Origin of the sequence: Methylobacterium oryzisoli (genome assembly GCF_046557895.1) — a bacterium.
GTDB classification, from domain to species: domain Bacteria; phylum Pseudomonadota; class Alphaproteobacteria; order Rhizobiales; family Beijerinckiaceae; genus Methylobacterium; species Methylobacterium oryzisoli.
In genome coordinates this window covers 120,431-176,217 of the sequence record NZ_JBKIBX010000011.1, presented here as the reverse complement: position 1 = coordinate 176,217, position 55,787 = coordinate 120,431, and the positions used below count along the sequence as shown (strand labels likewise).

Here is a 55,787-nt window from a genome sequence, read left to right as displayed (position 1 = left end):
GAAGAAGCGAAACGAGCTGCGGTCGAGGTCGGGCAGGTCGTCGAAAGGAGCGGTCACCAAGACCGCCGCGTTGTCACCGGCCTCCTTGACGAGGGGCTCGAGGCGGGCTGCCTCGTCGACGCTACGCCCGACGACGTCGTCGCGGTTGCGCAACGGGTTGTACTTCAGCAGCACGCGCCCGTAGGACAGGCCGACGCGACCGCGCAGCGAAACGGCTTGCAGGGATTTGACGAAATCGAAGGCGCAGTGCAGGGCGGCGTTCGGGTCGTTGAACACGGCCATGACCGCGTCGCCCCAGGTATTGCAGACGGCGACGTCTTCTCCCCTGATCCTCAGGGCGGCGACGCCCCACAGGATTTCGACGATCCTCGCCTTCTCGCCGGGGTCGAGGGCGGAGAACCCCTCCACGTCCATGAACAGGATGGCGGCGCGCCGGGGCCTCTCGGGCTCGCCACCCGTCGCAATGCTGGCGATCAGCTTATCGCGGCGACGTTCGAGCCCCTCGATCTCGTCGTTCTGCTCGCGGATGCGCGCCCAGGCCGATGCCACTTGGCGCCGGAGCCGGAGCACCTCGTCCTCAAGGCTCCCGAGCTTCTTGGCGAGCGTGGGGTCGGCGCGGACGTCCAGCTGTATGGTGCCGTCGCGGTTGCGCTTGAGCCCGATCGCGATGCCCTCGTGCCGGCGCTCGATCTCGTCCACGACCTGCCGCAGGAGACGGTAAGCGGCCTGGCCTCCACCGGCTGGCAGGTGCAGGAGATCGAGCCAGCCCCGGTCCGTGTAGGACGCCTCCTGGAACGGGTCGCGGTCAGCGGCGACGGCGTGCGCCACCTCCTCCTCCCACCCTGGCCATAGGGCCTTGATGCGCCGCTGGATGCTGCCGCGGGCCTTCTGCGAAGCGATTTCGAAGGTACGCGCCTTGCCGGGCTGTGGCTGGACCCAGCCGTTGTCGACGAGCTGCTGGAGTTCGCGCTCGTTGCCTGCAGTCCTCAGGACCGTACCGTCCCGGTGTAGACGTAGCAGGATCTCGATACGCGACCATGTATTATGGCCCGTGGCGGACTTTGCGGTGCTAAGACGGGCCACTGTCCTAAAGCTCAGTTTTGGCGGACTAGTTGGACTATCCCTCACGGCCGGGGTCAAGCCCCCGTCGCCCAATTCCCAAAGGTGGCGAGACGCTTGGTACTCGACCGGCAGGCGTCGTCCGACAGGTAGAGAAAGAGCTGCATCAAGTCTTTTTACAGTGGCCCCATCATGGCCATTCGCTGGATGCGGCTATCTTTGTAACGCCGAGCCGTGACGCTCAAGCCCACCGGGCACGTTCGCTGTTCTGTTCCGAACGGTAGTGGATTTTGGCGCGCCCTACGGGAAACGGCGCACCTCATCTCAGATCGTTGATTTTACGAGGCTTTTTCACCAAGCGTGTAGCAGCAGTGTAGCATCGATCCGGGGCGCTTCGCCAGAAGCTTCTTCTCACCCAGACTCGTGGCCGCGCTCAAGGTGGACGTCGATCTTGCGGCTATGGGGATCGAGTACCCCGAACAAGCTTGGCCGATTTCGAGGACAGCGAGACTGTCGTCTGGTTTCGTCCGCGCTGGCCCGACTCCTAGGTGCTCAGCACCTGTCTCGGGCAGCCTCGCCGGGCTTTCGGCGCAGGTCACGCTCTCGCCCGGAAATCGTGCGAGATGCCGCACCTCCCGCTCTCAGCTACTCCGAGGCTCAATGTTCGTTCGGATCGCCGCACTCCTCATCGTACTGACCAGTCCCGCCATCGCGCAGGACTACAACCGCACCGAACTGATTCGCGGCCTCTGTCAGAAGGACGGCTGCGACGAGTTCCAGGTGCTGCGGGCCGAGCCCATGCTCACCGGCACCACCGGGGTCCTGAAGCGCACGCAGGTGAAGACCTTCCGCGCGAGCTACGGCGGACGCGTCGAGCGCGAGACAGAAGCCGGATACGTGTACTGCTCGACGACGAAGCCCGCCGTCATGGCGCAGGACAAGAGCCGCACGGCAGCCTTCATGCTGGCACCCTTCGCGACCGAGGACAGCAGCGAGACGATCCGGAAGAACGCGAACTTCGTCGCCATGTACTTTGCCATCTGCCATGGTCCGGACCTCGCCCGGCGGGCTGTTCAGGACCTGCGCGGCACGGCATCCTCGCTGGGCTATCGGGTGGCGGCGACGGCCTCGCGGATGATCGATCTGAAGGTGCCGGAAGAGATCGTAGACCGATTGAGCACGCCTCCCGTGGCCCAAGGCCAGCGTTCCACTCCCGCTGCTCCGGCGGTTCCGCAGCGGCGCTTGGAAGTCGCACCAGGGCCTGATCTACTGCCGCCGGGCGAGATCCCGGAAGACTGAAGGCGCTTGGTGGCCTCTGGATCTGGTGATCCGAATCTGATGCTGGATAGACGCCACGAGGGCCCGCTGGCGACCCGTTGCGGTCGTCCGCTCCTTTCCGCACTGCACCTGCTTCATGGCATTCCAGAGATTGCCGCCCGCGAATGATCTAATGTGAAAATGCCCCTCGAAGGCCCATTATCAGGAGGATGCAGACCGCAAATGGCTCAAGAACGGATTACCGTGGAAGCAATTGCTCCCGCACCCCTTGAGATCGTCTGGAAGGCTTACACGTCGCCTGATCAGATCACGCAGTGGAATTTTGCCTCCGACGACTGGCATTGCCCAACCGCGAGCGCCGATCTTCAGGAAGGCGGCAAGTTCACTTCGCGCATGGAGGCGAAGGATGGCAGCATGGGATTCGATTTTGAGGGCACTTACACCAGGATTATACCTAACGAGAGGATCGAGTATGCGTTCGGCGATCGCAATGCGGTGGTCGAGTTCACCCCGGCGGGCGAGCAAACGCGCATAAAGGTCTCGTTCGATCCTGAGAACCAGTTTCCCATCGAGCAGCAGCGCGTTGGTTGGGCGGCCATTCTCAACAATTTTTGCAAGCATGTCGCGAAACGCTAAGCCGCGCCCAACGCGTAAACGAAGGGTGCGACCGCTTTTCACCCTCAGCGGTCCCTCAGGCGGTAAAGCTGATTGAGCCTAGACCTAGGGTATGGTGACACAGACTGTATCAAGAAAGACATTCCAGTACACAGCAGCGACCTTGCCCTGGAACGGCGGCAATTGCCCTGCTTAGCTGAGGCGACGGGAGCCGGTTCATGGGTCCCGAGTGGACGCATGAACTAGATGGTCCGACCCAAGCAGGTCGAGAGAGGCACGCCCGTCGAGGCTCTCGCGGGCACGGTCGAGCGCGTCACTTTCCATTCGCCTTCAGGTCCACGCGGTCCGTGTGTACCGGTTTTCAGAGAACCGGTACAACCTCATCGTGGTGCCTCCCGCGGGCCCGCGATGTGCTACTCGACCTTACCGCAGAGTGGGTCGCCACCACGCGATCACGCGTCTTGCAGTTGCGACTTCGCGCACAAGCCGCGAAGACGTCGCCTCTCTGACTGGCATGAGGTCACACGAAGCGTATGTCAGCTCTCGGAATCACGATGTATGTCGTAAATCATGGCTTGTGCCTGATGCCAATAGATGTTGAGAACATCAAGCAATCGATTTTGTGCCCTACCTGAGACAAACGAACCGCGGCAACGGCGCAACGCTCACCAGTGTTCCCTTTCTGTTCCTATTGCCCTTCGTCCATAGATTGATAGCCATCACGCGGCGCGATTGTGCGCTGATGAAGGAAAAACATTCATGGTTGAGGTGCTGTTGACCGTGGTCGCCGTGTTCGTCGCGATCACGATGGTTCTGGCGGCCCTCATCTTCCTAAGGCTCAGCCGCATAGTCGGTTCGGAAGCGCTCAGCCGCGAAACGGTTGCGCAACTCCTGCGGATCGAGACGGACCTGATCAAGCGCGCGGGCGAGGAGCAGTCACGAGGACTGCGTGAAGAACTTGCCGGGCGGATCCGTGACTTTCGCGAGAGTACGACCGGCACCTTCACGGTGCACTTTCAGGGAGCCGAGACCCAGATGCGCACCTTCGGCGAGAGACTCGACGCGGGGATCAAGATCGTCGAGCACAGGGTGCATGGCATTGCGGAGAAGCTCGACGCCGACCTTGGCCAGATGGGTGCGAGCGCCGAGCGAAACCGCGAGAGCCTGCGCATCTTGGTCGAGAACAAACTCGACGCCGCCGCCACGAAGCAGAACGATGAAGCCAAGAGCCTTCGAGACGAGTTAGGACAAAATTTTCACCGTTTGGGCGGGAATATTTCGAACACGCTGTCTGAGATGAGCGAACGGCAGAAGGAGCGACTGGATAAAACCACCGCCGCCATTGACAGTCTGCGCGAGAAGAACGAGCAGTCAGGCGAGACGCTCCGGGCCGCTGTCGAAGGCCGCCTCGAAGCTTTGAGTCAGCAGAATGCCGCCAAGCTTGACGAGATGCGGCAAGTCGTGGACGAGAAGCTGCAATCGACCTTGGAGTCACGCTTGGGCGAGTCGTTCAACCGCGTTGTCGAGCAACTCAACCGCGTGCACGAGGGCCTGGGCGAGATGAAGAGTCTCGCCTCGAACGTTGGTGATCTGAAGAATGTCCTGACCAACGTGAAGGTGCGCGGCACTTACGGTGAAGTCCAGCTTGAGATACTCCTGGAACAATTTCTGACCCGCGACCAGTACATCAAGGATGCGCGCGTCAAGGAAAACACCACCGAGCGGGTGGAATTCGCGATCAAGCTGCCCGGCGCCGGAGTGGGTGAGGAGGTTTTGATCCCAATCGACGCCAAATTTCCACGTGAGACCTATGACCGGCTCATCGATGCGTCGGCGGCGGGCGACGAAGAGGCGATTAAGCTCCACCGCAAGCAGCTTGAGGCTCAGGTGCGGGCCTGCGCCAAGACGATCTGCGAGAAGTACATCAACCCGCCGATCACGACGAACTTCGCGATCCTGTTCCTCCCTACCGAGGGCCTGTACGCGGAAGCGCTCCGGCAAGTGGGACTTTTCGAATGCATGCAGCGCGAGCATCAGGTGACACTTGCTGGTCCGACGACGCTGGCGGCTCTGCTCAATGCCTTGCAGATGGGTTTCCGCTCCATAGCAATCGAGCGGCGGTCAGGAGAGGTCTGGAAGGTACTCGGCGCAGTTCGAACCGAGTTCGGCAAGTACAACGACGTGGTTCAGAAACTCGGCAACCAGCTTGCGACGGCCGCCAAGTCGGTCGATAGCCTCGGCGTTCGCACGCGGGCAATGGACCGGAAGCTGCGAGACGTCGAAATGCTGCCGGAGGGAACCTCCACGGCGGCGCTACTTGGATTTGAGGGTGAGGATGTGCATCCGCTTCCCAGCGAAGCTGTGATGTCGGGGCTCGCTGACAGCGGGACGCCGATCCTTGTACCGCAAATGCGGTAAAAGGATCGACTTGGCCGCCAGTCGCGATGAGGATAAATCAGGCGCTTAAACGCTTCGTTAGGGATCTGCCTCGAATCTTGGATCTCGCTGTGACAAGGACTCAGGCTTTCCGAGTCCTTATCTTTGTGTTTATTCTTTTATTCAGATCGCAGGCTAGAGCGATTTGGGACTATCCTTTACATCGATGATGTAATTTGCACAACGTTGAGCTTTGGAGAGGTTTCTATGAGAAAGACCCTTCCTTAAGTATTTTTTGTCCATCTCAGAAATATCGTAACCGAGAGTTTCGATTACCATTTGCAATGCAAACACGTCTTCGCGCGTAAAGGTATTCACACGGGACTCAATAAAATTATGTAATGCCCTATTGTTGTTAGTTTCCATTTTTATTGCGCTTTGAGCGCGCCTCATTGCGCACTTGTATCGGTACTTATTGCGTACTGCCAAGCTTAGAAGGCCTGTCAAGCATATCAAGGTAACAAATTGAGTCTCAGCGTGGACAACCAAGGAAGAGACAACTGCCACGAAAATTTCCATTTCGAACGCGGTCCTCATGCCAAACGCGGTATCAGATGTAGTATAATCGATGCAGAGGATCTGGCTTTGACATCTCTGCCCCGGATCGCGGAATTGACCGCGAACCCGGCCTGCATCGAGTCATTCAGGTAGTGATTGTCGTCAAGTCCAACAGCATTGCGATGAGTCGAAACAGATCCAGGCCCCCAGTGTTAGATCCGAAATCTCGACTGCGGAAGCGAAGCCTTCATCGGCCGACCTCCCGCGACAGGTTTCGGGCAAACAACTCGCCGTTGCGGATGTCGCGGCGCACCGAAGTGCGCCTTGTCCAGGAGTTGCCCTGTGCGCTCCTCCTGCCGGTCGGCCGCAGCCTCCAGGCAAACCGAACCCGCACGCGAGACATAGTGCTGATCAGTTGCGCCGAAAGAGGGAGACCTCATACTCATCGCCTCCGATGATGGCTACTGTTTTGATACCATCCGTGACGAGAACTGCTTGCGGCCGGTAGCTATAGCTGTATTTGTAAGATTTGCATTCCAGTATAAGGTCGTTATCGAGGACGTAACGCTTGCCGTAATCGCAACCATTGAATTCGTCATTGATATTTGTTTTCATGCTGTCACCATTAATAACCGAGGCGTTGTATATTTCGTCCTCAATCGCGAGCCTATCGTTACCGGTGACCACAATATATGGCATAAATTGCGTATAAGTTTTGCTTTCCTGACAGCGAAGCACTTTTTGAGGTGTGGTGAGTGGATACAGTCTCCCGTGGGCACACCCTCTGAACTGACCGTCTATTTGACTTACAAACCCTCGTGGCTCACTTGCCTGCGCATCGCTCGCTAGAAAAACTGACGCAATAAGAACGATGATTGCACAACGCATGAGGTTGTCCCTTTTTTCAATTCACACTCGCATTATGGGAAAAACGGCGCTCGGGCGCTGATCTAGGCGCTCACCCTCCACCAAATCTCGGCTCCGTCCGTCTACACGGCCAGCCAGTCGGCGCGTGGCGCTTGCGCCGTGTGACGCGCCGGGCCGGATCATAGCCCTGCTCGCCTGCCACGCCGACGCTGCCCGTGCACGCGGCTTGTGGGTCGAGCACGCACCCGGTTGGGCTGGTTTCGCGCTCGACGCGCTCACGGTGTGAGAGCATGGGCCAACCGCTCCAACACGCCGTTGTGCGACATGCAAAGTTGCACTTCGCCGTCACAGGCCGACTTCCTGCGACAAATTTCGGGCAAACAACTCGCCGTCGCGGATGTAGCGGCGCACGGTGGCGCTCGACCGGTGCCGGGTCTGCTTCATTATCGCGCGCTCCTCGACGCTCGCCGCGGCGGCGGTGGCGAACCCCGCACGCAGGCTGTGGCCGGAGAACTTTTCCGCCTCCAGCTCCGCCCGCGCACGATGGCGGCAACGACGTCGGTGGAGAGCCGGGCGCCGGGGGCGCCGGATGTCGGGGTGGCGGGTGTCGAGCGGATGGCCCGCGACGCGGTGGGCGACGGCGACGGACGAGAGGCGGCGGGTCAGAGTCGCCATGGAAAACGCGTCGGCGTGGGCGGTCAGGTAGAGCGCCATCGTCTGCAGCGCCGCGGGCAGCGGCGGCAGCAGCGGGGCGATCTGCTCCCACTGCGCATCGTTCAGTTCGAAGCGTCGCATCCCGCCCGTAAGGGCGCTCACCCCGCCCATGTGAACCCTTTGCGGAGGCGCCCTAGAGCGCGAAGGTACGTAGCCAGCGCCTCAGGCCGATCAATGTCGAGTTCAATCATGGCCACAAGCTGCCCAGAGCGCGCGATCAGAGGAGTGACACAGCCAATTGAGGTATCCGGGGTTGGCCGCATCGAGCCTGCATGCCCTGCCAAGAAGTTGGCCGCCGAACTGCCGTGGCCACTCCATCACACCCTAATCGGATCCCAAGCGTTTCTCCAATACAGGTTGAACCGCCCAGAATCTCACGAAGAAAATTCAAGTAAATAAAAAGGAGGTAATTTGCTTAATGTAGCAAGTGTTCAGACGCGAGGGCGTCGTGGAAAACCTGCGGCCGACTTTATACTCAAGAAATCTTGATACTTTGTATCGCTCTTTATATGGCTATGATCAGGCTGCGATGCGTGGCACTCGATGCAGAGCAGCCTGATATTCCCGCGGCTATTATCCCACTTCTGTGAATTTCGATGATGCGCATGGAGATATCTTCGGTGGTCTGGATGAGATAGATCAAACTCACAACTATCACAAATCCATCCCGCCGCTTCCTTTAACGCGCGGCTGACGGCTTGGAAATCTGGAGTATAGTCGTTGAGCGGCGCATTATCGGCATTGAATCTCGGATTCGTGGAATGCAATGACATAGGGTAGATCTCAAAAAATCTACTCAACCGAAAGTTTTGCACCATCTGTTGTCGTTTCGAATGGGGAAGCGACATCGTGAATCCGTCGAGTGCAAGCTGGTCCATGCAGTTCTGGCAGACAGCCAAGTTATGCATGCCCGTTTGTTTTTGTCCCTTGGTTATAATGTTCAGTAAGAACTGGCCATCCAAGCGCGTTGATACAACATAACGATCAAATTTGCTTTTACTTTTCATGTTCAGCAGCGTAGCACAATTCGACAGGTGGAACCGAGGCTGAAATTCTTTGCTTCCATACTTGGCAACATCTCTGATGTACAAAATAACGCGACTGTTTTTGTAAGCTAGAGTTCCGTCCCTAAGGACGGTGATATCGTCCAGAGATACGTCAATTCCTACAGCCGAACTTAGCTTCTCAAGTTCAATCTCGGAAAGGCGTGCGGCCGAAACCTGGACTGTCAAGCTACCGTAGACATCCCGGGCAATGCCCATCTCGGACCTCAGCGCATTCAGCGGCTCAAAGTCGAAGAAATTGGGGAGCTTCATTGTGCTGAGGCCGAGAGGATTTGCGAGATACGCGCATCGGCGTTCGTCCTCACACGGAACTCGACGCGCTGTGAAGCACTCCGGTTCTCAGTGCCGTCGCTGTTCAATCGGACCTTGGAGGACGATAGCCCATTCGCCGTGAGCCGAGACCGCAGCCATTCATACTGGCCACTCAGGCGCGGGATGTTGAGGATGTACCGCAGCGTTGTCCGCGTGCGAGCTTGAGAGAGCTCCATGTTAACGAAGTAGGCTTCCTCAGGTGTTTGACCTTTCCAATAACTGGATGTATGCCCCTCTACGCGAATTTCCTCAATGGAGTCCCGATATTTTTCAGACATGAGTATCTTGGTATAGCGCGGGAAGAACTCTTCAAGTATTCTCTTGAAGCGATCCTTCAAAATATCCTCTCCAGTGTTGAATAGCACATCAGGCTCCCTGAACCTCACCGTCAGATCGTGATCGAGATCGGCGCCCCACGATACCAGAGATTTGTCAAACTCCGCACGCAGATCCTGATATAATTCTTCTCGCATCAAATTATAGATCTGCGCTACCTCTTTAACTTTTCTTGCCTGCACTTCGGCGGCTTCTGCCGACAGCTTCTTGGAGGCGGCATCGTTCTCTGCCCGTTGCGCAGCGCTTACAGCAGCCTTGGCGTCATCCTCAACCTGCAACATAAAAATTACAGCAATCAACATGAACATCATCATGAGGCCGGTCATCAGATCGCTAAGAGGAATCCAGTGCTCCTCCTGGCCACCTGATGCTCTTGGTGCTTTTTGAAGAATGTGGTTCATGGCTCTCGGCTCACACACGCGCCATGGCGACGAGGCGTTGTAGTTTGTCTGTCAAAGGAGAGTAGTCAGCTACGAACTTTTCGGATAGAGCAGCCAACTGCCTCCCAAGACTCTCCAAAGATTTCTTGAGTTCCTCTGCGAGGGCGGCATCAAGAACAGCGACCTGCTCCTTAATTTTTATAGAGACGCTATTAAGCTGGGCGTTGAATTCAGAATTTATTTTTCCGAAGTCTTGACCAACGGCCTGAACCGAATTGCGTATCAAGAGTACGTTGTCGGAGAGCGCCTTTCCTACTTGTTCTTGATGTTGTGTGACGGTCGCGCCAAGCCTATCTGCGAAAGCCGCGACCTGATCCTTCGATTTGGTGGACATCTCATCCAGTCGCAAGTTGAAGGACGAGCTTATCTTTTCAATATCCTGACTTGCGGCCTGAACCGCGACCCGGATGAGGGCGGCGTTCTCAGAAAGGGCTTTGCTTACATCTTTCTGATTCTCGGTGACGGCAGCGCTAAGTTGCCCTGTGAGAGCCATTATCTTGTCCTCAATTTGAGGAAGGCTTCCTGATGCGGCTTGTAATAAAGTTCCAAGTTGTGTTAGGACACCGACAAGCTGCGATTTTTGCTGTTCAAGCTCCGAGAGCAAAGATGACAGGTCGGATGCGGATTTCGAGAACGCAGTTGAGCGATCCACCATCACACTGTAGTCATCGGTGGCCTTTTGCATCGCTGAGGCTGCTTGCTGTTGGACTGAAGTAATATGCTCAATATGGGCCCTGTATTGCTGCTGCCAGACAAGCAGAGCGCCTACGGCTTCATTCAATTGCTTGAAGTTATCGCCAAATTGCTCCGAAATTTTTGCGTTGAACTCTCTAATCACGTCGCGCAATGCCTCAACCAGCGCTCGTGATCCCATCTCAGAGAGCTTCGACAAGGCTTCTTGTTGTGACTTGCCGAGCGCATCCAGACGGTCGTTTGTGTCTGACCTCATCAGCTTAAGTTGCGAGACGAGTGTTGAGTCGTCTGCGCCAACAAGCGCCTGCTGAATGCCTTTGAGCAGGATGGCAATGTCAGACGCGGTAACGTCGTGGCTAATTTCTTCGCTTGCGGTAGCGCTCCTCACGCCGAAGAAGAAATGCCGAAACTTGATGGTGAGCGCCCCACCCACGCCCGCGACGGAAGCCCAGAAGGCGGTCTTCAATCCGTTCAGGAGATTTGGCACGCTGGACTGGACGTTCGTGGAGTCGAACTCCACCAGACCAAGAGCAATCCCCAGAAAAGTGGCAAATATCCCCGTAGTGGTCAGGATTGTAGGCGCATATGATATGGTCTTCTCGTTGAACCGTATATGAAATAACAGCGTCAAGATGCCCATGAAAAGCATCATAACCTGCGCGTGTAACGGAAGTGATGTCAGCAGATGGCCGGTCACAATCATCCCCGAGAAGCACTTTGTACAAACTACCTTCAGCTTTCGGCGTCCGTTCGTGGCACGCCTAGTCGCTACACACCTTCAAGGGGTTAGCACAGTGCTGATATGCCATGCAGATACCTATGGAGAAAGGCCGTTGGTGGTTCGTTTCCGCAACACCGGGGCATGAAGCTGCCCTGGGTGTGTTCGCTGTGCTGATCTGGCAGCGGATCCAGGTGCACCGGGCCAAGCAGACGTGCGAGCGCTCGCCCTTCACCGACACGCGTAGCGGCGAACCACGCTTTCAGGTTGGGATCGAGCGCACGCAAATGGAAGCTCAGAAGCACCCGTGAGATCATGCGCCGCGTGCTGGCAGAGTAAAAATGATGAAAAGCCCCAATCAGTAAGGCGCCATCTAATAGATATACTTGCACGGATTTTGCTTTCCTGTTATACTGGCGTTGCTCCCGCGCTAGCTGAGGCCGCGCTGACCTCTCTCTGAGAAATTTGCAGCTCGTCCTTTGGTAAGCAGGGCGGGGCTGATCCCGACGACCTGAATGCGAGCCTGTGGGCTCCCTTCTGCATTCTTGGAGGGCCAGAATGAATCAACAGATTATTGCGTCCGACACAGCTTCCGGCCTACTGCCTATATCAGGCCAAACGGACTCGCTCCAGAACAAGCGCGATCACCTTCGAAATCGACGGTACGACAGCCCGGAGTCGGGCAACCCAAAACCTCAGGGGAGGCGGCCGTGACCCTCATCCCCTCTCACCGATCTCCGCCGCCGAGGAAAGGAGCAATAGCCTTCGCCGAGCATTTGATCTTGCAGGTCTGTCGCGCTGCGCCCGATCCCACCTACCTAAAGCGGCTTCGGACGCAGCTGACGCGACAGGGGATCCGACGGGCGGTAGCCCAGCACGACACCCCAGCCATGTTCAACTGGCTCGTCGAGGTGGCCAGTTACCAAGGCATCTCCGACGCCATCGCCTGGACCTACATGGAGGAGCACGGGCGCGTGCGCTGGGGCGACCTTCAGGCCGCTCCCACACGCGGTCCGGCCTGTCCCAAGCTCGCGAGCTTCGCGGCGTTCTCCGGCTGCCGCTACCGGAAGGCGAGCCGCACCTGTGCCCACCCGGAGGATTTCCTCGGCTGCCCCCTTCCCACGCACCCGCTCCGGAAGGGCAGCCTGAACCAAGCTGCGTACGCCCTCTACCTGTTCCTACGGGACGAGTGCCGGGGCGATCTGGTGGCCTGGATCGATGCGCAGCTCGCAGCCGCCGACCAGCCGGGGGCACATAATCGGGTTAGGCGGATGCGCGAAGCCCTGCTGCGGCCGCTCGCCCGGGTGCACGGCCTGGGTCCAAAGGTGGCTTCGATGGCCCTCTCGGATCTGCTGCTCGGGACCGATCCAAAGCGAGAGCGCTGGCTCACCACAGGGGCCAGCCTGATCGTGGTGGACACCCTCGTGCACAACTGGCTGCACCGGACCGGGATCTTGCAGCGCCTTGACGCCGAGCACGCCTATGGACCGGCCTGCTTTCGACCGGGCGGGTGCGCCGAGATCATCGAAACCGTTGCCAATCGGATCGACGCCCGCCAGTTCAATGCCTCGTTCCCCGCCGCCTTTCCCCGCTACCTGCAAAAGGCGATCTGGGTGTTTTGCGCCGAGAGCGGGATGGGGATCTGCAACGGCAACCAGATTGACGACAGCCAACCTTGTGGGAGTCAGAACTGCCGTCTGTCCCCCGATTGCCGCCGGATTGCGCTCAGACCAGCGAACTGACCGAGATTGCACGACGGGGGCTCGGATATTCATGATCTCCGGATAATGTGATCTAAACTCAGCGGCTACCTCCAAAGAGCAGGTTATGCCTGTCACTGAATCAAGGAGAATGCACAAGCGCCTCCTGCGCCGCGATGAAGCGGGACAACCTTGTCTGTTACCATAATCGCAGTAACATAATGCAGAAAGTTAAGAAACATCAAGGATTCGACTAACGGGAGGCCGAACATGGCAGCGGGGACGTTCGAGAACGGAGAGTTAGATCAAGCTTGTCGACAGGTTGGGCGATTTATGTATCACTTCGCCGCTGTCGAGAAATCACTTGATCGGATCATCCAGAAAGCTTGGGAGCTTGACGACACTCAGATTCTATTGCTTGCGAGCTCTTTGAACATACACCAGAAGAAAAAAATAGCTCAGAGTGCAATCGACGAACAGGACACTAGCGAGAGATGGAGAGAGTCGGCACGGTCAGAATTGAAAAAACTGCAAAAATTAAGCGATGAAAGGAATATGTTTGCTCATTCCCTGTTTCACATGGTAGGCAAAGATTCTATAGAATTCGACTATTTCAGCGCCAAGGGGGATAGAGAAGCAGGCAAGCGCGTTGTGCGACGACTAGAAGAGATGGAGAACAAATTTAGAATTATGAATGATTTGGTCCTGGCTTTGAACCGCATTCGAAGAAGCATGAGGTCTTTACTCGCAAGCCGTGAATATGTTTACACATTTGAACATCATACGGGATACCCGCATGAATGGCTTTCCGAAATCTCCGAGGAGAGCGGCAAGCATGCAGGCTCAGTTGTTAAGTTCGTTCCCGGAGATACAGAGGATGATATAACATCTGTCACAGTCGCTTTTCCATCGGCACAATTGCTGGGAGAGTACGTCAGGCAGTATTGGAAAGGAGTTTGTGACGATGATTTTATCGATGAGCAATTAGACGCAATCAAGACTCGATCCAAAGATGATATCTAACAAAAATACTTGCGCAATGAGGCTGACAAACGCGCCACGCGACCGTGATCTAATCGCCTGAAATGACGACAGAAACCGAATTGTGCGCTTCACGGTAAACGACACTCCAAGACCACCTTTCGGTAGGACATAAGACGAATCAGGGTGCCAGTCTCCGTAGTGGGGTCGGCTCGTGTAGGAGATAGCGAGGCGGCAGAAGTGGGCGAGATATACGGGGGTCTTTAGGCCGTCTCCGATAGGGAATTTTGTGAAACGCTCGGGATGGTAGTCTTGTTCAAGGCCGAAAATCACAAAATTCGGAATATTGCTGGACAACTAAAGGATGCTGCGCCTGGTGCGTATAACATCCAAAGCATCAGATCTACAGCAAAACTGAAAAACTTTGCTTTTTGCTTCATCAGCGCTGCAGCAACTCACTTGAATGTGATTTTAAGCTGCTGTTAATCCGCGATCTCACAAAAAGGCCAGCATTATGAGCGATATTGACGAGCTGATCGAAGGCAGCGAACTCGACCCAAATTTTCTCTATTCGACTCTTCGTGAGAGAATTGTGGAGCATGTCTTTATTGGTGACGCGCTCCGACGCCTCTGGCAACTTGGTATAACTGATGTCGAGGTTCTGCACTCGGAGTTTGATGCTGGCGGTTACGACTTGGTGATGAGCTATCGGAAAGTGGTGCGTCACATCCAGCTCAAGACGACTCTCTCCAGCGGCAAGGCCGCAAACACGAAGCTCAGCCTGAAACTTGCAGAAAAGCCAAGTGGCTGTGCTATTTGGATTATTGTATCGCCTGATCTGATGATTGAATCATTTCTATGGTTTGGAGGCTTGCCCGGAGAGCCTCTACCAGACCTCAGTGCGATGAAGACAGCAAAACATAGCAAAGGAAACGCTGACGGTGTGAAGACTGAGAGGCCGAACCATCGTGTTGTCCCGCGTGGCCGCTTTGAGGTATTATCATCGCTCGACCTTGTCCTTGCACGGCTTTTTGGACACCTATCGTGAGTCGGGTTGCAGCGCCGTCCAGCCCAGTTCGTACAGAAAACCGAGCTTGCGCATGGAGGCAGGGTTACCCGATGCGGCGGTGGGAGCTTCGGCCGACACTGGCCCCGGCATAACGAGTAGGGTGAAGGCGGCAACCACCGTGAGGCATTGAGCAGTCGAAGAGCGGAGGCGCTCCATGGCGGCGCACTCCTGACCGATCGTTGGTGGAGAGAAGCCGCGCTCAGGTCCGGGCCGCGGACCCGATCCGCACCTCGCTTCGCCCGCAGACGAAGCCCGCCGTGGCGCGATCCACGAGCGCTCTGGCCACGACGTTGGTTTTCGGCATCGCGCCGTTGATCACGCTCATGATGCAGGCGCCGCCCGGCCCGTTGCGGTAGGCGGCAAGGCGGCTCGTTCCGAGGCGTATCGACGGGCCAGTGTCGTAGCGGACGATGGCGGCGAGCGGCCGGATGCCCGCGCCCAAGGACGAACCGCGCCGCTCGACCGTGCCCCGCACGGCGTAGAAGGTAGCGAGGCCGGGGATCGGTCCGGTGTCAGGCAAGGCACCGAACTTGAGCCAACTTGCATCGGGCTCGCTGGTCCAGATAATCGGGATGCCGCCGAGGCCCTCGCAGCGGCGCACCTCAACGACGCTGGAGTGAGGCGAGGGCTGCGAAGTCGTGCTGGGTACAGACACTCGCCAGTGGCGCCGCGGCCACCGTGTCTATGACGCTCTGCAGGAGGAGAATACCGGCGGCGAGCGGGAGGCGGCTTCTGCCAAGCCACTATCATCCGCCGGGACGGGATCGGGACGCGCGTGCTGGCTTTGTAATCCATCCGGCGAGTGTTGCTGCTCAATGGACACACGGCTCGACTGCCTGTAAAAGGTTAAATAATCCGTTTGTCTAGTAACAATCGCTTCTAAGTATCAAGCGAACAATTTGATGACGGCTCCGATGCCTCCAGTCAGCCCAGCAATGGCTAATAGAGGTCCTTTGTCGTATACCGCCACTTTGTAGATCGAATACTCCAAAAGCTTATACAATATTGTAAACGCAATCATAACGACAACCCAATATATTGACAATATAAAAGTAAAGAGAAACATCGAGTACTCGGTAAACACGAGCGATGAAGCTATAGAGTTGAGCGCGTGAATAAGAATGACTGCCAACTTCCCGCCCAACTTCATTTCGATGCGAGTAACCGCAGCATAAATTATTTCCGCCGACGAATTATTTGAGGTTGCAATCATATAATCATCCCATATTGAAACCGCTGGGACGATTAAACAAAATAATAGCGGTGCAATGCATATCAAAATCAATATCCAGAGCCTTCCGAAATATCTGGGTAAGGTTCTTGCCTCTGAGATCCAAAAAGATAAGCCCGGATGCACAAATTTCGACACAAACAACATGGAGAAAAGCAGCGCCGCTATCTCAATAAAGACCTGAAAATTATAAATGCGAGGATGCCCCATCTGAAAATTTGTGTGAAAATGGGTACCGACATATCTATCAGATAGAAACATTGCTAATAGCGATATAAAGATTAGGTGTACAAGTATAGAAAAGCATCTTTGTACCTTCATGCTTCTGACCAGATATATAAAGCGGCCAGATCTCTGAGCTGCCAGGATGTACCACAACTTTTCGGCAGTTATTCCTATGTTGCGTTTTTGCTTGTCTGGCAAAAACCAATCTAGCAGCGTAAGAAGACCGGTGATAAGGCCGGTGACTAAGATGCAATTAGACAACAGCTCTTTCATCGAGAGTCGCCCAGATCGGCTTCTCCGAATTTTATATACATATCTCCAATCCGTGACAACAAGCTACCAGCCAAATGAACTGCACCCCGTTTTGATCGGACAGGCGGCATAGCCCAGGAAGGCATAGGCGTAGGCCTATGGATATGGCTATGTCATCTGATCCGAGCCCCTCGCCGTGTGGCGAGATCCTGACCGGCGTGCAACGCCGCCGCCGCTGGTCCACGGCCGAGAAGATCCGCTTGGTCGAGGAAAGCCAGCAGCCCGGCTCGTCCGTGTCGTTCGTGGCCCGCCGCTACGGGCTCTCGCCCAGCCTGCTGTTTCGCTGGAAGCGGCGCATGCTGGAGGGCGGCCACCAAGCCGTGCAGGCCGATGAGGAACTCGTCGCCACCAGCCGGGTGCGCGAGCTCGAACGGCGCGTGCGGGACTTGGAACGCCTGCTCGGGCGCAAGACCATGGAAGTGGAGATCCTCAAGGAGGCGCTCGACCTCGCGCGCACAAAAAACCGACCTTGCCGCTCGTCTCCTGGGGCGGGCCGGTGGGCGGTTCGCGATGAAGGCGGTCGCTGACACGCTGGGCGTGGCTCGCTCCCAGCTCGCCGCGCGCCTCACCCACCCCGTCCGGCCGCGCGGCCCCTCCCGCAAGCCCCAGGACGCCGTGTTGCTGCCCGCCATCCGCGAGATCGTCGAGGCACGTCCCAGCTACGGCTACCGGCGCATCACCGCGCTGCTGAACCGGGTGCTGCGTTCGCGCGGCGAGCCCGTCGTCAACGCCAAGCGGGTGCTGCGCATCCTGCACTTCTACTCGCCCAAGGAAGCTTCAGCCATGGTAAGTCTCTGGAAAAACGCATATAATCGCGTTCGGCCGCATTCGTCGCTGGACTACCGGCCGCCCATGCCCGTCACCCTCCTGGATCTGACCATTCGGCTACCCACCGCCACAGCCATGCAGTTGCCTATCATTCGGCCCGCTCCTAAATATCGGACAGGTCAAATGTAGTATCATTACTTCTCGTGATCGTGATCGCTGACAATGGTGGGGCTACCGTCATCTCCAATCGGCTCGAGCACCAGCTTAATTTTGTGGGTTGTCTCATCGTCCGATTTAATTTTTGAAGAGGCATCGAGGAACCACGCTTTAATCCCTGCCCCTCCCTCAATGCCTTTCTTGAACACAATCCCCAGCTCGACATCGATGCTCTTAGCTATAAAACGCACACCGCCATTTTCACTCTCACGCTGCGCTTCCTCCAACTGCAAGCGCAGTTGCCTGATAGCTTCCGATAGGGTCACGTCGTTCGACATTGACATCTCCCTACATCAACTATATCTTTGCTGTTAGGCTGCGGCATTGTCCGCGGTAATTCCGCTGCATGAGTTGCTCGTCAGAGATTTTCTTATTCTACAGCATCTCGAGATATTCGATCTGTGGCGCGTACCATTCAAGTAAGCTCCATATCTGCCGATGTGGTTTACATCGTGAACCAAGGTGTTGCCAGTTCACACTGTCGCAATCTTCGTGAAACTTCGAGGATTTCATCTCTCAGCGCTCGATCGCGGTCAAGGAATAAGCAAGATTGTCTTACAAAATGTACGATGGCTCGGCCTCCATCACTTGCTTTATCAATGCCGCGCAACTCGATTGCCTGCGCAACGCTCACCAACATGATTGCGACGATTAATTGAAAGTTGTCAACTACTTCCATTAGCTGGGTAGCACTATGGGTACCTAGGCTAACCATATCCTGATTATCGCCCTCGGTCGGAAGCATAACCGAAGAAACAGGAACACACCGCCCTCTGTTTTCTATAACTAATGAAGCCATTAGTAGCTGAACGGTTTTGAAGCCGGTCGTCGAATCTGGGTCACGAACCAAACAGGATGGCAGCCCTCTATTTTTCCTTGGATTTACAAGATTCCCAAGCAGGGCATGCAACCAAGTGCCAGATTTGGCGACGTCAGAGCGCAAATGATCGCAGATTACGGCAATATAATCTCCCAGAAAATTTGCGCTAGAATGTATCCGCTGGTGATCCGAGTCAATCAAAGGGTTATCGTTTAACGAATTCATTTCGTTCTCAACCCATTCAACTGCACGCTCAAGATCATCGTAGAAAGGTCCGAAACCGTGCGCAATTCCCCGAAGTGAGTAGTAATCCTGTACGTTTTCCTGCTCTGCGCGGCCAGAACCGAGTATCATCGTGCGCCATTCCTGACGAAGTGTATCTAATGAGCGAATAAGAGAACTATTTTCCCAACATTTTCGCACGAAACTGGCTACACGCACCTGACCGCTATGGTGCTTACCCTCATGAACGAATGGTTCATAGGGACTGTCCATCCCTAACATCGCTTCCACGGAAGTCGCAGCCGCTGCTATAGAGAGCGGCAAAAGCCAGCAGAGGCGGCTCACGGCAAGAGCAGCGATTGCCGTCATAAATGATGTGCCATTTACAATGGCCAAACCTTCCTTCATCGTAAGCGGGTCTGGCAATAACCCGACACGCCGCAGTGCTTCGGCAGCCGTACATTGCTCGCCCTGAAAGCGTACCTCCCCCTCGCCCATTGTAAGTCGAGCAATGGCCGATAGGGGCACGAGGTCGCCGCTGGCACCAACCGAGCCAAATTTGTAAAAATATGGTATTACGTCGGCCGCCAAGAGCTTTGCTAATCGTTCCACAAGAATTCGACGCACGCCAGAACATCCCTGTGCGAGCAGATGCACGCGAAGTGCAATTGTTGCTCTACAAATTTCCGGCGAATGCACATCCCCCACGCCACAACCAAGAGCCCGCATTACATCGTTCTGACGGTGCGCAACTGATAATACATATTTTTCGTAATCACCTTCGATGACAACACGATAAGCGTCATCGCCGAACTGCGTGTTTACGCCATAAACCGGTAGCCTATCAAGCGTATATTGCTCCAACACCGTACGTGAAGCCTCAACCTTTTCCAGCGCCGCATCAGATACGGTGACCTGCGCCCGCTGCTCGCAGATGTCTCGGAGCTGCGATATAGTGAGCCAATGCGGAAATCCGAGCTGAACAATCATGGCTCCCCCCTTCTAGTTACTGTAGTCGAGCAATCACGCACCGGTTTATCATCCAATGATCTATGTGCCCGCTCAAGAAGGTAGTGGTTCTCCTCCTGAAAATAAGCGATAGCTGCAGCAATATATAACTGCGCTTTCTGTGTGTCGCCATTTGAGGTATGCAAGTGAGCGAGACCCAATCTTGCAATAGCTGAATGTTCACGATGTCCCACGCGAATCGACATGTCAAGAGCTTCCTTGTAGAAAGAATACGCGGCTTCGAAGTGATTGAGCGCCAATTTTTGCTCGCCCGCTGTGACAAGCACCGATGTCGTCAACCATAATCTTCTTATTTGCCGCGCGATAGATAATGCCTCTTCCATGCAAGATATGGATCGTTCCACCTTGCCTAAAAGAGCTAAGGTAAGCCCCATGTTAGACAGGGTGAAACTCATTTGCGATTTGAGGCCAATCTGCCGTGATAGATCGAGAGCTCTTTCTAACGGATCCAATGCCGCTATCGGGTCACCTCGAGCCACTCGCGCCCAACCCAAATTTTGCAAATGGGTACAGATATGTTCTCGGAAACCCGATCTTTCCGAAGCAGCCAATCCCTCCGCCCAGAGATTCTCCGCCTCTGACCACCGGCCCTTCTTTGCCTCGATTACGGCTAATGAGCCGATAGCATATTCAACATGGCTAACCAGGTTCGCTTTCTTCGCTGCATTTAGCCCGGCCATCCAATGCTCATACGATTCAGAGAACATTCCCTGTTTGAATGCAATCCGTCCTAGATAGTTTTCTATAGAAGCGATATACTGGCTGTCACCATAGCGGCAAGCACTTGACTTGCACTCGCTTAGTAGGGACGTGGCCTGTTCATAGTTGCCGAGTTCTGATAATACGGAACCAAGTCCCACTGCCGCGCTAGTAGCGGCCTCGGCGTCAGGACACGTCGCAGCAGTTTGTAGAGCTTCCGAGAAGTATTTCTTTGCACGCAGATAATCGCCCTTATTTGTAAGCATCCATCCAATTCCAGCTAGAGCTTGCATTGACCCTCGACTGTCGTCTAATCTTCGAAACTCATGAAGACTATCCTGATAAATCGGCTCTGCCTTGGTATATTCGCCGATACGGTCGTATACCCTCGCGAGATCAAGCAGAGTATGAGCGAAGTATTTCCGATGGGATGGTTGCTTGGCAGCATCGGCCGCTCGCTCTAAATGGACCGTGCTGATTCCCACAGTGCCGTGAGAAAGATAATAATTACAGATATTGGTACTTATCGCGATAAGCGATTCGAAAATTCCTTCTTCAAACGCCAAAGACATGGCAGAGTCTAAATTTGTCCAATCTAGAACAAGATTTTCTTCGGACACGCTTGTTGTACACACATTTCTATAATATTCAACGAGCCGCTTTGCAGAAGCTTTGCTGCGTCTGCCGCCGGATGCATAATCGCGCACCGTTTGGTGAAGCCAATATCGATCTGAATGTGCCACTTCGAGCAGCCCTGAATCGACGAGGGCGTCCAGTTCTAAAGTGCCTTTTGAACCGATTGCTGCGAGAGCGGCGTTTTCAGAAAACGTGTTCGGCTTCGGCGCAAAAATTGCAAGAGCGGAGAGGGCCCGACGCGCTTTTTCTGTTAGAACATTCGCACTTAACCCAATTACCGTCGCAAGAGTTGCGCCACGTTCACTATTTATGTTGGGTGTCATGCTTGTCGGAGCTGGCAAATGGACGAGTTTCAATCTGTTCTCAGAATCTTTTAACTCGGATATTGAAGTTCTCAGGCGGCGAAGTTGTCCAGCCTGCGAGGCTGATTGAAGCCTTTTGGCCATCAAGAATATAGCAAGCGGTAATCCACCAACCGCTGTCGCTAATTGCCGGAGGGCAGCTTGCTCACATTCTAATAATGATGGAGGAACAAAACGCGAGAGAAAGGTGAAACCATCCATATCCGAAAGTTCCATAACATGATATGGCTGTCGGGAAGACAAACCGGAGGCTACGCTTAAAAATCTAGTGGTTACGACCGTTACACAGTTTGGGCCGCCCACAAAAAAGCCGAGCGCGTCTACTACACTCCATGCATCATCGACGATGATGAGTATTCTCCTCGCCCCTATGCGTGAGCGAATTGCGATCGCCCAATCTTGCAAACTTCTCAGTCCCGAGGTTTCTTGCGGAGTTAAGCCAACAGCCTTTGCCCATATTGTTAATTGCGAAAAGACTTCGCCACGCTGACCTAAACCTGCCCAAAGAATTCCGTCGGAAAAATGTGCTTGTACACGAGGTTCGTGTGCCACCTGAATTGCAAGCGTGGTTTTTCCTACCCCCGGAAGGCCGAAAAGAGCCAAAACTGAAGAACTCTTGTCCGCGGACACTATAATATTTGCAATTCTGCCGATGTCGTTCTCGCGTCCGAATAATTCATGAGAGGGTAGGGGTGGAACAAGGAGGGGGTGAATAATTGTTTCATAGCCGTGTGACGTTTCGACCAAAGCGCTTTGTAATGATCTTCGGCTCGCGACATTGGCGTGCCAGCCTACAACCGAGCCTATGAGCTGCGGATCTTGAGGTTCGACATCTAACAATCCAGCGGCCACAAGCAAATTTCTAAACTCATTGTCTTGCCACGCGAGGTCCAGGCGCGACACACTCAACTGGCGGTCGAAATTCGCAGGTACGTCTTGCACAACTCCATAAATCCATATGGTATCGCTATCCATCCAGTCAACTAAAAGCACTGTGCTTCCCGAAATTCCTGGCCATCCTTTGCGTGGGTCGTTGGGTAAGTCGGAGTATTCAATTCCGAATCGAAGTGGCTGGTCCACATCGGCGGCCGTCAACCAACCCCGGACCGGCACTAGCTTGCGTGGCGCGTTGGACTGCTTCGACGCACGTGGGTAGCCTCGAGCCTCGACCGGCGACGCGTCGTTTGTTGTTATTCTTGCGAGGCGGGTACGCAGAGCCGGAACGTGCGGCTCCCCAAAATTTGAGACTGCTTGTATTAATGCGAGATCCCGTATTCGGTCGTGCCAAACCACTCGATTGCCTGTCTCGAAAGGCCATTTGGTGGCCTGCTGGTTTCGTGCGAGTCGAACTTGCCAATCGGTCAGTTTGGGTCCTGTTTGGCGGTCCTTGCCCCATAACACATGGGCGGCGGTAAGAATCAGCCCTTTGGCGATGAGGCGACCAGATCCGAATCCTGCTTCGGCGTGTTGGATCTGCGCTACATCTGCCTGTAGTTGTCGAAGGTCGTATGGCATTTTTGCTCCTATGCATGCTAAAATCTTCGCACAGGGAAGCTTGAAAACAAGAAGCCGTGATCCGGTTGGCGCTGCGAGGTCGTTGCAGGCTGGAGGGCCGGGTCGTACCTGTAAGTTAACCTTTCGCTTTGGTTGGCGGTGCTGCGGAACTCCCTGAGCTAGAGCGTGTTACGGACCTGGACTTAAGTGCCTGTGATTGCTTACCAATTCAATTGGTCACTGCGCAGAAAGATCGTTGCTGGTCAATGGTTTAGCGTCGGTGCGTAACACGCTCTAGCAAAAGGCGCTTTCTAGACACCAGCGCTGGCGGTCGCGCTGCTTGTCGTCGCGAATCTTGCGTTTGTGAGCACGTACAAAGCAGAATGAATCGAACATCAATCGGCCGCAAGCTGACACGCCCTTGATCTGCATCGTGCACTTTGTCGGCGAGCAGGCGGCGGATGCGGCCAGCATTCCGGGGCCATGCGCACACCGCTGAGCTTTGCTGATTTCATGATGTGGATGCGGGGGCAACTGATAACGTCCATGCGTTCCGCATGCCCACGTGCCGTGATCGCCCGTTAGTGCAGGTTGCCGCCGCACGTCGCCGCTTTTCGCCTCAACTCACGCGAGATCGTCGAGGCCGACCGTCCGAGACGGCGCGCCACCTCCCGCACTCCAGCTCCCTGCGCGCGAAGCAGCGCGATCCCCTCCCGTTCTGCAAAGCTGAGGAAGCGGTCCGAGAGTGGCTTCGACGAGCGCGACAGGTGCGACGGCGCCAGCCCGCCCGATACAGGGCTACTTGCACCGCGCCGTCGGCCCGGCCTGGCGCTTCGTACATTTGACCGCCAAAGGCGAAGAGACACGCCCTCAGCAGTCGCTCCCGTAGCGCTAGCACTTCAGAGCAGGTGCTCGCGAACGACTCGCTCGGCATCAGCCACGTCCGCGATGCCGGGGAGGCAATAGGCTTGAAGGGTGCGCCCTTCTCAACCGGCGCGGCGCGGTCGATGAAGCTCTCCGCGCCAAGGCCCCGCAGATAGTCGTGCGTTTCGGCTCGACCGGTCGAGGCAACGACGCGATGGCCCGCGTTCGCGAGAAGGGCGACCGCAACCGAGCCGACGCCGCCCGAGGCACCCGTGACCAGCACCTTTCGACCCGCCTTCTGGATGGTGCCCTGCTCCTCTGGGGCGTCGATGCAGAGCGCGGCCGTGTAGCCCGCCGTTCCGATGCCCATGGGCTGGTGCTGCTGACTCCCGGCTGAGTTTCGGACGACAGCCATAAAGAGGTCTAGAAGTCTCCCTTTTTGATCAAGCGAGATTCGGCGGCGGTCGTCGGGCAGATAGCGCCTTAGTACTACTTGATACAATCAGATAGTTAGTTTTATAAAATGCAACCATCGAATTTTGCCGCTTTTCACTATCTCGATTAGTCCAAAAATTCGAATCGAATCACAACGCTTGGATAGAAAATACCATTGGCGATTGCACGTTTTGTGGATCGCCTCATTATAGAATCTTAGCCATACAAATCTTTTCCTCTGTCTGATAGCCCAGTTTCTTATAAAAGCCTGAAACAGAAATGTTTTCATTTCGAACTAAGAGATTGAGTTGGGGACATCCAAGATCAGATAAAGCCTGTTCAACTGCTTTCATTAGCTCGCGGCCTACTCCTTGTAAGCGATAGTCGGGATGTACTGCTACGTAGTAAACCCATCCGCGGTAACCGTCGTCGCCCGCCATAGCGGTTCCGATCACAGCTCCGAGATCCTCAGCTATAATGAATGTTTCGCGTTGCGCTTGTACCTTCCGCTCGATAGCTCGCAGAGGATCATTCCATGAAGGTTCTCCTGGAAAAACAAGCTCCCAAAGCCGTATAACTGATTCCTTGTCACTCTCCTCGAAGCAACGAACTTTGAACATCTCCGTCTCCATCAGCCGGATTTCTGTCACATTCGAACTGCCTAAAGCTGCCGACCGGGCATTACAGAGCCGCCTAGTTCCAGTTTTGTTCTAGATAAATCTGTACTCTCATTGCTGATCCACATACTAATGCAGATTTCCTTGAGCGTCATCTGCAGGTTGATATACATGTTTCGTGGCTCAGCCACATCTCGTGTTGTCCGATTCGGGATCTATCCGCTTAGCTGTTCCCGCCTGTCAATGCGTCGCGCGGGCTAGGAGCGCCGCCACGAGCTCGACAAGCTGCTGACAATTTCGCAGTTTTTGCGGCCCTGGTAGGAATCGAACCTACGATCTGCCGCATACAAGGCGGCTGGTCTAAGCTCGATTTGTGTTTCGGACGGCCGGGAGCCGGATTATAGTCTGAGCACCAAGCACGCTGATCCCTAAGCCTACGCTGGAGAGCGCAGTCGCCGCCTGGCAAGACGGCGCCCGGCGGGGTTGTGGCGAGGCTCAATCGGCCGGACTGATGTGAGCCGTTGCGGCAACGGACGCGGCCCATCACCGTGACAGGAGAGCGTCGAGGGCAAGCGAGGGGTGGTCGTTGATCCGCGCCAGAACGTCGGCTAGCCAAGCCTGCAGATCGACGTCGTTCAGGCGCGCGGTTTGGTTCAGCGTGTACATGACGGCTGCCCGCTTCCCTCGACGGCCTCGTCATCTGCGATAGTCCGCACTTGATCTGACAGACGGCGTCGCGAAGCTGAGGCGTGAGCCGAGGCCGGGCGCGGAGTGGTCGGGGTGCGCAGCGCCCGGCCTCGGCGTTCGAGAGGACACCGGCCATGACGAAGGAGTAGAAGGTCATCCGGGTCAAGGTTAGCCTGCTGCAGCTGGCCAAGCAGCTCGGCAACGTCAGCCAAGCCTGCAAGATGATGGGCTACTCGCGCGACAGCTTCTACCACTTCCGCGAGTTGTACGAGACCGGCGGCGAGGTGGCGTTGCAGGAGCTAAGCCGCCGCAAGCCCCTCCTGAAGAACTGCACGGCGCCAGAGGTGGAGGCGCTGATCGTCGAGCTCGCCCTGGAGCAACCAGCCTTCGGGCAGATCCGGGTGGCCAACGCGGTGCGGGTGTCGGCTCGCGGTGGTTCCGGGTATCGGCACCATCCAGCCACGCAGGTTGGTTAGCGCTCCTCGGACCTGGCGAGGCAGGTGGCACTCGGCCTACCGCCTCGCCATGGGCCAAACGATCAGAGGACCTGTGCGTGCAAGCAGACCCAACGGGAGCGGCCTTCGCGGTCAAAGCCTTGGACAGCGATCTGAACACGTCGCTTGCCCCCATCGCCGGGGACGGCGGCCCCCAGGCTGATCAGGTGATCCAGGACGGCCTCGGCAGCCGTTCTTGACCCGCACAGGCGCTCGAACCGCCTCGGAGTCAGGGCGATGATCTCGCCATACCGGGGATGGCACCACCGAAAGCCCCAAGCGCGCTTCCACAGCCCGCGAGAGAGGGCGCTATCCTTTCCTGGCCCGGGCAGGCGGGATTCGCTGGCGAGCTTTTGCCGGATCCGCCGCCGCACGTCATCGGCGGACCCGGTGTGGCTGATTTTCGGCACAGGAAGGGGAGACGCCGCGGTGTGGGCTACCGCGCCGCCTCGATCTGCTCGGCCAGCCGTACGGGATCGACCACAAGGAGGCGAGGCTTCGCGACCTGGGTGCCGTTGAGCTCTATAGAGACCGGCAACTGCGATCCGTTGCGTGAGCCATGGCCACCTTCGATCAGGCCCTGGTCGTGCATCCACTGCACAAGCGCCTGAACCTCATCGCGGCCGAGCACCCGGTCGAGACAGTCACGCTTGAGTCCCAGGACCTCGCGGCCCTTGAAGCGCGTGCGGACCCCAATGAAGGGCGCGCCGTCCGCTACCCGCACGACCTGCCCGGGCTTGGCACGGGGCAGGGCGCGCTTGTCGTCCAACAACGGCTTGAGGCCATCCAGCGCCCGCTGAAGGGCCGGAGAGGGACCCCGGCGTAGGAACCGCGCGCGCCGACAAAGCTGCGATCTTGGCCTCCAGCAGTTCGCGTTCGAGCAGCATCTTGCCGAGCCTGGCCTTCAGTCAATGCTGACTATCGGCCGACATTGGCGATCTGATCGGTTCCGCGGCGAGTAAGGCCCATCGCGACGGCGCAAAGAGGCCCAAATGCCCCCGCCGGAGCCCAAAACAACGACTAAAAACCTACTGGGTAAACTAACTTCAATCGCAGTTCGGGCCCCCTCAGGATGTGCCGAGGTGTTGGCCGGATCTGCCTCATCCCTGAATCATACGCGGAAAAACCGCCGCGTATATGTAGGAGTATTGCCAAAATGGATCACAATCACTGGATTATTAGTGCCTATGGAGATTGGATTATTGACTACCTCAATCAAGGATGGAATGGATATTTCCTATCATTCATGTTCAATCAGCTTCGAGGTAACAGGAGTGGATTGCTAGCTCAGATGGAGAAAGAGGTAGAGCGTGTGTATGCCACTCTCCTCACTCGCGTCGTTAGGGATCCCACCCACGAAAAGAACCGAGACCTTCTCCCTCGTTGGATCATTTGCCCTGACTTACCCGTTCCCAAGCGTGAAAAATTGAGCTTGCAGGATGTTACCATCAACAACGGACTCCACCTTCAAGGCTTTGGCCTTCACCCTCCCACCACACGCCTCAAGCATCCACTCGATCAGCACTTCGTGGAACATCAAAGCCTATATGTGAAGATTGGAGGTGATCTTCGACGTGTCACCGCCACCCCGATCACCCGTACCCCGAAACAGGTGGTGGGGTACGGCTTTAAGGCTATCACTCGTCGCACCGCCAGCTTCGATGATCTTGTCGTTCTCCCGCGGACTTTGAATGAGATCAGAGATCGTCAGGCGCGGTGAGATGCTGCACGTGCCGAGGTACAGCGGATTGTAACCCTCCCTGACACTTTGACAGGGCGCGACCAGCGCGAGCATTGATCCTTACGGCGGCGTTCGCCATTAGAGGAGGAATTCACGCGCTCCAATGCGGGCTCGGCCAAGCGCCGGTTGCTTCTACGGCGCTCAGGCTTGGTCTGCCCTGCACCCTGACCGGAGAGCAGTGCCACAGCCCCGCATGAGCGGCAGCCCTTGTCCCCACACCTGAAGGTGCTGCATGAGGCGGCCGGACAGCGCGAACACAGCCTGCGGGAGGTGTTCAACGGGCTGCGCTATGTAATCCGTTACGGCGTGGCGGGCGAGGCACCACGTCCTGCCGCCCTGGCACGCTGTCTACGATCAGGCCCGGCGGTGGCTGCGGGCTGGCTGCTTCGAGACCTTGGTCCAGGACCGGCGCGCTGTATTGCGCCTGGTCTCGGTCCGCGCCGAGGATTCCGCGGCCATGGTTCTCGACAGCCGTACCCTGCGCTCGACGCCCGAGAGTGGAGCCCGCGCCGCCTGGAACGGTCACAAGCGTGCCCGCGGCTCGAAGCTGCGCACAGCAGTGGATACGCTCGGCCGAGTGCGGGCGCCGCAAATCACGCCCGCCGATGCAGATGATCGCGCCGTGATAGCCGCGCTGGCGGACGCCGTGCAGGTAGCGAACGGCGACAGTCTAGACCTCGCCTCTGACGATCTGGGCTACACGGGTGAGCGCGGGCGACGGCGGCTGCCGATCGCGGAATCGCCCTGGAGGTGGTCAAACTGCCCGAGGCCAAGCGCGGCTTCGTCCCGTTGCCGCCCCGGTGGGTGGTTGGACGAGCCTTCGCCTGGATGGCCCGCTTCTGCCGCTTGGCCCACAGCGACGAGCGGCTACCCGCCACTCTGGCCGGACTACACCTCGTCGCCTTCAGCGTCGTGCTCCTAGGCAGGGCGTCGATTCAGCTGCAGTTTGTAATGGCGTCCGGTACTGCGCCATCACGCTTGTGAGATGCTTCTGCACCGGCGAAAGGCGCAGGAGCGATTGCCCCCACGCCTTCGCTGCTGGCTTGTGTTACTGCAGCACGCACCGAAGACTGCCGTTCGGTCTCCGGCGTTTCTGCGGGAGCGGCGCTTTCTTTAACTTCATGCGCAAGGGTTGCAAGCACACCCTACCTTTCCGTACACCTCGAAACGCACATATAACCTGGACGTATGAATTGGGAATGTCCCATTCGAAGTCGGTCTTGGTCGCTACAATCGCCTCTTTTATGGCTTTAGCCTTCTGTTGAGGACGGGTTAATGGGCGCTGCTCGTCAGCCGTTGTATCGCCAGTCTCCTCGGACGGCTGATCGCCGTCGGCGGTCTCAGCTTCCTCAGGTGTTTTGGCGGGCTCATCGAAGAGATCGGAAATATACTCCTGAAAATGCTTATCATTGATTGCTTCCTTCTCGCGTTTGCGTTGAGCTCGGACCGCCAGCGATCGCCGCAATAATTCCTCAATTCCATGCTCCTGTAGGGCAGCCAGTACTTCTTCCGGCTTTGCCCATTGCTCCGTGAAGGGTTCCAATGCTACGGCGGCTTTCCAGGCCCGATCGTAGCGCTGCTTGGTTTTGGCTTCATAGATGAAAACCATTGCGTGCAGGTGAGCCTGCTGTTGATCTGTGGTCTTCAGACGTTTTTTCCGGTGCTGCCAGAAGGCGAGATTCTTGAATTCCCGCCAAGCTACATGATCGCGCGCCAGCGCGTGACCAGCAGCGTAGCCGACGGTAATCAGGTAGTGGAGGCGCTCATGGTAGCCGCGCTCCAGCCCCATCATCTGGTTCTGACAGAAGAGGGCCGCAGTCACGGGATCCTGCTTCGCCGTGGCGAGCAGGTCGATATCGTCAGTCATCCTGTTTCTCTCGTCAGATGTGCCTCGCAAGCGTGCGCCTTCGCGATCTTCGCGTTACGCGAGAATCCGCTGGGCTCCGACGAGGCTTGAGGAATAGGGGCCCACCAGCGTCGGTGATGTTCGGTATCGACCAGCGGGCCCCGGTTTTTCAAGCGTCAGACCAGATCCGTCTCACGCTTGAATTGCTTGATCAGCGCACGAACATCCTCAACGCGCCATGCGATAATGCGACGATCGAGCCGGACCGCGGGTGGATATCGGCCACATGTGACTCCCGAGAGCCACGTAGACTGGGAGGTAGGGATGGATCCACTTGGACCGGTGATGCGCTTCAGCCGCAAGATCCCTATCGGTGGAAAACTTTTACTCATCGACCCCTCCGATCAGTTCGAGGAGGCGGACAATGACCATAGGACGCCGGGAGGAGGTGTGATTTGGCGAAACAGAATGAGGAAATCGCGTCTTGGATGCCATCGGACTGCCATGGCAGGGGGGCAACCGCCATCCTTTTCGACCCGGTGTCAACTGGGTCACCTCGACAGAACTCGCATCTATGGCCGCGCTCCCCCTTCTCATCCAACCTCGGCCAGGATCACCGATTGAAGCGGCTGTAGATCATGGTGGGGGTTCGTACTCGGCAGGGCAGCTGCGCTACCCGTAGCCGGAGGTCGTACGTACAGGAGGCCGGAGGTGACACGCAGGCCCTCCCTAAACTCAGGTGCCGACTGATAGCGCCGCGTGAACGGCGCAGCACCGCCCACGGTTCGATCACCAGCCAGAACCAGTCCGCTGTGGCCGACGCCGTGCTCGAAGCGGCCGCCCTGAGTCACAAAATCTAGACTCAGAAACGCCGTAGTTTGGCCTGGACCNCAGAACCAGTCCGCTGTGGCCGACGCCGTGCTCGAAGCGGCCGCCCTGAGTCACAAAATCTAGACTCAGAAACGCCGTAGTTTGGCCTGGACCCTAGAGCGTGTTACGCACCGACGCTAAACCATTGACCAGCAACGATCTTTCTGCGCAGTGACCAATTGAATTGGTAAGCAATCACAGGCACTTAAGTCCAGGTCCGTAACACGCTCTAGAAGCTGTCGTTTCGTACAACTGAGTAAGCTTCCGCAAGCCGTACCCGTATCGTTTGTGCTAACGGTCCATCAAAATCAGCACCCAATACGGCTGTTTCTATACGTTTGGGAGCCGGATTGTTGCCATTTGCACTATATCCGTATTTGTCCACAGCCATTGCAATCAGCATCTTATAGAGAGTATTGATAGATTTCGTATTGTAATCCTCGAACTTCATCGACTGAGATTGTAATTTCGAGTAGAGTTTTTTGTATTTCTGAGCGATCTTTTTCCAATTCCGTATGCTCTTACCTCTTTGTACGGCGTCGGCGAGCGGTTGTGGTATGGTAATATCATTGCTTTGTGCCCATTCGAGTAAATCTCGCGGCCTGCATGGGCTTTCCAAAAAACCCATTTTGCGGGCCCGCAAAATCAAGCGGCGCAGGCGAATAAAATCGCGAAATTCGGTCTGATTCAGTTCAGCTGATCTCTTTCCTACTATTGTGTCTGGCTCAATTGAGAGCAAAAGAGCTGCCGCTTCTTTGAGATACCAGCCTGGCATATCGGCCCAATACCTCCAATCTACTCTGTACTGATGAGAATTTTCGAAGTTAATTTCACTATTCATTATATTTGCTCCCCTCTTGGTTTTCTATGTGGTTCAAACATTGGTTAGTTATTTCGCTTAACTTGCGTTTCAAATCTCACGTTGGTACGTGGCTACCAGGCGGTTCTCGACTGTGTGCGAGGTACATTCCGCAGACCTTGCGCGAGAAGCTTATGGCCACTGGGCCGAGTCACTGACTGGCAAGCGAAAGCCTTGGGTATCAACTAAAAGGCTGAATATCCGCAGCGATAGCACGAAGACGACATTTAACAAGAGCTTTGTCACGCTCCTACTAGGGAGTAAATAGGGCCTCTTGCTGCCAAGGTCTCGCGCTTGGACTAGGATCGCTAGGCTGCGTGAGACGAGGTCACTCAGTGCTGACGTCTGACCTCAATCGGCTCGATTGTGATGGCTCAGACTGCCTCGTCAGGGCTGGTCTGATCCCATCCCGCCGCGTGTACCTCTGCCATGCATGAGGGGAACTGCCGACTGCATTAGGCGTGACTATCGCCGGTCCAAGCCTCCTGATCCAAGGTTCAACAGTGGGAGATCGCGATACGAAACCCTATTGATCTCCCGGTGCAACCGCTGGAGGGAGATGCCTCGGTCGAGCGAGCCGTCAGCCCGGCGCTCCCGGCCATAGCGACGTCCGACCCCACCGCCCGCGTGGCCGGTCAGCGCGTGGTGCACCTCCTCGCCTATGTCCGCCTCGCGGCACGCCCGCTTGAAGGTGTGGCGAAAAGAGTGAAACGTCTTGGCCGGATGATCGACCACGTGCGCGCCCAGGTAGCGGCCGAACCACTTCGTCCAGGCTTTCACCTTCGGGTCGATGGGCGGCTCAAACCCGGGCCACAGCGGAGCACCCGGCGGCTGCGTGCTGGCCCGCGCGGCCACAAGGTCAAGCAGGCCAAGATGGATCAGCTCCTGGTGGATCGGCACGGAACGCGCTGAGGAAACGGTCTTGAGGCTCTGATCCTCGCCCTCGCTCGTGAAATCGAAGTACCAGATCTCACCGTCGCCCTGTCGCACGTCGCCGAGCTTGAGCTGCGCGATCTCTGTGCGCCGGGCTCCGCTGAAGAGAGCAATCAGAGGAAACCAGAAAGCCGCCTCCCCGCGCCCACCTCGGGGGCGCTCATTCTTGGCGAACACAGGTGAAGCGAACAACCGCTGAAGCTCTGCGATGCTGAAAGGCTCGTACGGCTCTCGTTCGGATGGCGCGATCTCGAACCCAACATGGAAGGGATTCGACCAGGCAGGCAGAGTCTCGAAGAAGCCATCCCGCTCGGCGCGGGTCAGGATCCCGCCCAGCAAGGCCAAGGTCTTGTTCACCGTCTGGACATTCCGCTTCGGGAACTTGCTCAGGTCCTGCTTCAGGAGGTTGGGGAGGCTCAACTTGCCGAGGCGGTTCGGCAGCGCCTTGGGTAGCTTGGCCAGTGCGTCCCGGTAAGCTCGACCGTGAGCTTTGGTGATCGCCGTGATCGCGAGGTCACCGTGTAACTCGACAAACTGCCGAACAGCTTTGGTCGCCTCGGCCGCCGTGCGTGGCTGTGGCTCGCGGGCTCCCCTGCCCCCGCCTTCGGCCCACCGCTTCAGGGCACCTGTGATCGTCTCTCCCTGTCCTCCGACCAAAGGCTCCGGTACAGGAACAGACTCACCCTCTAGCCTCGCTTTGATGCTCTCGAAGGCTCGTCGCTGAGCCTGCACAAACCCAAGCTCCAGCTGCCGCCAGGCCGGGTCCTCTGGGTGAAGAACAAGGCCGTGCTTGCCGACCGCGCGATTGACTGCCAACCCGATCAGATCACCGGGCCGCATCTTGGCAGCCTGAGCTCGAACCTCGCCGTCGAGAAAGGTCATGAGATAACGGTAGGCGCTCAGGTCGTCATCGGTCATTCCCAACCCATCGTGGTGGGCAGACGAGCCGGGACGGGCAAAGTTGAGCCCGATGCCCTGAGTGCGGACGGCTTCATCCCCGGTCAGGATCTCAATCTCGTGCTCACGGACGAGAGCGGCGATCTGGTCCGGCGAGATGCCAGCAGGAGGGCCGTCCCGCAGGAACCGTCTAGCGTGGTCAACTAGCGCGTGAGCCTCCGCAATGTGGACCAGGGCCTTGCGTTCAGCCGTCCTGCCGTCGTTCGTCTGAAGGGAGCGGATCAGCTCGGTCTTGAACCGGCCTGTTTGCGCGTTGACGAGGGGGCTGAGTGCCTCCGGCCAGGGGGCTGGGACCGGCTTGCCGGTCAGATCGTCGGGCAGAGGGAAGCGGAACTCGAAGCGATTGGCGCGGCGTTGGACGTACTTCATTCGGCCCATCGTACCTGGTTCCTGTAGCACGTGAATGTAGCACGCGCTCGGGAGCAAGCACTTGAAAAGCCAACAGCTTCTGAGATCTCAGCGCCTTAGCAGGCAGATGGCGCGCCCTACGGGACTCGAACCCGTGTTTTCGCCGTGAAAGGGCGACGTCCTGGACCGCTAGACGAAGGGCGCTCGCCGGGCCTGGGGTCCTATAGTGAGGTTCGGAGCGGGGAGCAACCGGATTGATGGGGTTGACGCGGCGCAGGCGCCGCGGCTTGTCGAAGCGCCGCGCGGCGCGGCGGAGATGAGACGGCATGACCACGAGGCGGACGGCGCCGCGGGATCGGAGACGGGGGGGACGAGGGCCGGACCGGCGCTCCGAGGGGCGGCATGAGGGGCCGGGCGACGGCCGGGTGGTGCTCTACGGCTGGCACCCGGTGGCCGAGGCCCTGCGCAACCCCGCGCGCGGCCTGCACCGGCTGCTCGCCACCGAGAACGCCGTCCAGCGCCTCACCGAGGAGGTCGGCGAGCTGCGCATCCTGCCCGAACTGGTGCGGCCGGGCGCCATCACGGCGCTGCTGGGGCCGGACGCGGTGCATCAGGGCCTCTATCTCGAAGCCGAGCCCCTCCCCGCTCCGGCCTTCGACGCCCTGCCGGACGGGGCCGTGCTGCTGGCACTCGACCAGATCACCGACCCGCACAATGTCGGGGCCATCGTGCGCACCGCTGCGGCCTTCCGGGTCGATGCCATCGTCACCACGGCGCGCCACTCGCCTGCCGCCACCGGCGTGCTGGCGAAATCGGCCTCGGGCGGGCTGGAGCACGTGCCCTTCGTGACCGTGCGCAACCTCGCGGAGGCGCTGATCGAGCTCGGCGAGCGGGGCTTCACCCGGATCGGCCTCGATTCGGAGGCCGACACGCCGCTCGCCGGGATCACGCCGCGCACGCCGCTCGTCATCGTGCTCGGGGCCGAGGGCAAGGGCCTGCGCCAGCGCACGCGCGAGTGCTGCGACGTGGTCGCCCGGCTCGATTTTCCGGGCGCGATCAAGAGCCTCAACGTCTCGAACGCCGCCGCCATCACCCTCTACGCGCTAGTGCCGCGCAGCTGAGCGTCGTCAGCGCCAGAACGGCCGCACGTCGATCAGCGCGGTGTGCGCCGCGGCGGCGTCGGCCAGAAGCTTCTGCGTGCGCTGCTCCGTGTCGGCCGCCGTCAGGCCCGCGGCGAAGACCGCGGCGCCCGGCGCCCCGCGCACGAGGTCGGCGGTGAGCGTATGGGCGGTGGCGATGTCGTTGAGGTCGCCCAGCGCGTCCTGCAGGTCGGCGAGGGCGCGCACGAAGGCCTTGTGCCGCTTGGCGGCCTTCGGCTTGGCGTAGAGGCCGGCGAAGAACTCGGCGCCGTAGCGCAGCTTCTTGGCGGCGATGCGCACCTCGTGCCGGGCATGCGGATCGAGGTGGTCGAGGCCGCGCCCGCGCTTCTTCACCTGGCGGCGGCGGCGCTCCAGCACCTCGGTGGCGAAGGCGCGGGCAGGGGCGTCGCGCCGCGCCGCCTGCGGGGCGTCCGCGGCCAGCCACGGTCCGGCATCGAGCCAGGCGACGAGATCGAGGAGGACGCCGCGCCACTCCGTGCCGTCGAGAGTCGCCATCACGGCCGCGTAGGCGGCGTTGCGCTCCTCCTCGAGGTGCCGCTCCAGCGTGAGGAGCCCGGCCTCGTCGGGCCGCCGCTCGCGCTCGGCCGGCAGGGTGGTCGCCAGGAAGACGTCGAGGTTGCGGGCCTGTCCGAACGGCTCGCTCAGGCGCTTCAGCTCGGCCTTGAGGGTCGGCATCCGGGCGTCGTCCACGATGTCGCCGAACAGCGAAAAAGCCGAGCGCAGCCGCCGCAGCGCCACGCGCAGCTGGTGCAGCGCCTCCGCGTGGCGGTGATCGCGCAACGCCTCCTCGTTCAGCCGCAGGTGGCGCAGGCAGGCCTGAGCGATGGCCTGGAACGCCTCGCCGGCGCTCATCGCCGGGTCGAGGGGCACCGCCTCCGCCTTGCTGAAGCGGCCGAGCCCGTCGTTGATCAGCCGGTAGCCGCGCTCGGCCTTGCTGAGCACGCCGAGCCGCAGCGGCACGCTGGCGCCGAGTTCGCGGGCGAGCCCGAACAGGTCGGCGGACGAGCCGTCCTTGAGTTCCAGTTCGAGTTCGTTGAGCGGCGCGGCGCGGTCGGCTGCCCCGTCGAGGGCGGTGATCCTGCCGCGGTCCAGGGCCACCTCGATCCGCGCGCCGCCATGCGCCACCGCCCGCACCGAGCGCTCCACTGCGGCCGAGAACAGCGGCCGCAGCACCGCCTTGCGGCCGAGCAGGTCGCCGAGCGGGGTTTCCGCGAGGGGGCGCAGGTCCGGCTCGGCCCCGGCCACCGCCCATTCCCATTCGGGCCGGTCGAACAGGCCGGCGCCCGGCAGGGCGGCCTTCACGGTCTGGACGTGGCGCGCGCCGTCGCTGCGCACCCGCAGCGTGTAGCCGGCCGCGCGCAGGCGCCGGTCCTCGGTGTCGAAGTAGACGGAGGTGAGCCGCGCCTCCTCGGGGGCCTCGCGCGGGTCGAGCAGCGGGTGTCCGCTCAACGTGGCGAGGTCCGAGGCTTCGAATTCGAGCTTCAGTTCGGTCTCGCGCGGCGTCGTCATCCGGTTCCGTCCATCTCCCTCGGGCGATCGATCGATCGCCGACCCAGCCGCATCCCGCGGCGAGCCGCGGATGATGGCTGGGGCGAAATACCTCCGCAAGGGGATCGGTTCCGGGATCAGCGTCCGCGCAGGTGTGCGACGAGGGTTGCGGCCGCCGCCTCGGGCGCGCCGTCGTTGAGGATGGTGAGGTCGGCCTGCATCGGCGCCTCGCGGGCGAGCCGCGCCGCGAGGTCGCCGTCCTCCGGTCGCCCGCGGGCGGCGAGGCGGCGCGAGAGCAATTCGGGCGGCGCCGTCACGGCGACGACCGTGACGGCGGGCAGGCGCGCGCGCGCCTGCCCGCCGTCACGGTCGTCGCCGTGACGGCTCCGCCCGAATTGCCCTCTCGCCGCCTCGTCGCCCGCGGGCGACGAGGCGGCGAGAGGGCAATTCGGGCGGAGCCGTCACGGCGACGACCGTGACGGCGGGCAGGCGCGCGCGCTTCTCCGCCACCACCCAGCGCGAGACGTTCGCCACCACCACGCGGCCGGCCCGCGCCAGCGCCAGGGTCTCCGCCGAGAGCGCGTAGCCGAGGCCGTGGGCGCGCCAGGACAGGGCGAAGCCCCCCGTCGCCTCGCCCTGCGCGAAGGCGGCCTCGCACAGTTCCTCGTTCTCCTCGTGGGCCGAGGGCGGGCGCGTGACGAGGCGGGCGGGAAAGACGTAGCGGGGCTCATCCGCCAGCGCCGCGCGGGCGAGCCGGATCAGCGTGTCCTTGCCGGCCCCGCTCGGTCCCACCACCAGCACGAAGCCGCCCGGCATCACGCCACCCGCTCGCCGCCGCGCCAGACCTGGCGCACCACCGGCACGTCCTGCGCCACGCGCACCCGCACGAGGTCGGCCCGCAGGCCCGGCTCCAGCGCCCCGCGGTCGGTGAGCCCCGTCGCCCGGGCGGGGTTGCGCGTCACGGTCGCCATCGCCGCGGGCAGGGCGATGCCGGGGGCGAGCCGCGGCAGCGCGAAGGCGCCCATGAGCAGGCTCGCGGGCACGTAGTCGGAGGAGAGGATGTCGAGGAGCCCTTCCTGCGCGAGCGCCGCCGCCGCGACGTTGCCGGAATGCGAGCCGCCGCGGATCAGGTTCGGCGCCCCCATCATCACGGTGATGCCGGCCTCCTTCGCGCAGGAGGCCGCCGCGTGGGTGGTCGGGAACTCGGCCAGCGCCACGCCCTCGCGGCGCGCCATCGCGACGTCATCGGGGGTGGTGTCGTCGTGGCTCGCCAGCGCGATGCCCCGGTTCTGCGCGAAGGCCACCAGCGCCGGACGGTTCGCGGCTTCGAGCGCCCGGCCCTCGCGGATCTTGCGCTCGGTGCCGGCCTGGATCGCCTCCAGCGAGCGCCCGCCCCGCGTGGCGTACTGGTAGTACTTGGCGATGTCGCGGAACTGCCGCTGGCCCGGCGTGTGATCCATGAGCGAGATCAGGCCGATCGAATAGCGCTCCGCGAAGGCCCGCACGGTGTCGACCACGTCGAGGGAGGGGAGTTCGCAGCGCAGATGCGTGAGGTGCTCGGCCCGGAAGAGGCCCGCCTCCCGGGCCGCCGCCACCGCGCCCGCGAGCTGCATCAGTTCGGGGCCGAGCCCGCTGCCGTCCGGGTCGCTGCCCGCCCGCAGGCTGTCGAACACCGTGGTGATGCCCGACGCCGCGATCTGGGCGTCGTAGGCGAGCACGGCGCCGAGCGGGTGCCAGCGCACCCCCGGCCGCGGGGCGTAGTGGCTCTCCAGGTGGTCGGTGTGGAGTTCGATCAGGCCCGGGATCAGGTGGTCGCCCGCGAGGTCGAGGCCGCGTTCCGGCGCCCGCCCCTCCCCGATCGCGGCGATGCGCCCGTCCTCCACCGCGAGCCAGCCGTGCTGTACCCGGTCGGGCAGAACGAGCGTGGCGTTCTCGAAGATCTCGGTCATCGGGGGATCCCTCAGGCCGCCGCCGGCGTGCGGAAGCGGGTGACGTCGACGACGCGGCTGGCCACCGCCTCGCGCACGTCCGCGTCGTGGAAGATGCCGAGGATGCCTGCCCCCGCGGCCTGCCGCTCGCGGATCAGGTCGATCACGACGGCGCGGTTCTGCGCGTCGAGGGAGGCGGTCGGCTCGTCGAGGAGGAGGAGCGGCTTGTCGGCGACGAGGCCGCGGGCGATGTTCACCCGCTGCTGCTCGCCCCCCGAAAACGTCGCGGGCGGCAGGTCCCACAGGCGCTCGGGCAGGTTGAGGCGGGCCAGCAGGTCGGCGGCGCGGCGCGCGGCCTCCTCCGGCGCGAGGCCTCCCTCGCGGCCGGCCGCCTCCACCACCGCGCGGGCGCCCACCCGCGGGATCACCCGCAGGAACTGCGACACCGAGGCGATCACCCGGCGGCGCAGGTCGAGGATCTCGCGCGGGGCCGCTGCCGCCACGTCGACCACCCGCGCGCCGTCGCGGACCCGGATGGCGCCGCGGTCGCAGCGGTAATTGCCGCAGGCCATCCGCAGGAGCGAGGACTTGCCCGCGCCCGAAGGACCGCCCAGCACCACGCACTCGCCCGGATGCACCGCGAGGCTGACGGACTCGACCACCGGCAGCACCAGCCCGCCGCGCAGGTGCAGCGTGAAGCGCTTGGCGACGTCCTCGAAGGCGATGAGCGGGGTCATGCGGCGAGCACCGAGGCGACGAGGAGCTGGGTGTAGGGCTCGGCCGGATCGTCGAGCACCTGATCGGTGAGACCGGCCTCGATCACCCGGCCGCCGCGCATCACGATCATGCGGTGGGAGAGGAGGCGCGCCACCGCGAGGTCGTGCGTGACGATGACGACCGCGAGGCCGAGTTCGGCCACGAGCCGCCGGATCAGGTCGAGCAGGCGCGCCTGCACCGAGACGTCGAGGCCGGAGGTCGGCTCGTCCATCAGCACGAGGCGCGGGCCGGTCACGAGGTTGCGGGCGATCTGCAGACGCTGGCGCATGCCGCCCGAGAAGGCGGTCGGGGGATCGTCGATGCGGTCATCGGCGATCTCGACCTTGGCCAGCCACTCGGCGGCGGTGGAGCGGATCCGACCGTAATGGCGCGCGCCCACCCCCATCAGGCGTTCGCCGACATTGCCGCCGGCCGAGACCGCCATGCGCAGGCCCTGCGCGGCATCCTGGCGGATGAAGCCCCAGTCGGTGCGCATCAGGTGGCGCCGCTCGGCCTCGGACAGGGCGGCGAGGTCGGCGAGCCGGCCGTTGCGCAGCCGGTACCGCACCGTGCCCGCATCGGGCGCGAGGTCGCGGGCGATCAGCGACAGCAGCGTCGACTTGCCGGAGCCGGATTCGCCCACGATCGCCAGCACCTCGCCGGCATCGAGGTCGAACGAGACGTCGGCGCAGCCGAGCCTGTGTCCGTAGCGCTTGGTCAGGCCGCGCACGTTCAGCAACGGTCCGCTCATGCCCCCTCCCCCCGATGGCCGGCCTCGCGGCGCTCCTCGCAATGGTCGGTGTCCGAGCAGACGAACATCCGGCGCCCGGCATCGTCGAGCAGCACCTCGTCGAGGTAGACGCCCCGCGCCGCGCAGAGCGCGCAGGGCTCGGTGAAGTGCTGCACCCGAAAGGGATGGTCCTCGAAATCGAGGCTGCGCACCCGGGTGTAGGGCGGCACCGCGTAGATGCGCCGCTCGCGCCCCGCCCCGAACAGCTGCAGGGCCGGGCACTCGTCCATCTTCGGGTTGTCGAATTTCGGCGTCGGAGACGGGTCCATGACGTAGCGGCCCGCGACCTCGACCGGGTAGGCGTAGGTGGTGGCGATGTGCCCGTGCCGGGCGATGTCCTCGTAGAGCTTCACGTGCATCAGCCCGTACTCGGCGAGCGCGTGGAGCTGGCGCGTCTCGGTCTCGCGCGGTTCGAGGAAGCGCAGGGGCTCGGGGATCGGCACTTGGTAGACGAGGGTCTGGCCCTCGGTGAGCGGACGCTCGGGGATGCGGTGACGGGTCTGGATGACCGTCGCCTCGGCGGTGCGGGTCGTGCCGGCGACACCTGCCGTCTTCGCGAAGAAGGCCCGGATCGAGACGGCGTTGGTGGTGTCGTCCGAGCCCTGGTCGATGACCTTGAGCACGTCGCTCCGCCCCAGGATCGCCGCCGTCACCTGCACGCCGCCGGTGCCCCAGCCGTAGGGCATCGGCATCTCGCGCGAGGCGAAGGGCACTTGGTAGCCCGGCACCGCGATCGCCTTGAGGATCGCCCGGCGGATCATCCGCTTGGTGCCCTCGTCCAGGTAGGCGAAGTTGTAGCCGGCGTGGGCGCCGCCGGTGGCTGGAGAGAACGCGGGATCGGCGGGGAACCCCTCCTCTCCCGCATCGCGCGCGGGCAGCGCGGGGAACCCCTCTCCCGTGCGGGAGAGGGGCAGGGGTGAGGGTCCAGGTGGGGCCGCAGTGAAGCTGAGACCGTCGTGCGGGGAGCTGAGCGTTTCAGAACTCAGTCCAACCGGTGGTGCTGGTAGCGGCAGCGTCGCATCCGCTTGCTGCACCCTCCCGGGACCCTCACCCCTGCCCCTCTCCCGCACGGGAGAGGGGTTCCCGTGCTGCCCGCGCTCATCCCTCATGCGCGGGGCGCCGCTGCGCAGATCTTGGTCGGTCATTCCACGGTCTCCCCGGCCTGCTGCGGCTCCGGCTGCCCCTGCCTCCCATGCTCCGCCCGCATCCGTCGCACGAGCTCCAGCTCGGCCTGGAAGTCGACATAGTGGGGCAGCTTCAGGTGCTCGACGAAGCCGGTCGCCTGGAGCGCGTCGCAATGGGCCAGCACGAATTCCTGGTCCTGGGCCGGCGAGGCGACGGGCTCGCCAAGTTCCTCCGCCCGGAGCGCGCGGTCCACCAGCGCCATCGCCATCGCCTTGCGCTCGCACTGGCCGAAGGCGAGGCCGTAGCCGCGGGTGAACTGGGGCGGCGCGGTGGCGTTGCCCTTGAACTGGTTGACCATCTGGCACTCGGTGAGCGCGACCCGCCCGAGCGGGACCGGGAAGCCGAGTTCCTCGGGCGTGAACTCCACCTCGACCTCGCCCACCCGCACCTCGCCGACGAACGGGTGGGTGCGGCCGTAGCCGCGCTGGGTCGCGTAGCCGAGCGCGAGCACGAAGCCCTCGTCGCCGCGCGCGAGCGCTTGCAGCCGCACCGCCCGGTCTGCCGGATAATCCACCGGCTCGCGGGTGAGGTCGCCCACCGGCGCCCCCTCGTCGGGCGGCGAGGGCTCGATCAGCCCGTCGCCCGCGAGCAGGTCCGTGACCCGCGGCGCAGGACCGGGCTCCGGCTCGGCCTCGGCCGCCGCCGGCACCTCGCCCCCGGCGGCGAGCGCGAAATCCAGGAGGCGGTGGGTGTAGTCGAAGGTCGGGCCGAGCACCTGGCCGCCCGGCAGATCCTTGAAGGTCGCCGAGACGCGGCGCGCGAGCCGCATGGCGCCGGTCTCGACCGGCTCGCCCGCGCCGAAGCGCGGCAGCGTGGTGCGGTAGGCCCGCACGAGGAAGACCGCCTCGATCAGGTCGCCGCGCGCCTGCTTGAGGGCGAGCGCCGCGAGGCCGGGATCGTAGAGCGAGCCCTCCGTCATCACCCGGTCGACGAGGAGGCTCATCTGCCCGGCGATCTGCTCCACCGCGAGGTCCGGCACCCCGGGGTCGCCCCGGCGCGCCTCGGCGAGCAGCCGGTGGGCGTTGGCGATGGCGGCCTCGCCGCCCTTCACGGCCACGTACATCGCTTCAGCCCTCCGTGGCGCGGGTGGAGCGCGGCAGGCCGGCAAGGCGGCCCGGCGCGGCGAGCAGGAGATCGATCCCGAGGGGGAAGCGGGCGTGGTTCGCGGAAAGCCGCGCGGCGAAGTCCGGCGGCAGCGGCGCGGCGGACAGGCGGGCCCGGCCGCGCAGGCCCGGCCCCTCCAGCACCAGCCCGCTCTCCTCCGACAGCCGGTCGAGCCCGAGCACCAGGGTGGCGGAGCGGTCGGGATAGGCGGGCGTGCCCTGAGCGAAATCCGAAAAATCCGGGCAGCGCGCCGGGTCGGCGACGAGCGCGAAGGCGGCCTCGACGGGATCGGCCACTACGGGTGCCCCGGTGTGGAAGCGCAGGAACGCCGCGACCTCGGGCCGGGCGGCGAGCGGCGCATCGAGCCAGAGCGGCGCGTCCGCGTCCGCGAGGGTCAGCGCCACGGCGGCGAGTTCGGGGGTGAGCGGCGCGGGCGGCGCGAGGGCGACGGCGAGCGCCTGCACCCGGCCGGGGCGGGCCAACGCGTCCATCACGGCGCGGAAGACGCCCTGGGCGTCGTGCACCGGATCCCTGAGCCCGGGGGCGAGCGCCATCAGTCCTCTCCCCGCACCATGGTGAAGAAATTGACCCGCGTCGCCGCGATGCGCCGCCGCGCCGCCTCGTCCTCCGCCGCCTGTCGGCCGGCCGCCGGTGCCAGCGCCGCTTCCACGGCCTCCCGCTGCTCCGGCCGCTGCCATGCCGCGTCGAGGATCGCGGCGAGCCGTGCCTTCTCGCGGTCGCGGCCGAGATGGTAGGCGAAGCCGGTCTCCCCGCCGGAAAGCCGCACGGCGGCCCGCGTCACCGTCATCTCGCCGAGGTTGAAGGCGCGGCCGTCGCCGCCGATGCGGCCCCGCGCCATTACGAGGCCGGTCTCGGCCGGGCGCAGATCCTCCGCGCGTCCCATCGGGCCGAGCCGGTCGAGGGCGGCCCGCAGCTCCTCGCGCGTGGCGAGCGCGCAGCGGGCCATCACGGCGCGACGCGCCTCGGTCTCTGGCATTCCCGGCGAAGAGCGTGTTGAGGTGGCAGGCGGCATCGGCGTCCGGCGCTCCTGATTTGTCTAGTGGTATAGACAAGTGGGTACGCGGGGGCAAATGAAGTTTGGATGACGGTATGGACGAGGGCGGCGACAACCGGGTGACGGCGCTCAGCCGGGGCGAGGGGCTGGCCGCGTGGCGGCAGATCGCGGACGGGCTGGAGGGGGAGATCCGCGCGGGCCAGCTCGCGCCGGGCGCGCAGCTTCCGACCGAGGCGGCGCTGGCGGCCCGCTTCGGCGTGAACCGCCACACGGTGCGCCGGGCGCTGGCGGTGCTGGCCGAGCGCGGCCTGGTGCGGGCCACGCAGGGCCGCGGCACCTTCGTGGAGGCGCCCCGCCTCGCCTACCCGATCGGCCCGCGCACCCGCTTCTCGGAGATCGTCTCGCGGGCCGGGCGGGAGGCCTGGGGCGACCTGATCGCGGCCGCCGAGGGTCCGGCGGAGGCCGAGGTCGCGGCGGATCTCGGCCTGCCGCCGGGTGCGGCCGTGCTCGACCTGCTGACCGTGCACCGCGCCGACGGCACGCCGATCTCGACGGCCCGCACCTGCCTGCCGCTGCCGCGCTTCGCCGGCTTCGACCGCGCCTACGCGGCGTTGGGCTCGATCACCCGGGCCTACGCGGAATTCGGCGTGGCGGACTACACCCGCCTCTCGACCCGCATCGGCGCCCGCCTGGCCTCCGCCGAGGAGGCGGCCCGCCTCGACCTCGCGCCGGGCCGGGTGCTCATCAGCCTCGCCAGCGTGAACGTGGATGCGGACGGAATCCGCATCCAGGCGACGCGCGGCCTGTTCGTGGCCGACCGGGTGGAGCTGGTGGTGGAGGGCTGACCCGGGTCAGGCCTCGTCCTTGAGGTTCTTGAGTCCCGCGAACGGGTTCTCGGGCTCGTCGCCGGGCGGAGGCTCGAAGGCGACGCCGGGCTTGCGCGGATAGGGATCGAGCCCGAGGGCCAGGAACTCCGCCGTGAGGCTGCCGAGGTCCACCCGGCCGTTGACGATCGGATCGGGAATCTCGGCGTCCTCGGCCGGCGTGCCCGCGAAGGCGTCGGGGGCGGAGAAGTCGACGTCCACCTCCTCGCGCACCGTCGAATCGAACGGTTCGAGCGTGACCACGCAGGTCTGCGCGATGGCCGCCTCGACGGTGCCGGTCACCTGCAGGCGGTGCAGCGAGCCCGAGAAGCGGTAGCGGCCGACGAGGCTGTGGATGGCGGGCAGGCCGAAATCGCGGGCGAGCGCCTCGCGCTCCTCGGGGCTCGCCTCGACCACGACCTCCTGTCCCGCCTTGAGCGCGCGCTCGACCGCGACCGGGCGGGACAGCGGGCCGACGGTATCGGGTGTCATGGAGAACTCCTCGTCTGGGTATCTGGCGACGCGGTCACCGGGCCGGCGGCGGCGATCCGAAAGGAGCGGACCGGCCCCGAGCCGGTCCGCCGGGGCTGCACGATTCACGCAGGCGGACGCCCCGGGTTCCCGCTTGGCTGTGTGCTGGCGAAGGCGGCAGGGTCGGGCAGCACCGGGCCTGCGCCCAGCAGGGCATCGAGATCCTGCCGGCCCAGGGCCTCGGCGGCGGCGGCCACGTAGGCGGCGAGCGGGGCGCCCGCGTCCGGATCGTCGCGCCCGAGCACGTTGCGGGCGAGCGCGCCCGCGAGCGCCGGGCGGTCGCCCGCGTCGAGCGCCGCGTCGTAGGCGCCCGCCCGCCCGTAGAAGGCCTGCGCGAGCTTCTTCATGCGCTTGGCGACCCCGAGATCGCCGACCCCGAGTTCCCGCAGGGACGAGTCGAGCTGCGCGAAGACCGAATCGACCAGATCCTGCGCCACCTCCTCGGCCGGGGCCGGCAGCTGCCGCAGGCGCCGCAGCATCAGGATCACGTGCAGGCACAGGGTCTCGAAGCGCCCCTCCACGCTGTCCGGCACCCCGAGATCGAGGTAGAGCCCGGGCTGGCGGGCCGCCGCATTGATGCGCACATGCAACGCCTCGATGACGCGGCGTCGCCCGTCATCGCGCCGGAAGAGGTTGCGAATCATCACGCCTCCGTCGCCCAAACCCTTGGGCGGCCTGCCGAAACCCGCGCCGCAGCCGCCGCCGCAACGCCTGTGGCCGAACCTTGGCCGTGCCTTGCCAACGCCACAACCCCGGGGTACGGCAGCGGTCCGTCCCGGCGCAAGGCCGGCGTCCGCTTGCGTGTTCCAGAGGTCGCGATGCCGCGTCGCTTCTCCCCGTCGCTTCTCCGCCTCGCCGCGGCGGGTCTCCTCGGCCTGTCGGTGGCCGGTTGCGTGATCGGCGAGGAATTCCGCCGCGGCTACGTCATCGACGAGGCCGCGGTGGCCCAGGTGAAGCCCGGATCGAGCGCCGAGCAGGTGCTCCAGCTCCTCGGCAGCCCGACCACCGTCTCCACCGTCGGCAACAAGTCTTGGTACTACATCAGCCAGAACACCCGCCGCACCGTGATGTTCTTGGGCGAGAGCATGCAGGACCAGCGGGTGCTCGCCGTCTATTTCAACCAGGGCTTCAAGGTGGAGCGCGTCGCGCTCTACGGCCAGCAGGACGGCCGGGTGTTCGACTTCATCTCGCGCACGACGCCGACCAGCGGCGGCGAGCAGGCCTTCCTCGGCCAGCTCCTGCGCGGCCTGACCAAGTTCGAGCCCTTCCGCAACGCGCAGTAGGGCGGAAGCGGGGATTACCTCCTCGCATGAAGCGCGGGATCCCCTCTCCCGAGCGGGAGGGGTAGGGGTGAGGGTCCCGGGAGAGTGCCGCAGGAAGGCGGAACGTTGCCGCTACCTGCACTGAGGCTGATTGCCGAAGCTGACTGGTTCCGCTCGCCTCACCACCCTGTTCGTTTTTTTGCGGCTCCCTTCCGGGACCCTCATCCCTGCCCTCCTCCCGCACGGGAGAAGGGTTCCCCGCGCTTCGCATTGTGCCGTCAGCGGCGCACCGCTGAGGCCGCCACCTACTCCGCCGCCTCGTCGAAGCCCGTGTCGTCCGCACCCAGGAACCCGCCCGACTGGCGCGCCCACAGACGGGCGTAGAGGCCGCCGCGGCGGATCAGCTCCGCGTGGCGGCCCTCCTCCACGATGCGGCCGCGGTCGAGCACGATCAGCCGGTCGAGCGCCGCGATGGTCGAGAGGCGGTGGGCGATGGCCAGCACCGTCTTGCCCTGCATCAGGGTGTCGAGGGAGCCCTGGATCGCCGCCTCCACCTCCGAATCCAGCGCCGAGGTCGCCTCGTCGAGGATCAGGATCGGCGCGTCCTTCAGGATCACCCGCGCGATGGCGATGCGCTGGCGCTGCCCGCCCGAGAGCTTGACCCCGCGCTCGCCCACCTGGGCGGCGTAGCCGGTGCGGCCCTTGTGGTCTTCGAGGCCGAGGATGAAGTCGTGCGCGTGGGCGAGCTTCGCCGCCGTCTCGATCTCGGCCTCACTCGCCTCCGGGCGGCCATACGCGATGTTGTCGCGGATCGAGCGGTGGAGGAGCGAGGTGTCCTGCGTCACCACGGCGATCCGGCGGCGCAGGGAATCCTGCGTCACGCCCGCGATGTCCTGGCCGTCGATCAGGATGCGCCCGCCTTCGAGGTCGTGCAGGCGCAGGAGCAGCGAGGTCACGGTGGTCTTGCCCGCGCCGCTCGTGCCGACGAGGCCCACCTTCTCGCCCGGGGCGATCGTCAGAGAAAGGCCCTCGATCACGCCGCGGTCCTCGCGGCCGTAATGGAAGGTCACGTTTTCGAAGGCGATGCGCCCGCGGGGGACCGCCAGTTCCCGGGCGTCCGGCCGGTCGACGATGCCGTGCGGCCGGGCGATGGTCTGCATGCTCTCCTGGATCACCCCGATGTTTTCGAACAGGCCGCGCACGGTCTGCATCACCCAGCCCGACATGGCGATGAGGCGCAGCACCAGGGCGAGGCCCGCGGCCCCCTCGCCCGTGGTCATCTGCCCGCGCGACCACAGCGCCAGCACCGCGCCGGCCGTCGCGACGATGAGCACGCTGTTGAGGAGCGACAGCGCTCCGGTGGTCGCCGTGATCAGCCGGAACGAGTGCAGGTAGGCGTCCGTGTGGGCGGTGGTCGCCTCGCGCACCGCCGAGCGCTCCTCCTGGTCGCGGGCGAAGAGCTTGACGGTGAGGATGTTGGTGTAGCTGTCGACGATGCGCCCGATCAGGGTCGAGCGGGTGTCCGCCACCTTCAACGAGCGGGCGCGGGCGCGGGGCACGAAGTAGGCGGTGAGGCTGCCGTAGGCCACGATCCAGAGCGCCACCGGCAGCACCAGCCAGGGGCTGATCGAGGAGAAGAGCCCGACCGCCGTGACCGCGAAGATCGCCACGTAGAGCAGCGTGTCGATGAACACCACCGCCAGTTCGCGCACCGCCGGGCCGACCTGCGTCACCCGGTTGGCGAGCCGCCCGGCGAAGTCGGCCTGGAAGTAGGAGAGCGAGTGGCCGAGCGTGTAGAGGTGCGTGCGCCAGCGGATCATGTTCGTGGTCTGCGGCACCACGAGCTGGTTGGAGAGCGCCTCGTGCAGCCACGACAGGCAGGGCCGCACTACCAGGATCAGCAGGGCGGCCAGCGTGAGACCGGTGCCGTGGTTCGCCCACACGGTGTGCGGCTCGGACTTCGCCAGGAGATCGATGAACCAGCCCATCAGCAGGTAGAGCGAGGCCTCCACGATGCCGGCCACCAGCCCGACGACGAACAGGATGGCGAGCGCGGTGCGCACCGGGCGCAGGTAGTAGCCGGCGAAGCCCGTGACCGTGCCGGGCGGCTGGCGCCCCTCGTCGAAGGGCGCGAACGGGTCGATGCGGCGCTCGAGCCAGGCGAGGAACATGCGAAGCCATCCGTGGGGGATCGGACTCGGTTAGGTATCGTGCGGCGGCGCCCTGCCAACCGGGGGGCGATGCCGCACGTCCCCCATCCTTGATCGCCGGGGCAGGTCAGGCGGCGCGCGGCGTGATCGTCCAGGCGACCGAGAGATCGGCGGCGGTCGCGAGATTCAGGAGCGCGTCGAGACTGAACTTGTTGATGCGTCCGCGCAGCAGGTCGTTGAGACGGGGCTGCGTCACGCCCAGCTTCCGTGCGGCTTCGGCCTGCGTCAGGTTCCAGCCCTCCACCGCTGTCTGCACCGCGATCATGATCTCGGACCGTGCCTGCATGTTCGCGGCTTCGGCCGGCGTCGCCTCGATCACGTCCCAGATGCTGTCGTACCTGTCTTCCGTCATTCCGATCCTCCACGCATGAGTGCCTTGAACCTCTGAGAAGCAAGGTCGAGGTCACGTTGCGATGTCGCCTGCGTCTTCTTCTGGAAGGCGTGCAGGACGTAGACGGCCGCGGGCAGCGCGGCGACGTAGATGACCCGATAGGCTCCGGACGCTTCCCGTATCCGGATCTTGCGAACGCCGGCGCCGATCGTCTTCATCGGCTTCCAATCATTCGGATCGAGGCCACGCTGAAGCCGTTCGATCTGGAGACCGGCTTGGCGACGGGCTCCATCCGGGAACTCACGCAGATCGTGACGCGCTTTCCCGAGGAAAATGACCGGCTTCATCCGAGGCACTATATCAAAATGGATATAGCCTGCCAAGGTGACCCTTGCCACAGCGGGCACCTTGATGCCTCGCGCGACCAAGCAGGCGTGGGAGGCCACCGGACATCGCGAGATTCGTGCTCGGGGGTGGACACAATCCTTCCGGCTTCGCTTTCACCCAAAGTGGCGGCATTGCTGCCGAGCCGATCGCGGTCCCGCCCGAGCCCCTCCATGCTGCACCTCGCCCTCTACCAGCCCGACATCCCGCAGAACACCGGCACCATGCTGCGCCTCGCCGCCTGCCTCGGCGCGGCGGTGGAGATCATCGAGCCGGCCGGGTTCGACGTCTCGGACCGGCACCTGCGGCGCTCAGGGCTGGACTACCTCGACCACGTGGCGATCACCCGCCACCGCTCGTGGACGGCCTTCGAGGCGTGGCGGGCCGAGGCCGGGATCCGGCTCGTGCTCGCCACCACGGCGGGCGCCCTGCCCTATACCGGCTTCCGCTTCGCCCCCGGCGATTGCCTGATGGTCGGGCGCGAATCCGCGGGCGTGCCGGAGGCGGTGCACGCGGCCGCCGATGCGCGGGTGGTGATCCCGCTCAAGACCGGGATGCGCTCGCTCAACGTCGCGGTGGCCGCCGCCATGATCCTCGGCGAGGCGGTGCGCCAGACCGGCGGCTTCGCGCCGGGCTGACGGCGCCCCGCCCTGCGCGGCCCTCCGATCCGGGTGCTCCATCCGCGGGCCTCTTGGCCCAGGTCCGCCGGTGTGGGATGGAACGTGCCATGAGCATCGACGCCTCCCTCGACCTCGACGCACTCAAGCAGGACGCCACCGCGTGGTTCGCCACGCTGCGCGACCGCATCTGCGCCGCGCTCGAAGCGCTGGAGGACGAGGCGACGGGGCCCTTTCCGCCGGAGACCGACGCGCCCGGCCGCTTCGTGCGCACGCCCTGGGAGCGCACCGATCATTCCGGCCAGCCCGGCGGCGGCGGCGTCATGGCGATGCTGCGGGGCCGCGTGTTCGAGAAGGCGGGCGTGCACGTCTCGGCAGTGCACGGCGAGTTCGCCCCCGAGTTCCGCGTGCAGATCCCGGGCGCCGCGGAGGATCCGCGCTTCTTCGCCACCGGCATCTCGCTGATCGCCCATCCCTGGAACCCGCACGTGCCGACCGTGCACATGAACACGCGCTTCGTGGTCACCACGAAGGCGTGGTTCGGCGGGGGCGCCGACCTCACCCCCGTCCTCGACCGCCGCCGCACGCAAGAGGATCCCGACACGGTGGCCTTCCACGCGGCGCTCCAGGCCGCCTGCGAGCGGCATCCGGGGGCGGATTACGCCCGCTACAAGGCGTGGTGCGACGAGTACTTCCACCTCAAGCACCGCGGCGAGCCGCGCGGCATCGGCGGCATCTTCTACGACTACCACTGGACCGGCGACCCGGCGGCGGACCTCGCGCTGACCCGGGAGGTCGGCGAGGCGTTCCTGTCGGTCTATCCGGAGATCGTGCGGCGCAACCTCGCGACGGCCTGGACCGAGGCCGACCGGCGCGAGCAGCAGGTGCGCCGCGGGCGCTACGTCGAGTTCAACCTGCTCTACGACCGCGGCACCATCTTCGGCCTGAAGACCGGCGGCAATGTCGATTCCATCCTCTCCTCCATGCCGCCCACGGTGCGCTGGCCCTAAAAAGTTCCGTGAAGCCCGCCTCGGACATCGCCGCCGCGATCCTCTGGATGGCGGGCGCGCTCCTGTCGTTCTCGGCGACCGCGCTGGCGGTGCGCGAACTCGCGCCCGCCCTCGGCCTGTTCGACATCCTGGCGGCCCGCGCGGGGGCGGGCGTCGTCATCGTCGGCGGCGTGGCGCTCCTGCGCGGGGCCGGCGGGGCGCTGATCCCGGTGCGGCGCTGGCCGCTGCACCTCCTGCGCAACAGCGTGCACTGGTTCGGCAACTACGCGTGGTCGCTCGGGGTCACGCTGCTGCCGCTCGGCATCGTCTTCGCGCTCGAATTCACCACCCCGGCCTGGGTGACGCTGCTCGCCGTGCTGATCCTGCGCGAGCGCCTGACGCCGAGCCGGGCCGGCGCGGTGGCGCTTGGCTTCCTCGGCGTGCTGGTGATCCTGCGCCCCGGCCTCGCGGCGCTCCAGCCCGCGAGCCTGCTGGTGCTCGGCGCTGCGCTCTGCTTCGCTCTCGTCGCCATCGCCACCAAGGCGCTCACCCGCACCGAGCCGACGCTCGCGATCCTCTTCTGGATGAACGCGATGCAATTGCCGATGAACCTCGCGGCCTCCCATCTGGTGCCCGGCGCGCCCAGCGCCGCCTTCCTGGCGGGTCATCACGGAGTCGCGCTGGCGGTGGTGTGCCTCGCGGGGCTCTCGTCGCACTGGTGCCTCACCAACGCCTACAAGCGCGGCGACGCGATCCTCGTCGTGCCCCTCGATTTCCTGCGCCTGCCGCTGATCGCCGTGGTGGGCTGGCAGGTCTACGGCGAGGCGCTCGATCCCTGGCTGTTCATCGGCGCGGGCCTGATCGTCGGCGGCCTCGTCTGGAATCTCACCCGCGAGGCGCGCCGTGCCCCGCCGTCCGCGCTGCCCGCCAGCCCGCCCGCGCGCGGGACCTGAGGCAGGGCTTGACTTCGCAGGGCTTGACCTGGCGGGCGGCGTGGCGCGTTGATCGCGCATGCTGCTCACCTTCTTCACCGAACTGCGCGCCGCCAAGGTTCCGGTCTCCCTGCGCGAGTACCTGACGCTGCTGGAGGCCCTCGACCGCGACCTCGCCGACCAGCGGGTGGAAGACTTCTACTACCTGTCGCGCACCGCGCTCGTGAAGGACGAGCGCAACCTCGACAAGTTCGACCGGGTGTTCGGACAGGTCTTCAAGGGCGTGGAATCCCTCGGCGAGGCCGTGGATCCCCAGGCGATCCCGGAGGAATGGCTGCGCAAGCTCGCCGAAAAGTATCTTTCCGAGGAGGAGCGGAAGGACCTGCAGGCGCTGGGCTGGGACAAGCTGTTCGAGACCCTGAAGCAGCGCCTCGCCGAGCAGAAGGGCCGCCACCAGGGCGGCTCCAAGTGGATCGGCACCGCCGGCACCTCACCCTTCGGCGCCTACGGCTACAATCCCGAGGGCATCCGCATCGGGCAGGACGGCAACCGCAACTTCCGCGCCGTGAAGGTCTGGGACCAGCGCACCTTCAAGGACCTCGACGATGCCGAGGAACTCGGCTCGCGCAACATGCGCCTCGCCCTGCGGCGGCTGCGCCGCTTCGCCCGCACCGGGGCGGCGGAGGAACTCGACCTCGACGGCACCATCCGGGAGACCGCGAAGGCCGGCTACCTCGACCTGCGCCTGCGGCCGGAGCGGCGCAACGCCGTCAAGGTGCTGCTCTTCCTCGACATCGGCGGCTCGATGGACTGGCACGTCGGGCTCGCCGAGGAGCTGTTTTCGGCCGCGCGCTCGGAGTTCAAGCACTTCGAGCACTACTACTTCCACAACTGCCCGTACGAGTCGGTCTGGACCGAGAACCGGCGCCGGCACACGGAGCGCACCCCGCTCCTCGACGTGATCCGCACCTATCCGTCCGATTACCGCGTGGTCTTCGTCGGGGACGCCTCGATGTCTCCCTACGAGATCGCGATGCCGGGCGGCTCGGTGGAGCACTGGAACGAGGAGGCAGGCCAGATCTGGCTCGGCCGCATCCTCGATCATTTCCCGAAGGCGGTCTGGCTCAACCCGGTGCCGGAGGCGTACTGGCCCTACACGCAGTCGATCGCGATGATCCGGCAGATCCTGTCCGGACGGATGTTCCCGCTGACGCTGGAGGGGATCGACGGGGCGATGCGGGCGCTGGTGCGATAGGCGCCGGCAATTCTGTGCGGCGGGGCCTCACCCCTGCTGGCGCGGCGTCGACACCTTGAGCCCGTCGAGTTCGGGCTTCACGCGGATCTGGCAGGAGAGCCGGGAGTTCGGGCGCACGTCAGAGGCGAAGTCGAGCATGTCCTGCTCCATCGGCTCGGCCGGTCCCACCGCCTCCTCCCATTCGGGGTCGACGTAGACGTGGCAGGTGGCGCAGGCGCAGGCGCCGCCGCACTCGGCGTCGATGCCCGGCACGTTGTTGCGGATCGCGGTCTCCATCACGGTCGAGCCGACCTCGCCCTGAACGCTGCGGGGCGTGCCTGCGGCATCGACGTAGGTGATCTGGACCATCGGGCTCTCCGCCTTTCGCACCTCGCGGCCCGATCGGGGCGCCGCGGCGGTGTCTGATTGGCGGGAGGGCGGGCGGAAAGCAAGCGCGCCATTCGCCGCCCGAGGCGCCCGGCAGCCGCACGGGTGCCTGCAGGCTTCGTTCATCCCCGCCCTGCACGCATTTGCCGCACGGAGAGGCCAGTGATCAGAGAAGAGCGAGCGTCGCCTCGGCCGCGGCGGTCAGGTCGCCAACACGGTCGTCGGCCGAGCTGGGGTGGCCGCGCGCGGAATGCCCGGCCTCGTCCGCCCGCAGGGCCGCCTCCAGCGCCGCCGCCGCCGCCGCGACCCGGCGCGCGCCGATGCCGAGCGCGGCGCCCTTGAGGGTGTGGGCGAGGTCGGCCCGATCGGCCGGAGGGCGCTCCGCGTCGGCCAGCGCCGGCAGCAGGCTGGCGCATTGCTCGCGAAAGAGCGCCAGCACCTCGGCGGCGAGATCGGCGTCGCCGAAGGTCTGCCGGGCGAGATGGTCGCGGTCGAGGAGCGGCTCCGGGTCCGTCATCGGTTCGCCTCCCTGTGCGGCGTCATCCACAGCCCGCTGCCCGGGCCGGGCGCGATCCGGCGGCCGGCCGGAATCGTTGCGGGGCCGAGAGATAGCCCGGCTCCGGCGGGCCGTCCCGCAGCATGGTAACCATTCCGTTAAGGTTTTTGCCCGGCTTCGAGCCGATCGGGTATCCGGCTGGTACTCCTTGCGTCTAAGGTCCGCGTGGTAAACGGCGGAGCCTCCCGCCCCACCCCGGATTCCGGGGCGGGTGAGAGGGTCCCGGGATGGCGTGGCGCCTGCCCTCGCGGCGGCGCCCGCCGGCGTTGACGGCGTAACGAGGCGTTCGATGGCGACGGACAAGAAGCTCAAGGATCCGACGGAAGCGGCCCTGTCGGCGATTGAGCAGGCGCTGAACCTGGACCAGACGCCCAACGGGGCGGATGCGGCCCGCGTGGAGCCGCGCCTTCCCGACGTGGAGGATGCCGATCCCCTCGCCAGCCCGGCGCGCCGCCCCAACGAGCCGGTCTTCGACGGCAGCGTGATGCCGGAATTCGAGCGCGAGGCGCGCCGGGAGGGCGGTCTGCTGCCGCCGGACCGCTCCCTCGTGGCCAACGACGACCGGCGCAGCATCGGCGCCATGCGCCAGAGCCTGCGGGTGAAGCCCTCCCGCACGCCCTACGTGCTCGCCTTCCTGGCCGCCGCCGTCTGGCTCGCGGGCTTCGCGGCGCTGGCCTGGAGCCAGTCGAACGGCGACATCCGCGCCTTCCTCGCCGGGCTGTCGGGCCTGCAGGGCGCGGTGGGCGCCGCCGCGGTGCTCGCGCCCGTGCTGCTGTTCTTCATCGCCGCCATGCTGGCGGTGCGCGCCCAGGAGATGCGCCTCGTCGCGCGTGCGGTGGGCGACGTGGCGATCCGGCTCGCCGAGCCCGAGGCTTTCTCGACCGACGCCGTGCTGACCATGTCCCAGGCGGTCCGGCGCGAGGTGGCGGCGGTCGGCGACGGCGTCGAGCGGGCCCTCGCCCGCGCGGGCGAACTCGAAACGCTGGTGCGCGGCGAGATCTCGACCCTGGAGCGGGCCTATTCGGACAACGAGATCCGCATCCGCGCCCTGGTCGAGGAACTGGTCGCGCAGCGCGAATCCATCGTCGCCAATGCCGAGCGGGTGCGCGGCGCGATCCAGGGCTCGCACCAGACCCTGACCCAGGAACTCGACACCGCCTCCGAGCGCATCGTGGCGGCCGTCACCGGCGCCGGCGAGCGCGTCACCGCCTCCCTCGGCAGCCGCGGCGACGAGATCACGTCGGCCCTCGGGCGCCAGGGCGACGCCGTCACGGCGGCCCTGGGCGAGACCGGCGAGCGCGTGGCCCAGAGCGTGGCGCAGCAGGGCGACGACCTCGTGCAGCGCCTCGCGGCGACGAGCGAGAGCCTGAAATCCGGCCTGGGCGAGGTGGGCGACGCGCTCCAGACCGCCCTGCAGGCCCGGACCGAGGACGTGACCCAGGCCATCGCCCACACGAGCGGCCTGCTCACCACCACCCTGGCGAACAATGCCGGCGAGGTCGCCCGCATCCTCGGCCAGACCGGAGCGGGCGTGATCGAGGCGCTGAACCGCGAGGGCGCCCAGGTCCGCGACACCTTCGAGCGCTCGACGCAGGCGCTGGAGGAGCGGCTTCTCGCGCGCGGCAGCGACCTCACGGAGCGTTTCGCCGAGACGGGCGACGCCATCACGCAGCGCTTCGCGGCCTCCGGCAGCGCGATCAGCGCCCATATCGCCGACCGCGGCGCGGTGCTGCGCGAGGAGATCGACGAGGCGGGCCGGCGCGTCGCCGCGCAGCTCGACGAGCGCGCCCGGGAGACCGGGCAGGCGCTCGCCGCCGCGGGCGACGACGTCGTCGGCGCCTTCTCGGCCCGCACGCAGGTCCTGCGCGAGGAGGTCACGGCCCTCGTCGTCGAGGCCGCCCAGGTCATCGGCGTGCGCGGCGCCGACCTGACCGAACAGCTCGAAGGCACGATCGGGCGCATCGAGGAGACCCTGACGGCGCGGGGCGGGGCGCTGGAGCGCAGCCTCGCCGAGACGGGCGAGCGCGTGACCGGCCTGATGGCCGAGCGCACCGCGGCGACCGCCACCGCCTTCACGGCCGCCTCCGAGGCGCTGCAGGGCACCCTCGACGGGCGGATGCAGGCCGTACTGGCCGCGCTGCGGCAGGCTGCCGAGGGCGTCGGGGCCGAGATCGACACGCGGGCGGCCGAGGCCGTCGCGGGCTTCCGCCGGGCGGCGGAGGCCGCCTCGGGCGAGGTCGGCACCCGCACCGCCGAGGCGGTCGAGGCCTTCCGCGAAGCGGCCCAGGCGGCGTCGGGCGAGGTCGGCACCAGCACCGCGCAGGCGATCGCGGCGCTGCGGGGAGCGGCGGAGGCCGTGTCCGGGGAAGTCGGGACGCGGTCCACCGAGGTGGTCCAGGCCTTCCGCGGGGCGGCGCAAGCGGCCTCGGGCGAGGTCGGGACGAGCACCGCTGGAGCGATCGAGGCGTTCCGCGAGGCAGCTCAGGCCGCGTCGGGCGAGGTCGGTACGCGGACCGCCGCGGCGGTCGAGGCGCTGCGGGAGGCCACGGAGGCGGTGTCCGGTGAGGTCGGCACCCGCACCGCCGAGATCGTCCGGACGCTCCGCGGCGCCGCGGAGGCG

General features: G+C 63.1%; 49 protein-coding genes, 1 tRNA gene and 7 pseudogenes (1 of these 57 cut by a window edge). 20 read left to right on the top strand and 37 right to left on the bottom strand.

Features of this window, described 5'->3' with window-relative positions; all coding sequences use genetic code 11:
* Nucleotides 1-1,083, bottom strand: the 5' portion of a protein-coding gene (locus ACKUB9_RS13510) for an adenylate/guanylate cyclase domain-containing protein (protein WP_407522735.1). 96 nt of this gene lie to the left of the window's left edge; the window shows 1,083 of its 1,179 coding nt (coding positions 1-1,083); it begins with the start codon at nt 1,081-1,083; the stop codon falls past the left edge of the window.
* Between the two features lie 636 nt (nt 1,084-1,719).
* Between ACKUB9_RS13510 and ACKUB9_RS13505 the strand changes: the two genes are divergently transcribed.
* From ACKUB9_RS13505 to ACKUB9_RS13495, 3 genes are all read left to right on the top strand, one after another.
* Entirely contained in the window at nt 1,720-2,358 is a 639-nt protein-coding gene (locus tag ACKUB9_RS13505) for a hypothetical protein (protein WP_407522733.1), read from the top strand.
* Between the two features lie 201 nt (nt 2,359-2,559).
* Nucleotides 2,560-2,973 (top strand): SRPBCC family protein, encoded by a 414-nt coding sequence (locus tag ACKUB9_RS13500; protein WP_407522731.1) that lies wholly within the window; start codon nt 2,560-2,562, stop codon nt 2,971-2,973.
* A gap of 738 nt (nt 2,974-3,711) precedes the next feature.
* Nucleotides 3,712-5,370, top strand: coding sequence for a DNA recombination protein RmuC (locus ACKUB9_RS13495; RefSeq protein WP_407522729.1), 1,659 nt, complete (start codon nt 3,712-3,714; stop codon nt 5,368-5,370).
* 927 nt (nt 5,371-6,297) lie between these two features.
* Here ACKUB9_RS13495 and ACKUB9_RS13490 read toward each other — a convergent pair.
* From ACKUB9_RS13490 to ACKUB9_RS13465, 6 genes and pseudogenes are all read right to left on the bottom strand, one after another.
* Nucleotides 6,298-6,774: a hypothetical protein gene (locus ACKUB9_RS13490; protein WP_407522727.1), complete on the bottom strand. Its 477-nt coding sequence runs from the start codon at nt 6,772-6,774 to the stop codon at nt 6,298-6,300.
* Nucleotides 6,775-6,889: 115 nt separating this feature from the next.
* Nucleotides 6,890-7,085 (bottom strand): annotated as a pseudogene (locus tag ACKUB9_RS13485) (IS5/IS1182 family transposase); the annotation flags it as partial.
* Nucleotides 7,086-7,098: 13 nt separating this feature from the next.
* Nucleotides 7,099-7,578 (bottom strand): site-specific integrase, encoded by a 480-nt coding sequence (locus ACKUB9_RS13480; protein ID WP_407522725.1) that lies wholly within the window; start codon nt 7,576-7,578, stop codon nt 7,099-7,101.
* Between the two features lie 320 nt (nt 7,579-7,898).
* The gene (locus ACKUB9_RS13475; RefSeq protein ID WP_407522723.1) at nt 7,899-8,783 is read right to left on the bottom strand and encodes a hypothetical protein; all 885 of its coding nucleotides are present in this window, start codon (nt 8,781-8,783) and stop codon (nt 7,899-7,901) included.
* Entirely contained in the window at nt 8,780-9,580 is an 801-nt protein-coding gene (locus tag ACKUB9_RS13470; protein ID WP_407522721.1) for an OmpA/MotB family protein, read from the bottom strand. Before ACKUB9_RS13470 ends, ACKUB9_RS13475 begins: the two co-directional genes overlap by 4 nt.
* A gap of 10 nt (nt 9,581-9,590) precedes the next feature.
* Entirely contained in the window at nt 9,591-11,009 is a 1,419-nt protein-coding gene (locus ACKUB9_RS13465; protein WP_407522719.1) for a hypothetical protein, read from the bottom strand.
* 110 nt (nt 11,010-11,119) lie between these two features.
* Between ACKUB9_RS13465 and ACKUB9_RS13460 the strand changes: the two genes are divergently transcribed.
* From ACKUB9_RS13460 to ACKUB9_RS13445, 4 genes are all read left to right on the top strand, one after another.
* Nucleotides 11,120-11,341, top strand: coding sequence for a hypothetical protein (locus ACKUB9_RS13460; RefSeq protein ID WP_407522717.1), 222 nt, complete (start codon nt 11,120-11,122; stop codon nt 11,339-11,341).
* Nucleotides 11,342-11,920: 579 nt separating this feature from the next.
* Nucleotides 11,921-12,772: a hypothetical protein gene (locus tag ACKUB9_RS13455; RefSeq protein ID WP_407522715.1), complete on the top strand. Its 852-nt coding sequence runs from the start codon at nt 11,921-11,923 to the stop codon at nt 12,770-12,772.
* 228 nt (nt 12,773-13,000) lie between these two features.
* Nucleotides 13,001-13,753 carry a hypothetical protein gene (locus tag ACKUB9_RS13450; RefSeq protein ID WP_407522713.1) on the top strand — a complete coding sequence of 251 codons (753 nt, stop codon included), beginning with the start codon at nt 13,001-13,003 and terminating at the stop codon, nt 13,751-13,753.
* A 472-nt stretch (nt 13,754-14,225) separates the two neighbouring features.
* A complete protein-coding gene (locus tag ACKUB9_RS13445) occupies nt 14,226-14,759 on the top strand; it encodes a hypothetical protein (protein ID WP_407522711.1) in 534 nt (177 codons plus the stop codon).
* Between the two features lie 220 nt (nt 14,760-14,979).
* Here ACKUB9_RS13445 and ACKUB9_RS13440 read toward each other — a convergent pair whose 3' ends face one another.
* Nucleotides 14,980-15,381 (bottom strand): hypothetical protein, encoded by a 402-nt coding sequence (locus tag ACKUB9_RS13440; protein ID WP_407522709.1) that lies wholly within the window; start codon nt 15,379-15,381, stop codon nt 14,980-14,982.
* A gap of 285 nt (nt 15,382-15,666) precedes the next feature.
* The gene (locus ACKUB9_RS13435; protein WP_407522707.1) at nt 15,667-16,509 is read right to left on the bottom strand and encodes a hypothetical protein; all 843 of its coding nucleotides are present in this window, start codon (nt 16,507-16,509) and stop codon (nt 15,667-15,669) included.
* A 137-nt stretch (nt 16,510-16,646) separates the two neighbouring features.
* On the opposite strand from ACKUB9_RS13435, the pseudogene ACKUB9_RS13430 reads away from it, so the two are divergent.
* Nucleotides 16,647-17,301: pseudogene (locus tag ACKUB9_RS13430) on the top strand (transposase); the annotation flags it as partial.
* A 3-nt stretch (nt 17,302-17,304) separates the two neighbouring features.
* A pseudogene (locus tag ACKUB9_RS13425) lies at nt 17,305-17,505 on the top strand (integrase core domain-containing protein); the annotation flags it as partial.
* A gap of 5 nt (nt 17,506-17,510) precedes the next feature.
* Here the strand turns inward: ACKUB9_RS13425 and ACKUB9_RS13420 are convergent.
* The 6 genes and pseudogenes from ACKUB9_RS13420 to ACKUB9_RS13395 all read right to left on the bottom strand — a co-directional run.
* Nucleotides 17,511-17,810 carry a trypco2 family protein gene (locus ACKUB9_RS13420; RefSeq protein ID WP_407522705.1) on the bottom strand — a complete coding sequence of 100 codons (300 nt, stop codon included), beginning with the start codon at nt 17,808-17,810 and terminating at the stop codon, nt 17,511-17,513.
* A gap of 167 nt (nt 17,811-17,977) precedes the next feature.
* Complete coding sequence (locus ACKUB9_RS13415) at nt 17,978-19,564, bottom strand: HAL/PAL/TAL family ammonia-lyase (protein WP_407522702.1); 1,587 nt, start codon at nt 19,562-19,564, stop codon at nt 17,978-17,980.
* A complete protein-coding gene (locus tag ACKUB9_RS13410; RefSeq protein ID WP_407522700.1) occupies nt 19,561-22,815 on the bottom strand; it encodes a tetratricopeptide repeat protein in 3,255 nt (1,084 codons plus the stop codon). The genes ACKUB9_RS13415 and ACKUB9_RS13410 overlap by 4 nt, the downstream gene beginning before the upstream one ends.
* A gap of 563 nt (nt 22,816-23,378) precedes the next feature.
* Nucleotides 23,379-23,603: pseudogene (locus ACKUB9_RS13405) on the bottom strand (helix-turn-helix domain-containing protein); the annotation flags it as partial.
* Nucleotides 23,604-24,299: 696 nt separating this feature from the next.
* Nucleotides 24,300-24,713 (bottom strand): GNAT family acetyltransferase, encoded by a 414-nt coding sequence (locus tag ACKUB9_RS13400; RefSeq protein WP_407522698.1) that lies wholly within the window; start codon nt 24,711-24,713, stop codon nt 24,300-24,302.
* Between the two features lie 540 nt (nt 24,714-25,253).
* Nucleotides 25,254-25,400 (bottom strand): annotated as a pseudogene (locus ACKUB9_RS13395) (transposase domain-containing protein); the annotation flags it as partial.
* A gap of 152 nt (nt 25,401-25,552) precedes the next feature.
* On the opposite strand from ACKUB9_RS13395, the pseudogene ACKUB9_RS13390 reads away from it, so the two are divergent.
* Nucleotides 25,553-25,807: pseudogene (locus ACKUB9_RS13390) on the top strand (helix-turn-helix domain-containing protein); the annotation flags it as partial.
* A gap of 520 nt (nt 25,808-26,327) precedes the next feature.
* Here ACKUB9_RS13390 and ACKUB9_RS13385 read toward each other — a convergent pair.
* Complete coding sequence (locus ACKUB9_RS13385) at nt 26,328-26,660, bottom strand: hypothetical protein (RefSeq protein ID WP_407522696.1); 333 nt, start codon at nt 26,658-26,660, stop codon at nt 26,328-26,330.
* A gap of 387 nt (nt 26,661-27,047) precedes the next feature.
* On the opposite strand from ACKUB9_RS13385, the gene ACKUB9_RS13380 reads away from it, so the two are divergent.
* Both ACKUB9_RS13380 and ACKUB9_RS13375 read left to right on the top strand, forming a co-directional pair.
* Nucleotides 27,048-27,611 (top strand): hypothetical protein, encoded by a 564-nt coding sequence (locus tag ACKUB9_RS13380; RefSeq protein WP_407522694.1) that lies wholly within the window; start codon nt 27,048-27,050, stop codon nt 27,609-27,611.
* 228 nt (nt 27,612-27,839) lie between these two features.
* A pseudogene (locus ACKUB9_RS13375) lies at nt 27,840-28,616 on the top strand (transposase).
* A gap of 64 nt (nt 28,617-28,680) precedes the next feature.
* On the opposite strand, the gene ACKUB9_RS13370 reads toward ACKUB9_RS13375, so the two are convergent.
* From ACKUB9_RS13370 to ACKUB9_RS13355, 4 genes are all read right to left on the bottom strand, one after another.
* Entirely contained in the window at nt 28,681-29,499 is an 819-nt protein-coding gene (locus ACKUB9_RS13370) for a hypothetical protein (protein WP_407522692.1), read from the bottom strand.
* Between the two features lie 1,078 nt (nt 29,500-30,577).
* Nucleotides 30,578-31,189 carry a hypothetical protein gene (locus tag ACKUB9_RS13365; protein ID WP_407522690.1) on the bottom strand — a complete coding sequence of 204 codons (612 nt, stop codon included), beginning with the start codon at nt 31,187-31,189 and terminating at the stop codon, nt 30,578-30,580.
* 483 nt (nt 31,190-31,672) lie between these two features.
* Nucleotides 31,673-33,466: a site-specific integrase gene (locus ACKUB9_RS13360; protein WP_407522688.1), complete on the bottom strand. Its 1,794-nt coding sequence runs from the start codon at nt 33,464-33,466 to the stop codon at nt 31,673-31,675.
* A 107-nt stretch (nt 33,467-33,573) separates the two neighbouring features.
* Nucleotides 33,574-33,649: transfer RNA gene (locus ACKUB9_RS13355), tRNA-Glu, on the bottom strand.
* Nucleotides 33,650-33,771: 122 nt separating this feature from the next.
* Between ACKUB9_RS13355 and ACKUB9_RS13350 the strand changes: the two genes are divergently transcribed.
* Nucleotides 33,772-34,566 carry a TrmH family RNA methyltransferase gene (locus ACKUB9_RS13350; RefSeq protein WP_407522686.1) on the top strand — a complete coding sequence of 265 codons (795 nt, stop codon included), beginning with the start codon at nt 33,772-33,774 and terminating at the stop codon, nt 34,564-34,566.
* Nucleotides 34,567-34,572: 6 nt separating this feature from the next.
* Here ACKUB9_RS13350 and ACKUB9_RS13345 read toward each other — a convergent pair whose 3' ends face one another.
* The 10 genes from ACKUB9_RS13345 to phnG all read right to left on the bottom strand — a co-directional run bounded on the left by ACKUB9_RS13345 (nt 34,573) and on the right by phnG (nt 42,853).
* A complete protein-coding gene (locus ACKUB9_RS13345; protein ID WP_407522684.1) occupies nt 34,573-36,114 on the bottom strand; it encodes a CYTH and CHAD domain-containing protein in 1,542 nt (513 codons plus the stop codon).
* A gap of 116 nt (nt 36,115-36,230) precedes the next feature.
* Nucleotides 36,231-36,410 (bottom strand): hypothetical protein, encoded by a 180-nt coding sequence (locus tag ACKUB9_RS13340; RefSeq protein WP_410825827.1) that lies wholly within the window; start codon nt 36,408-36,410, stop codon nt 36,231-36,233.
* A 46-nt stretch (nt 36,411-36,456) separates the two neighbouring features.
* Entirely contained in the window at nt 36,457-36,909 is a 453-nt protein-coding gene (locus ACKUB9_RS13335) for a ribose 1,5-bisphosphate phosphokinase PhnN (protein ID WP_410825825.1), read from the bottom strand.
* The gene (locus ACKUB9_RS13330) at nt 36,909-38,042 is read right to left on the bottom strand and encodes an alpha-D-ribose 1-methylphosphonate 5-triphosphate diphosphatase (protein ID WP_407522679.1); all 1,134 of its coding nucleotides are present in this window, start codon (nt 38,040-38,042) and stop codon (nt 36,909-36,911) included. The genes ACKUB9_RS13335 and ACKUB9_RS13330 overlap by 1 nt, the downstream gene beginning before the upstream one ends.
* Nucleotides 38,043-38,053: 11 nt before the next feature.
* Nucleotides 38,054-38,758, bottom strand: a complete 705-nt coding sequence (phnL, locus tag ACKUB9_RS13325) for a phosphonate C-P lyase system protein PhnL (protein WP_407522677.1) — start codon at nt 38,756-38,758, stop codon at nt 38,054-38,056.
* Entirely contained in the window at nt 38,755-39,528 is a 774-nt protein-coding gene (gene phnK / locus ACKUB9_RS13320) for a phosphonate C-P lyase system protein PhnK (protein WP_407522675.1), read from the bottom strand. Before phnK ends, phnL begins: the two co-directional genes overlap by 4 nt.
* The gene (locus ACKUB9_RS13315; protein ID WP_407522761.1) at nt 39,525-40,349 is read right to left on the bottom strand and encodes an alpha-D-ribose 1-methylphosphonate 5-phosphate C-P-lyase PhnJ; all 825 of its coding nucleotides are present in this window, start codon (nt 40,347-40,349) and stop codon (nt 39,525-39,527) included. The genes phnK and ACKUB9_RS13315 overlap by 4 nt, the downstream gene beginning before the upstream one ends.
* 359 nt (nt 40,350-40,708) lie before the next feature.
* Complete coding sequence (locus tag ACKUB9_RS13310) at nt 40,709-41,815, bottom strand: carbon-phosphorus lyase complex subunit (protein ID WP_407522673.1); 1,107 nt, start codon at nt 41,813-41,815, stop codon at nt 40,709-40,711.
* Between the two features lie 4 nt (nt 41,816-41,819).
* The gene (gene phnH / locus ACKUB9_RS13305; RefSeq protein ID WP_407522671.1) at nt 41,820-42,410 is read right to left on the bottom strand and encodes a phosphonate C-P lyase system protein PhnH; all 591 of its coding nucleotides are present in this window, start codon (nt 42,408-42,410) and stop codon (nt 41,820-41,822) included.
* Nucleotides 42,410-42,853, bottom strand: a complete 444-nt coding sequence (gene phnG / locus ACKUB9_RS13300) for a phosphonate C-P lyase system protein PhnG (RefSeq protein WP_407522669.1) — start codon at nt 42,851-42,853, stop codon at nt 42,410-42,412. Before phnG ends, phnH begins: the two co-directional genes overlap by 1 nt.
* 113 nt (nt 42,854-42,966) lie before the next feature.
* On the opposite strand from phnG, the gene phnF reads away from it, so the two are divergent.
* Nucleotides 42,967-43,716, top strand: coding sequence for a phosphonate metabolism transcriptional regulator PhnF (gene phnF, locus ACKUB9_RS13295; RefSeq protein ID WP_407522667.1), 750 nt, complete (start codon nt 42,967-42,969; stop codon nt 43,714-43,716).
* A gap of 6 nt (nt 43,717-43,722) precedes the next feature.
* On the opposite strand, the gene ACKUB9_RS13290 is transcribed toward phnF, so the two are convergent.
* Nucleotides 43,723-44,226, bottom strand: a complete 504-nt coding sequence (locus tag ACKUB9_RS13290) for a YceD family protein (RefSeq protein ID WP_407522665.1) — start codon at nt 44,224-44,226, stop codon at nt 43,723-43,725.
* A 104-nt stretch (nt 44,227-44,330) separates the two neighbouring features.
* A complete protein-coding gene (locus ACKUB9_RS13285) occupies nt 44,331-44,909 on the bottom strand; it encodes a ubiquinol-cytochrome C chaperone family protein (protein ID WP_407522663.1) in 579 nt (192 codons plus the stop codon).
* A 174-nt stretch (nt 44,910-45,083) separates the two neighbouring features.
* Here ACKUB9_RS13285 and ACKUB9_RS13280 point away from each other — a divergent pair, with 174 nt between their 5' ends.
* On the top strand, nt 45,084-45,548 hold the full coding sequence (locus tag ACKUB9_RS13280) for an outer membrane protein assembly factor BamE (RefSeq protein ID WP_407522661.1): 465 nt from the start codon (nt 45,084-45,086) through the stop codon (nt 45,546-45,548).
* A 284-nt stretch (nt 45,549-45,832) separates the two neighbouring features.
* Here the strand turns inward: ACKUB9_RS13280 and ACKUB9_RS13275 are convergent, their stop codons facing one another.
* The 3 genes from ACKUB9_RS13275 to ACKUB9_RS13265 form a co-directional block, all read right to left on the bottom strand.
* Entirely contained in the window at nt 45,833-47,698 is a 1,866-nt protein-coding gene (locus tag ACKUB9_RS13275) for an ABC transporter ATP-binding protein (RefSeq protein ID WP_407522659.1), read from the bottom strand.
* A gap of 106 nt (nt 47,699-47,804) precedes the next feature.
* Nucleotides 47,805-48,089, bottom strand: a complete 285-nt coding sequence (locus ACKUB9_RS13270) for a helix-turn-helix domain-containing protein (protein ID WP_407522657.1) — start codon at nt 48,087-48,089, stop codon at nt 47,805-47,807.
* Entirely contained in the window at nt 48,086-48,415 is a 330-nt protein-coding gene (locus tag ACKUB9_RS13265; RefSeq protein ID WP_407522759.1) for a type II toxin-antitoxin system RelE/ParE family toxin, read from the bottom strand. The genes ACKUB9_RS13270 and ACKUB9_RS13265 overlap by 4 nt, the downstream gene beginning before the upstream one ends.
* Before the next feature lie 210 nt (nt 48,416-48,625).
* On the opposite strand from ACKUB9_RS13265, the gene ACKUB9_RS13260 reads away from it, so the two are divergent.
* The 4 genes from ACKUB9_RS13260 (at nt 48,626) to ACKUB9_RS13245 (ending at nt 52,245) form a co-directional block, all read left to right on the top strand.
* Nucleotides 48,626-49,090: a tRNA (cytidine(34)-2'-O)-methyltransferase gene (locus ACKUB9_RS13260; protein ID WP_407522655.1), complete on the top strand. Its 465-nt coding sequence runs from the start codon at nt 48,626-48,628 to the stop codon at nt 49,088-49,090.
* Between the two features lie 89 nt (nt 49,091-49,179).
* Nucleotides 49,180-50,079: an oxygen-dependent coproporphyrinogen oxidase gene (hemF, locus tag ACKUB9_RS13255; RefSeq protein ID WP_407522653.1), complete on the top strand. Its 900-nt coding sequence runs from the start codon at nt 49,180-49,182 to the stop codon at nt 50,077-50,079.
* 8 nt (nt 50,080-50,087) lie between these two features.
* Nucleotides 50,088-51,011, top strand: a complete 924-nt coding sequence (locus ACKUB9_RS13250) for a DMT family transporter (protein ID WP_407522650.1) — start codon at nt 50,088-50,090, stop codon at nt 51,009-51,011.
* 58 nt (nt 51,012-51,069) lie between these two features.
* The gene (locus ACKUB9_RS13245) at nt 51,070-52,245 is read left to right on the top strand and encodes a vWA domain-containing protein (RefSeq protein WP_407522648.1); all 1,176 of its coding nucleotides are present in this window, start codon (nt 51,070-51,072) and stop codon (nt 52,243-52,245) included.
* A gap of 27 nt (nt 52,246-52,272) precedes the next feature.
* Here the strand turns inward: ACKUB9_RS13245 and ACKUB9_RS13240 are convergent, their stop codons facing one another.
* Both ACKUB9_RS13240 and ACKUB9_RS13235 read right to left on the bottom strand, forming a co-directional pair.
* Nucleotides 52,273-52,593: a 2Fe-2S iron-sulfur cluster-binding protein gene (locus ACKUB9_RS13240; protein WP_407522646.1), complete on the bottom strand. Its 321-nt coding sequence runs from the start codon at nt 52,591-52,593 to the stop codon at nt 52,273-52,275.
* Nucleotides 52,594-52,777: 184 nt separating this feature from the next.
* Nucleotides 52,778-53,128, bottom strand: a complete 351-nt coding sequence (locus ACKUB9_RS13235; protein ID WP_407522644.1) for an Hpt domain-containing protein — start codon at nt 53,126-53,128, stop codon at nt 52,778-52,780.
* Between the two features lie 328 nt (nt 53,129-53,456).
* Between ACKUB9_RS13235 and ACKUB9_RS13230 the strand changes: the two genes are divergently transcribed.
* Nucleotides 53,457-55,787: apolipoprotein A-IV repeat region-like domain-containing protein (locus ACKUB9_RS13230; protein ID WP_490390949.1), on the top strand; the 2,331-nt coding region annotated here is incomplete at its 3' end.

Excerpts from the sequence above, each read along its gene's own strand:
- ACKUB9_RS13505 (WP_407522733.1), top strand. The coding sequence starts at position 1,720 with ATGTTCGTTCGGATCGCCGCACTCCTCATCGTACTGACCAGTCCCGCC.
- ACKUB9_RS13500 (WP_407522731.1), top strand. The coding sequence starts at position 2,560 with ATGGCTCAAGAACGGATTACCGTGGAAGCAATTGCTCCCGCACCCCTT.
- ACKUB9_RS13495 (WP_407522729.1), top strand. The coding sequence starts at position 3,712 with ATGGTTGAGGTGCTGTTGACCGTGGTCGCCGTGTTCGTCGCGATCACG.
- ACKUB9_RS13490 (WP_407522727.1), bottom strand. The coding sequence starts at position 6,774 with ATGCGTTGTGCAATCATCGTTCTTATTGCGTCAGTTTTTCTAGCGAGC.
- ACKUB9_RS13480 (WP_407522725.1), bottom strand. The coding sequence starts at position 7,578 with ATGGGCGGGGTGAGCGCCCTTACGGGCGGGATGCGACGCTTCGAACTG.
- ACKUB9_RS13475 (WP_407522723.1), bottom strand. The coding sequence starts at position 8,783 with ATGAAGCTCCCCAATTTCTTCGACTTTGAGCCGCTGAATGCGCTGAGG.
- ACKUB9_RS13470 (WP_407522721.1), bottom strand. The coding sequence starts at position 9,580 with ATGAACCACATTCTTCAAAAAGCACCAAGAGCATCAGGTGGCCAGGAG.
- ACKUB9_RS13460 (WP_407522717.1), top strand. The coding sequence starts at position 11,120 with ATGCAGATACCTATGGAGAAAGGCCGTTGGTGGTTCGTTTCCGCAACA.
- ACKUB9_RS13455 (WP_407522715.1), top strand. The coding sequence starts at position 11,921 with ATGTTCAACTGGCTCGTCGAGGTGGCCAGTTACCAAGGCATCTCCGAC.
- ACKUB9_RS13450 (WP_407522713.1), top strand. The coding sequence starts at position 13,001 with ATGGCAGCGGGGACGTTCGAGAACGGAGAGTTAGATCAAGCTTGTCGA.
- ACKUB9_RS13445 (WP_407522711.1), top strand. The coding sequence starts at position 14,226 with ATGAGCGATATTGACGAGCTGATCGAAGGCAGCGAACTCGACCCAAAT.
- ACKUB9_RS13435 (WP_407522707.1), bottom strand. The coding sequence starts at position 16,509 with ATGAAAGAGCTGTTGTCTAATTGCATCTTAGTCACCGGCCTTATCACC.
- ACKUB9_RS13420 (WP_407522705.1), bottom strand. The coding sequence starts at position 17,810 with ATGTCGAACGACGTGACCCTATCGGAAGCTATCAGGCAACTGCGCTTG.
- ACKUB9_RS13415 (WP_407522702.1), bottom strand. The coding sequence starts at position 19,564 with ATGATTGTTCAGCTCGGATTTCCGCATTGGCTCACTATATCGCAGCTC.
- ACKUB9_RS13410 (WP_407522700.1), bottom strand. The coding sequence starts at position 22,815 with ATGCCATACGACCTTCGACAACTACAGGCAGATGTAGCGCAGATCCAA.
- ACKUB9_RS13400 (WP_407522698.1), bottom strand. The coding sequence starts at position 24,713 with ATGTTCAAAGTTCGTTGCTTCGAGGAGAGTGACAAGGAATCAGTTATA.
- ACKUB9_RS13380 (WP_407522694.1), top strand. The coding sequence starts at position 27,048 with ATGGATCACAATCACTGGATTATTAGTGCCTATGGAGATTGGATTATT.
- ACKUB9_RS13370 (WP_407522692.1), bottom strand. The coding sequence starts at position 29,499 with ATGACTGACGATATCGACCTGCTCGCCACGGCGAAGCAGGATCCCGTG.
- ACKUB9_RS13365 (WP_407522690.1), bottom strand. The coding sequence starts at position 31,189 with ATGAATAGTGAAATTAACTTCGAAAATTCTCATCAGTACAGAGTAGAT.
- ACKUB9_RS13360 (WP_407522688.1), bottom strand. The coding sequence starts at position 33,466 with ATGAAGTACGTCCAACGCCGCGCCAATCGCTTCGAGTTCCGCTTCCCT.
- ACKUB9_RS13350 (WP_407522686.1), top strand. The coding sequence starts at position 33,772 with ATGACCACGAGGCGGACGGCGCCGCGGGATCGGAGACGGGGGGGACGA.
- ACKUB9_RS13345 (WP_407522684.1), bottom strand. The coding sequence starts at position 36,114 with ATGACGACGCCGCGCGAGACCGAACTGAAGCTCGAATTCGAAGCCTCG.
- ACKUB9_RS13335 (WP_410825825.1), bottom strand. The coding sequence starts at position 36,909 with ATGCCGGGCGGCTTCGTGCTGGTGGTGGGACCGAGCGGGGCCGGCAAG.
- ACKUB9_RS13330 (WP_407522679.1), bottom strand. The coding sequence starts at position 38,042 with ATGACCGAGATCTTCGAGAACGCCACGCTCGTTCTGCCCGACCGGGTA.
- phnL (WP_407522677.1), bottom strand. The coding sequence starts at position 38,758 with ATGACCCCGCTCATCGCCTTCGAGGACGTCGCCAAGCGCTTCACGCTG.
- phnK (WP_407522675.1), bottom strand. The coding sequence starts at position 39,528 with ATGAGCGGACCGTTGCTGAACGTGCGCGGCCTGACCAAGCGCTACGGA.
- ACKUB9_RS13310 (WP_407522673.1), bottom strand. The coding sequence starts at position 41,815 with ATGTACGTGGCCGTGAAGGGCGGCGAGGCCGCCATCGCCAACGCCCAC.
- phnH (WP_407522671.1), bottom strand. The coding sequence starts at position 42,410 with ATGGCGCTCGCCCCCGGGCTCAGGGATCCGGTGCACGACGCCCAGGGC.
- phnG (WP_407522669.1), bottom strand. The coding sequence starts at position 42,853 with ATGCCAGAGACCGAGGCGCGTCGCGCCGTGATGGCCCGCTGCGCGCTC.
- phnF (WP_407522667.1), top strand. The coding sequence starts at position 42,967 with ATGGACGAGGGCGGCGACAACCGGGTGACGGCGCTCAGCCGGGGCGAG.
- ACKUB9_RS13290 (WP_407522665.1), bottom strand. The coding sequence starts at position 44,226 with ATGACACCCGATACCGTCGGCCCGCTGTCCCGCCCGGTCGCGGTCGAG.
- ACKUB9_RS13285 (WP_407522663.1), bottom strand. The coding sequence starts at position 44,909 with ATGATTCGCAACCTCTTCCGGCGCGATGACGGGCGACGCCGCGTCATC.
- ACKUB9_RS13280 (WP_407522661.1), top strand. The coding sequence starts at position 45,084 with ATGCCGCGTCGCTTCTCCCCGTCGCTTCTCCGCCTCGCCGCGGCGGGT.
- ACKUB9_RS13275 (WP_407522659.1), bottom strand. The coding sequence starts at position 47,698 with ATGTTCCTCGCCTGGCTCGAGCGCCGCATCGACCCGTTCGCGCCCTTC.
- ACKUB9_RS13270 (WP_407522657.1), bottom strand. The coding sequence starts at position 48,089 with ATGACGGAAGACAGGTACGACAGCATCTGGGACGTGATCGAGGCGACG.
- ACKUB9_RS13265 (WP_407522759.1), bottom strand. The coding sequence starts at position 48,415 with ATGAAGCCGGTCATTTTCCTCGGGAAAGCGCGTCACGATCTGCGTGAG.
- ACKUB9_RS13260 (WP_407522655.1), top strand. The coding sequence starts at position 48,626 with ATGCTGCACCTCGCCCTCTACCAGCCCGACATCCCGCAGAACACCGGC.
- hemF (WP_407522653.1), top strand. The coding sequence starts at position 49,180 with ATGAGCATCGACGCCTCCCTCGACCTCGACGCACTCAAGCAGGACGCC.
- ACKUB9_RS13245 (WP_407522648.1), top strand. The coding sequence starts at position 51,070 with ATGCTGCTCACCTTCTTCACCGAACTGCGCGCCGCCAAGGTTCCGGTC.
- ACKUB9_RS13240 (WP_407522646.1), bottom strand. The coding sequence starts at position 52,593 with ATGGTCCAGATCACCTACGTCGATGCCGCAGGCACGCCCCGCAGCGTT.
- ACKUB9_RS13235 (WP_407522644.1), bottom strand. The coding sequence starts at position 53,128 with ATGACGGACCCGGAGCCGCTCCTCGACCGCGACCATCTCGCCCGGCAG.